Source organism: Arcticibacterium sp., assembly GCF_055134445.1.
Genome location: NZ_JBSRVI010000161.1, coordinates 1 through 57,671, shown reverse-complemented (window position 1 = coordinate 57,671; position 57,671 = coordinate 1). Strand labels below are relative to the sequence as shown.

Annotated in this window: 41 protein-coding genes (1 of these 41 running past the window's edge); 14 read left to right on the top strand and 27 right to left on the bottom strand. The window is 37.1% G+C overall.

Features of this window, described 5'->3' with window-relative positions:
* Both ACTBZY_RS21100 and ACTBZY_RS21095 read right to left on the bottom strand, forming a co-directional pair.
* A protein-coding gene (locus tag ACTBZY_RS21100; RefSeq protein ID WP_463048370.1) for a hybrid sensor histidine kinase/response regulator transcription factor crosses the window boundary here: on the bottom strand, positions 1 to 1,966 show its 5' portion. 2,228 nt of this gene lie to the left of the window's left edge; the window shows 1,966 of its 4,194 coding nt (coding positions 1-1,966); the start codon lies at positions 1,964 to 1,966; its stop codon lies beyond the left edge, outside the window.
* 234 nt (positions 1,967 to 2,200) lie between these two features.
* On the bottom strand, positions 2,201 to 3,220 hold the full coding sequence (locus ACTBZY_RS21095) for a LacI family DNA-binding transcriptional regulator (protein ID WP_463048369.1): 1,020 nt from the start codon (positions 3,218 to 3,220) through the stop codon (positions 2,201 to 2,203).
* Between the two features lie 119 nt (positions 3,221 to 3,339).
* Here ACTBZY_RS21095 and kduI point away from each other — a divergent pair, with 119 nt between their 5' ends.
* The 6 genes from kduI to ACTBZY_RS21065 all read left to right on the top strand — a co-directional run bounded on the left by kduI (position 3,340) and on the right by ACTBZY_RS21065 (position 8,632).
* Positions 3,340 to 4,182: a 5-dehydro-4-deoxy-D-glucuronate isomerase gene (gene kduI / locus ACTBZY_RS21090; RefSeq protein WP_463048368.1), complete on the top strand. Its 843-nt coding sequence runs from the start codon at positions 3,340 to 3,342 to the stop codon at positions 4,180 to 4,182.
* Between the two features lie 17 nt (positions 4,183 to 4,199).
* On the top strand, positions 4,200 to 4,991 hold the full coding sequence (locus ACTBZY_RS21085; RefSeq protein ID WP_463048367.1) for a gluconate 5-dehydrogenase: 792 nt from the start codon (positions 4,200 to 4,202) through the stop codon (positions 4,989 to 4,991).
* A gap of 16 nt (positions 4,992 to 5,007) precedes the next feature.
* Complete coding sequence (locus ACTBZY_RS21080; protein WP_463048366.1) at positions 5,008 to 6,186, top strand: DUF4861 family protein; 1,179 nt, start codon at positions 5,008 to 5,010, stop codon at positions 6,184 to 6,186.
* A gap of 398 nt (positions 6,187 to 6,584) precedes the next feature.
* Positions 6,585 to 7,334 carry a polyphosphate polymerase domain-containing protein gene (locus ACTBZY_RS21075; protein WP_463048365.1) on the top strand — a complete coding sequence of 250 codons (750 nt, stop codon included), beginning with the start codon at positions 6,585 to 6,587 and terminating at the stop codon, positions 7,332 to 7,334.
* A 1-nt stretch (position 7,335) separates the two neighbouring features.
* Positions 7,336 to 7,938 carry a DUF4956 domain-containing protein gene (locus ACTBZY_RS21070; protein WP_463048364.1) on the top strand — a complete coding sequence of 201 codons (603 nt, stop codon included), beginning with the start codon at positions 7,336 to 7,338 and terminating at the stop codon, positions 7,936 to 7,938.
* A 1-nt stretch (position 7,939) separates the two neighbouring features.
* A complete protein-coding gene (locus ACTBZY_RS21065; protein ID WP_463048363.1) occupies positions 7,940 to 8,632 on the top strand; it encodes a DUF2490 domain-containing protein in 693 nt (230 codons plus the stop codon).
* 108 nt (positions 8,633 to 8,740) lie between these two features.
* On the opposite strand, the gene ACTBZY_RS21060 is transcribed toward ACTBZY_RS21065, so the two are convergent.
* From ACTBZY_RS21060 to ACTBZY_RS21040, 5 genes are all read right to left on the bottom strand, one after another.
* On the bottom strand, positions 8,741 to 12,796 hold the full coding sequence (locus ACTBZY_RS21060) for a hybrid sensor histidine kinase/response regulator (protein WP_463048362.1): 4,056 nt from the start codon (positions 12,794 to 12,796) through the stop codon (positions 8,741 to 8,743).
* 137 nt (positions 12,797 to 12,933) lie between these two features.
* Positions 12,934 to 15,252, bottom strand: a complete 2,319-nt coding sequence (locus ACTBZY_RS21055; RefSeq protein WP_463048361.1) for a GH92 family glycosyl hydrolase — start codon at positions 15,250 to 15,252, stop codon at positions 12,934 to 12,936.
* A 328-nt stretch (positions 15,253 to 15,580) separates the two neighbouring features.
* On the bottom strand, positions 15,581 to 17,227 hold the full coding sequence (locus tag ACTBZY_RS21050) for a RagB/SusD family nutrient uptake outer membrane protein (RefSeq protein ID WP_463048360.1): 1,647 nt from the start codon (positions 17,225 to 17,227) through the stop codon (positions 15,581 to 15,583).
* A 19-nt stretch (positions 17,228 to 17,246) separates the two neighbouring features.
* A complete protein-coding gene (locus ACTBZY_RS21045; RefSeq protein ID WP_463048359.1) occupies positions 17,247 to 20,321 on the bottom strand; it encodes a SusC/RagA family TonB-linked outer membrane protein in 3,075 nt (1,024 codons plus the stop codon).
* Between the two features lie 517 nt (positions 20,322 to 20,838).
* On the bottom strand, positions 20,839 to 21,177 hold the full coding sequence (locus ACTBZY_RS21040) for a hypothetical protein (RefSeq protein WP_463048358.1): 339 nt from the start codon (positions 21,175 to 21,177) through the stop codon (positions 20,839 to 20,841).
* Between the two features lie 417 nt (positions 21,178 to 21,594).
* On the opposite strand from ACTBZY_RS21040, the gene ACTBZY_RS21035 reads away from it, so the two are divergent.
* Positions 21,595 to 22,659, top strand: a complete 1,065-nt coding sequence (locus ACTBZY_RS21035; RefSeq protein ID WP_463048357.1) for a Gfo/Idh/MocA family protein — start codon at positions 21,595 to 21,597, stop codon at positions 22,657 to 22,659.
* 22 nt (positions 22,660 to 22,681) lie between these two features.
* Here ACTBZY_RS21035 and ACTBZY_RS21030 read toward each other — a convergent pair whose 3' ends face one another.
* Complete coding sequence (locus ACTBZY_RS21030; RefSeq protein WP_463048356.1) at positions 22,682 to 23,380, bottom strand: hypothetical protein; 699 nt, start codon at positions 23,378 to 23,380, stop codon at positions 22,682 to 22,684.
* A 781-nt stretch (positions 23,381 to 24,161) separates the two neighbouring features.
* On the opposite strand from ACTBZY_RS21030, the gene ACTBZY_RS21025 reads away from it, so the two are divergent.
* Positions 24,162 to 24,950, top strand: coding sequence for a glycerophosphodiester phosphodiesterase (locus ACTBZY_RS21025; RefSeq protein WP_463048355.1), 789 nt, complete (start codon positions 24,162 to 24,164; stop codon positions 24,948 to 24,950).
* A 2-nt stretch (positions 24,951 to 24,952) separates the two neighbouring features.
* On the opposite strand, the gene ACTBZY_RS21020 is transcribed toward ACTBZY_RS21025, so the two are convergent.
* The 4 genes from ACTBZY_RS21020 to ACTBZY_RS21005 form a co-directional block, all read right to left on the bottom strand.
* Complete coding sequence (locus ACTBZY_RS21020; RefSeq protein ID WP_463048354.1) at positions 24,953 to 26,341, bottom strand: BNR-4 repeat-containing protein; 1,389 nt, start codon at positions 26,339 to 26,341, stop codon at positions 24,953 to 24,955.
* Between the two features lie 418 nt (positions 26,342 to 26,759).
* Entirely contained in the window at positions 26,760 to 29,513 is a 2,754-nt protein-coding gene (locus tag ACTBZY_RS21015; RefSeq protein WP_463048353.1) for a family 78 glycoside hydrolase catalytic domain, read from the bottom strand.
* On the bottom strand, positions 29,506 to 30,648 hold the full coding sequence (locus ACTBZY_RS21010) for a glycoside hydrolase family 5 protein (RefSeq protein WP_463048352.1): 1,143 nt from the start codon (positions 30,646 to 30,648) through the stop codon (positions 29,506 to 29,508). Before ACTBZY_RS21010 ends, ACTBZY_RS21015 begins: the two co-directional genes overlap by 8 nt.
* 51 nt (positions 30,649 to 30,699) lie before the next feature.
* Positions 30,700 to 32,268: a solute:sodium symporter family transporter gene (locus ACTBZY_RS21005; protein WP_463048351.1), complete on the bottom strand. Its 1,569-nt coding sequence runs from the start codon at positions 32,266 to 32,268 to the stop codon at positions 30,700 to 30,702.
* A gap of 109 nt (positions 32,269 to 32,377) precedes the next feature.
* Here ACTBZY_RS21005 and ACTBZY_RS21000 point away from each other — a divergent pair, with 109 nt between their 5' ends.
* A complete protein-coding gene (locus tag ACTBZY_RS21000; RefSeq protein WP_463048350.1) occupies positions 32,378 to 33,250 on the top strand; it encodes an inositol oxygenase family protein in 873 nt (290 codons plus the stop codon).
* 109 nt (positions 33,251 to 33,359) lie between these two features.
* On the opposite strand, the gene ACTBZY_RS20995 is transcribed toward ACTBZY_RS21000, so the two are convergent.
* On the bottom strand, positions 33,360 to 35,069 hold the full coding sequence (locus ACTBZY_RS20995; RefSeq protein ID WP_463048349.1) for a GMC oxidoreductase: 1,710 nt from the start codon (positions 35,067 to 35,069) through the stop codon (positions 33,360 to 33,362).
* 30 nt (positions 35,070 to 35,099) lie between these two features.
* Positions 35,100 to 35,726 carry a gluconate 2-dehydrogenase subunit 3 family protein gene (locus ACTBZY_RS20990; RefSeq protein ID WP_463048348.1) on the bottom strand — a complete coding sequence of 209 codons (627 nt, stop codon included), beginning with the start codon at positions 35,724 to 35,726 and terminating at the stop codon, positions 35,100 to 35,102.
* Positions 35,727 to 36,269: 543 nt separating this feature from the next.
* Here ACTBZY_RS20990 and ACTBZY_RS20985 point away from each other — a divergent pair.
* The 3 genes from ACTBZY_RS20985 to ACTBZY_RS20975 all read left to right on the top strand — a co-directional run bounded on the left by ACTBZY_RS20985 (position 36,270) and on the right by ACTBZY_RS20975 (position 40,077).
* Entirely contained in the window at positions 36,270 to 37,583 is a 1,314-nt protein-coding gene (locus ACTBZY_RS20985; protein ID WP_463048347.1) for a UDP-glucose dehydrogenase family protein, read from the top strand.
* Positions 37,584 to 37,639: 56 nt separating this feature from the next.
* Entirely contained in the window at positions 37,640 to 38,611 is a 972-nt protein-coding gene (locus ACTBZY_RS20980) for a UDP-glucuronic acid decarboxylase family protein (protein WP_463048346.1), read from the top strand.
* A 125-nt stretch (positions 38,612 to 38,736) separates the two neighbouring features.
* The gene (locus tag ACTBZY_RS20975) at positions 38,737 to 40,077 is read left to right on the top strand and encodes a 7TM diverse intracellular signaling domain-containing protein (protein WP_463048345.1); all 1,341 of its coding nucleotides are present in this window, start codon (positions 38,737 to 38,739) and stop codon (positions 40,075 to 40,077) included.
* Positions 40,078 to 40,720: 643 nt separating this feature from the next.
* Here ACTBZY_RS20975 and ACTBZY_RS20970 read toward each other — a convergent pair.
* Entirely contained in the window at positions 40,721 to 41,182 is a 462-nt protein-coding gene (locus ACTBZY_RS20970) for a GNAT family N-acetyltransferase (RefSeq protein ID WP_463048344.1), read from the bottom strand.
* A complete protein-coding gene (locus ACTBZY_RS20965) occupies positions 41,169 to 42,074 on the bottom strand; it encodes an NAD(P)/FAD-dependent oxidoreductase (protein WP_463048343.1) in 906 nt (301 codons plus the stop codon). The genes ACTBZY_RS20970 and ACTBZY_RS20965 overlap by 14 nt, the downstream gene beginning before the upstream one ends.
* A gap of 199 nt (positions 42,075 to 42,273) precedes the next feature.
* Between ACTBZY_RS20965 and ACTBZY_RS20960 the strand changes: the two genes are divergently transcribed.
* Positions 42,274 to 43,290, top strand: a complete 1,017-nt coding sequence (locus tag ACTBZY_RS20960; RefSeq protein ID WP_463048342.1) for a trypsin-like serine protease — start codon at positions 42,274 to 42,276, stop codon at positions 43,288 to 43,290.
* Between the two features lie 452 nt (positions 43,291 to 43,742).
* Here ACTBZY_RS20960 and ACTBZY_RS20955 read toward each other — a convergent pair whose 3' ends face one another.
* The 4 genes from ACTBZY_RS20955 to ACTBZY_RS20940 form a co-directional block, all read right to left on the bottom strand.
* A complete protein-coding gene (locus ACTBZY_RS20955) occupies positions 43,743 to 45,248 on the bottom strand; it encodes an alkaline phosphatase D family protein (RefSeq protein WP_463048341.1) in 1,506 nt (501 codons plus the stop codon).
* 459 nt (positions 45,249 to 45,707) lie between these two features.
* Positions 45,708 to 46,427, bottom strand: coding sequence for a 3-ketoacyl-ACP reductase (locus ACTBZY_RS20950; RefSeq protein ID WP_463048397.1), 720 nt, complete (start codon positions 46,425 to 46,427; stop codon positions 45,708 to 45,710).
* 241 nt (positions 46,428 to 46,668) lie between these two features.
* Positions 46,669 to 47,073, bottom strand: a complete 405-nt coding sequence (locus ACTBZY_RS20945) for a DUF6855 family protein (RefSeq protein WP_463048340.1) — start codon at positions 47,071 to 47,073, stop codon at positions 46,669 to 46,671.
* A gap of 235 nt (positions 47,074 to 47,308) precedes the next feature.
* The gene (locus ACTBZY_RS20940; RefSeq protein ID WP_463048339.1) at positions 47,309 to 48,481 is read right to left on the bottom strand and encodes a glycoside hydrolase family 130 protein; all 1,173 of its coding nucleotides are present in this window, start codon (positions 48,479 to 48,481) and stop codon (positions 47,309 to 47,311) included.
* 418 nt (positions 48,482 to 48,899) lie between these two features.
* On the opposite strand from ACTBZY_RS20940, the gene ACTBZY_RS20935 reads away from it, so the two are divergent.
* Positions 48,900 to 49,739: an oxidoreductase gene (locus ACTBZY_RS20935; protein ID WP_463048338.1), complete on the top strand. Its 840-nt coding sequence runs from the start codon at positions 48,900 to 48,902 to the stop codon at positions 49,737 to 49,739.
* A 421-nt stretch (positions 49,740 to 50,160) separates the two neighbouring features.
* Here ACTBZY_RS20935 and ACTBZY_RS20930 read toward each other — a convergent pair whose 3' ends face one another.
* The 7 genes from ACTBZY_RS20930 to ACTBZY_RS20900 form a co-directional block, all read right to left on the bottom strand.
* Positions 50,161 to 50,826, bottom strand: a complete 666-nt coding sequence (locus ACTBZY_RS20930) for a DNA alkylation repair protein (protein ID WP_463048337.1) — start codon at positions 50,824 to 50,826, stop codon at positions 50,161 to 50,163.
* A 627-nt stretch (positions 50,827 to 51,453) separates the two neighbouring features.
* Positions 51,454 to 52,191 carry an SDR family oxidoreductase gene (locus ACTBZY_RS20925; RefSeq protein WP_463048336.1) on the bottom strand — a complete coding sequence of 246 codons (738 nt, stop codon included), beginning with the start codon at positions 52,189 to 52,191 and terminating at the stop codon, positions 51,454 to 51,456.
* A gap of 81 nt (positions 52,192 to 52,272) precedes the next feature.
* The gene (locus tag ACTBZY_RS20920) at positions 52,273 to 53,076 is read right to left on the bottom strand and encodes a haloacid dehalogenase type II (RefSeq protein ID WP_463048335.1); all 804 of its coding nucleotides are present in this window, start codon (positions 53,074 to 53,076) and stop codon (positions 52,273 to 52,275) included.
* A gap of 54 nt (positions 53,077 to 53,130) precedes the next feature.
* On the bottom strand, positions 53,131 to 53,787 hold the full coding sequence (locus tag ACTBZY_RS20915) for a TetR/AcrR family transcriptional regulator (protein WP_463048334.1): 657 nt from the start codon (positions 53,785 to 53,787) through the stop codon (positions 53,131 to 53,133).
* A gap of 170 nt (positions 53,788 to 53,957) precedes the next feature.
* Positions 53,958 to 54,635 (bottom strand): dihydrodipicolinate reductase C-terminal domain-containing protein, encoded by a 678-nt coding sequence (locus ACTBZY_RS20910; RefSeq protein WP_463048333.1) that lies wholly within the window; start codon positions 54,633 to 54,635, stop codon positions 53,958 to 53,960.
* Between the two features lie 690 nt (positions 54,636 to 55,325).
* Positions 55,326 to 56,483 carry an aldo/keto reductase gene (locus ACTBZY_RS20905; RefSeq protein ID WP_463048332.1) on the bottom strand — a complete coding sequence of 386 codons (1,158 nt, stop codon included), beginning with the start codon at positions 56,481 to 56,483 and terminating at the stop codon, positions 55,326 to 55,328.
* A gap of 169 nt (positions 56,484 to 56,652) precedes the next feature.
* The coding region (locus tag ACTBZY_RS20900) for a CocE/NonD family hydrolase (protein ID WP_463048331.1) at positions 56,653 to 57,671 on the bottom strand (1,019 nt) is incomplete at its 5' end.

Here is a 57,671-nt window from a genome sequence, read left to right as displayed (position 1 = left end):
TTTGAAACTCAGGCCCCTGTATACCATCATGGACATTAAAGTTTTTGAAATTATCTGTTTTGGGGTCTAGTAATGATAAGCCTCCTTTGGTGGTTATCCATAGCTTTTGGTTATTATCCTCTTTTATTCCTAAAACCAAGTTATTAGGCAAACCGTTTTTAGATGTGTAAGACTTCTCAAGTTTCAATTTAGGGTTTAGCTTATAAACACCATAGTCTGACCCTATCCAGATATTCCCTAAATCATCCTCGGTTACATAATTTATTCCGGCCCCTTCTAAATTATTTTCTTTGATAATTTTAAATGATATGTCCTTAGGAATATAAGCTTCTAGTTCATCTAATTCTACATAATTTAAGCCTAGCGATGTACCTATAAATAGACGGTTTTTAGAATCAATAAACGTACAGATTACCGAATTACTTACTAAGCTTTTCTCTTTTATATTGTTGTTTTTGTAGGTAGTAAAATGATTGGTTTTCGGGTCAAAAAGGCTGATGCCCTCAGTTCTTAAGCCAAACCATATCCGTTTTAGATTATCTTCGGTTCCTGTCCATACGGAACTTTGACCTATAGACTTCGGGTCGTTTAAATGATGTAAGAAAGTTTGAAAAGTATTGTTTTTCGGATTGAATTTGTTTACACCTCCGTCCAATGTACAAACCCATATGCTTTCGTCGCTACTTTCAAAGGTGTAGAGGATTCTATTGGAGCTCAATCCGTTGGGTTTACTTTGGTAATGTTTAAAAGATTTTGTTTCTTCATCAAATAGGTTGAGGCCACCGTTATAAGCACTGATCCATATTCTTCCTTTAGAGTCTTCTAAAACCGATTGTACTATCTTTTCATTCAATCCATTAGGGTTACTGGCTTGGTAGTAATAATGTCCAAAAGAATAATTGGTAGGGTCTAATTTGCTTACGCCTTTATCGTAGCTGCCTATCCAGTATATTCCTTTTTTGTCTTCGAATATTTTTGCGGGTTTGTTGTTGGGAAGCGAAAAAGGATCAGAAATATTACTTTCTATATGTTTTTGTAGCAGAACTTCGCCTTTATTTTTTTTAAATAAGTATAAACCAAATGCATCCGATGAAACCCAAAATAACCCATTATGATCTTGAAAAATGTCGTGAATGGGAATGGTTTTATTAACCAAAGAAACATGCTTAAACTCGTTTTCTTTTCTATTCCATAAAATTAGATTAGAGAGGTCATTTCCTATCCAAAAATCTCCATCAGCATCTATAAAAATCTTTTTGGGTTTGTGATTGAGTTCATAAGACTTTTGTTTCTGAATCAATATTCTGTCAAAATTATCTTTTGAGGGATTGTATCTATTTAAATGTTGGCCATTCGTTCCAATCCAAATCTTGTTGTCTTTGTCTTTTAAGATAACACTTACGTTATTGTCGTCTAAAGATTTGAGGTTGGTTTTGTCGTTTATATAGTATGCGTATTCATAGTTTTTGGCGTTAGCACTGTGATCTCCTAAATCAATTTTAATGATTCCATTATTAGTGGCTACCCAAAGTTTTTTAGTGATATCGTCAAAGAATAAGTCGTTTATGATTTTTTGAGTGCTATTGGCCAGTGATATTTGGCGGTAAAGATTTATTCGAGTGAAGGTATTGGTTTGCTTATTATATAAGTTCAATCCATTGTTGGTGCCTATCCATAAATTACCTTCACTGTCTTCTTCTATGGCATTAATTCTGTTATTACTTAAAGTTCTGGTGTTGTTTAATTCTGATCTAAAAACTTCGAATTCATGGCCATTGTATTTGTTCAAACCATCTATCGTTCCGAACCATAAAAAACCATCTTTGTCTTGAAATATTTCAAAGCATGTACTGCTTGAAAGGCCATTATAAGTATCTAAATTCTCAAACTTTAAATTATTGAATTGCCCAAAACAAATTATGCTTGGTAAAAAACAAAAAAGAAAAAAACACTTCCTTAAACTCATCTTATGCTCAGTTGAGTACTCTTAAAACATTTGATTGATAGTGATTTAATGAATGACTATAGCCCAAATCTACGCCTTAAAATCGAATGGTGTTTCACCTACTCGAAGCTAAGAGCCCTTTGAAAAACGTTAAAATCGGAATGTTTTAAAGAAAAAATTATAGGGTTAATTAATAAATACTTACTTAAAGATGGTGTTTAGTAACGAGAAGTCCTTCAAATTAAAAAAGATAAATCATCTTTGGGACGAATTGCGTTCAATAAGATTTGTATCCATAGTAATGGTTTCAGCAGTCAAAATACCGTCTTGTTTTTTCATGTTTTTAATTAACAATTCCGTAGCCTTAATTCCCATTTCAAAGCCGGGCTGGTCTATCGTAGTTAGGGTAGGGGTGATAACATTAGAAACGGGTTCATTGCTAAATCCTACAATGGCTACTTCTTCAGGAATTTTGACGCCCATGTTATTTAATAATTTTATGGCTCCAATAGCCACTTGATCATTGGCACAAAAAATACCGTCGAAGCTTACCTTTTTATCTAGAAGGTTTTTAACGAGGTCTTGACCATCACTTTCCATCAGTCGGGAGCTTATAACATTTTCCGCTCTAAAAGGGATGTTATTCTTAGATAATGCTTCTTTATAACCCCTTAAACGATTCTTGTATATTTCTAACTTTTCAGGGCCAGAAAAATGCACAATGTTTTTACAGCCTTTAGAAATTAAATGTTGGGTGGCGTCATAGCCTCCCTTGAAGTCGTTTATAATCACGTTGTTATTCCCCGCTATGTCACAATGTCTATCAAAAAGAACGTATGGCACACCTCGGCTCTTTAAGATTTGGAAATGGTCATAATTTGACGTTTCCATAGAAATGGAAATCAAAACACCATCCACCCTGTTGGCGACCAGGGTTTGTATAATAATTCCTTCCCTTTCTAGCTCTTCTAAAGATTGACAAATGATAACACTGTATCCTGCGTTATAGGCTGTTTCTTCTATACCCTGAATAACCGAAGAAAAAAAGTGTCTAGATATTCTAGGAACCACCACACCAATACTATTGGTAACGTTTTTTCGCAGGTTTGAGGCCAACAAGTTACGTTGATAGCCCATGCTTTGTGCCATTGCTAAGATCTTCTCTTTGGTCTTCTTTGTGACCCTAGGGCTGTCATTCAAAGCTCTGGAAACCGTAGAACTGTCAATGTTTAAACGCTTAGCAATGTCATGAATGGTAACCTTGTTTATTTCCATCTGAAATTGGATTGGTCTTTTAAGTATCAGGCAAATATACAACAATTACAAAAAGCCAATCGATTGTATTTTATATTGTTTTCTTATATTTACGTTGAAATTATAAAAACAACAAAAGAATGAAAACATATTATACGGCCAGATACGCTGCTTCTCCACAGGATGTCAAAACTTATGATACCTCGAAATTAAGAGACGAGTTTTTAATAGATAACTTAATGGAGGAGGATAAAATAAATTTAGTGTACTCGCACTACGATAGATTTATTACGGGAAGTGCCGTTCCTACGAATACCTCATTAAAACTAGAAAGTATAGATGCTTTAAAGGCGGAGTATTTTTTAGAAAGAAGAGAACTTGGAATTATCAATGTAGGAGGAGCAGGCACAGTTACCGTGGATGGAACTTCATATGCTCTAAATCATAAAGAAGCTTTATATGTAGGTAGAGGAAATAAAAGTGTTGAATTTTCAAGTGATTCAGCGGATAAGCCTGCTATGTTTTACTTAAACTCTACGCCGGCACACAAAGCCTTTCCAATAAAGAAAATTGGACAAGACGATGTTGAAGTCATAGAATTAGGTTCTCCAGAGACTGCTAATGCCCGTACTTTAAGAAAGTATATCGTTAACAGTGTTGTGGATGTTTGTCAATTACAGATGGGAATGACGACACTGAAAGCAGGAAGTTCTTGGAATACCATGCCTGCTCACGTGCATGACAGAAGAATGGAGGTTTACTTCTACTTTGAAGTGGCAGCAGATCAAGCCGTATGTCATTTTATGGGTCAGCCTCAAGAAACCCGACATATTTGGATGGGTAATAATCAAGCCGTTATCTCGCCACCATGGTCTATTCATTCAGGTTCTGGTACTAGCAGTTACAGTTTTATCTGGGGAATGGCAGGCGAAAACCTAGATTATGGAGATATGGATCATTGTAAAATTAATGAGTTGAAATAAGCGATATAAGAACAATCATGTCAATAAAATTATTCGATTTAACAGGAAAAGTAGCTTTAGTAACGGGCTCAACCCACGGTTTAGGTATGGCCATGGCCAAGGGAATAGGGAATGCAGGTGCTAAAATTATCGTAAACGGAAGTTCATCTCAGCAAAAGTTAGATGACGCTATTCTAGCATACAAGAAGGAGGGGATTGATGCATATCCAAGCCTTTTTGATGTTACGGATGAAGAAGCGGTAAAAGCGGCTATCGAAAAGATAGAAACAGAAATAGGCCCTATAGATATATTGGTCAATAATGCAGGAATTATTAAAAGAACCCCGATCGTGGATATGGAGGTCTCTGATTTTAAAGCCGTCATTGATGTTGATTTAGTAGGTCCTTTCATTGTCTCTAAACATGTGGTTAAAGGCATGATTTCTAGAGGTGGCGGCAAAATAATCAATATCTGCTCTATGATGAGTGAATTAGGAAGAGATACGGTAAGTGCTTATGCTTCGGCCAAAGGGGGCTTAAAGATGCTGACGCAAAGTATGGCTACAGAATGGGCTAAATTTAACATCCAAACCAATGGTATTGGACCAGGATATTTTGCAACCAGCCAAACGGCACCAATTAGAGTAGACGGGCATCCCTTTAATGAATTTATCATTAAAAGAACGCCAGCTTCTAGATGGGGAGATCCAGATGATTTACAAGGAGCAGCTATCTTTTTAAGCTCCAAGGCAAGCGACTTCGTGAATGGTCATGTTGTTTATGTGGATGGGGGCATTTTGGCTACCATAGGTAAACCAGCGAATGAATAATTTCAAAAATATCAGTATGAAAACTATCAATTTTTCTATTTTTTCTTTGGGATTTCTTTTGCTCAACTCTTGTGTTCCCAAAAAAGACACGACGACTGTTTTAGTGAAAAATGAATTGGATTTTGAAAGGACTTTTGAAACCGTCGTTTTAAGCAAATCAGAACTGAACATAGAAGACCTGAGCAATACAGGCATTAAAGATACCAAAACGGGTGAGCTTCAGCTTACCCAATTGGTTGATAATGATGGAGACGGCATCATGGACGATATACTGTTTCAACCCAAAATAGCGGGTAACGCTGAAAATGTCTATGAAGTTGTAAGTGTATCTGAAGCGGAAAAACCTAAAGCAGAAGAACTTTGTTACTCGCGATTTGTGCCTGAAAGAACAGACGATTATACCTGGGAAAACAATAAAGTAGCTTTTAGAATGTATGGTCCAAGGGCTCAACAAATGATTGAAGAGAACATTCCGGGAGGTACACTTTCTAGTGGGGTAGATGCTTGGTTGAAAAAAGTAGAATATCCGATTATCAACAAATGGTATAAGAAAGAATTAGAGCACCAAGGAGCTTATCATTTAGATTCTGGTGATGGCTTAGATAACTTTCATGTAGGTCAAAGTAGAGGGGTGGGGGGCGTCGCCATAAAAAATGGTGATTCTTACTTTTTTTCAAAAAACTACACAAAATGGAGAACCATAACGACAGGACCAATTCGTACCAGTTTCTATCTTGAAATAGGGGTCTGGGATGTAGCAGGAAACCCAATAAAAGAGTCGAAAATTATTAGTCTAGATCTTGGTAGTAACTTATCGAAGTTTGATGTTACTATCAGCGGAACCGACACGCTTTCAGCTGGTTTGACGCTTCACGAAAAAGACGGTGTAGTGAAAGAAAATAACGATAATGGATGGGTTAGCTATTGGCAGCCACATGCCGATTCTGAATTAGCAACCGCCATTGTGGTACCTCAAAATGCTTTCATAGGATTTGAAAAGTATGATACAGAGATAGCCGATTTAAGCAATGCTTATGCCCACATCAAAGTAAAAGATAATAAGGTGGTTTATTATGCTGGTTTTAGCTGGAAAGAAAGCGGGCAGTTTAAAAACCAGGCGGAATGGGAAAGCTATCTCGACTCTTTTTCAAAGCAGATTAACACACCTTTAGGGCTTACCGTTAATTTAAAATAGACGATCGACATATACAGGATATAACAAATCAGTCTATAAAGTCACTTAAATCCTAAGGTAAAAGCACCGCTATACCAATTGGATTTAAGTGTTTTTTTATTAAACCTGGTTTATGCATTGGCGAAACGTAATGAGCTATAAAGTGGAATAAATGGTTTTACGAACTGATTTCAAGCAATTTAGCTACTGGTCGCGATAGAATCGGGAGATTGCCTAATGCATAAAGCGGGTTAAAGGATTCAACTAGTCTAAAAGGATCCTTCTATCCTTGACCGCACTAAAATTTAAGATCTATAGCAGCCTCCAAAAGGGTTAATCAAAAGAGAATTCCATTATTTAACTGATTTTAACTTTAGTAGACACCACGACACAATAGTTTTTTTCGTCTACAGAAGTATATGAATCAAGAAATAAAACAAATTGCCGAAACTTTTCGGCCTATATCCCTTACGGATATGGACCAAGTGTCTTTAATGAAAAGATCTGACACAAAGTTCATTCTCCCAAAGAAGCAAGTCTTAGAAATTCTAAATTCTGTTTTGAACAATTACAGGGTTTTAGAGGTGAATAAAGATCGGGTTATGACTTATAACTCCTTATATTATGACACCCCTGGAAATGACTTTTATCAATGGCACCACAATGGGAAAATTAATAGAGTTAAGGTTAGAATACGGAACTATGTCGAATCTAAAATTCACTTTTTAGAGATTAAAAAGAAAAACGGTAAGGGAATTACCCATAAAAGCCGCATACCCATTGATGGTTTTGAAGAAAATCTAAGTAAAAAGTCTAATGATTTTATTCAAGAAATCACCCATGGAAGCTACGTATTGTCTCCAACGTTAGAAAACGAATTTAACCGTATCACCTTGGTGAGTACACTTCATAAAGAAAGAGCTACAATTGATTTTAACTTGAATTTTCGTAACGGGTTTAAGAATAAAGCCTATGACGATCTGGCCATAATAGAAATCAAACAGGAGGGTATAAACAGAAACTCGCCAATTTACCAAGAGCTCAAAAAAAGACATATTCTTCCCAATAGCATAAGCAAATATTGCCTCGGCATCATTAGCCTCTATGAGGATGTTAAATACAACTCTTTTAAAATCAAACTACTACAAATACAAAAATTAACAGCGTAAAATGGAATTCTTAGATATCCCCTTATTTGATGACGACTTCTTTAAAATGATGTTCCGGTTCATCATCAACATCACATTTTTGAGTATAATCATCACTGGCTTGTACTTTAAATCGAGTCAAAGAAAAGATTACCTTTTCACCTATTACATGATTGCCATCATCGTCTTTTTATTATGCTTCACGCTTAAGAAATATGAACTTGACATAGGTATGGCACTAGGTCTTTTTGCCATTTTTGGAATAATTCGGTATAGAACAGACGCCATCCCCATTAAAGAGATGACCTATCTTTTCATAGTCATAGGCGTTTCTGTCATAAACTCCCTAGCCAACCAAAAAATGAGTTATGCCGAAATTTTTGCGGGTAACATACTGGTCGTGGGAGCCATATACATTATGGAAAGATTATGGCGAGTTAATAATGAAGAAAGTAAAACCATACTTTACGAAAAAATAGAGAACATAAAACCAGAAAATTATCTTTTAATGAAAGATGATTTGGAGAAAAGAACGGGCTTGCTTATTAGCAGAGTAAGCATAGACACCATCGATTTTTTAAAAGATACGGCTGAAGTAACTATTCATTTTAATAAAGATAATTAGAATGAAGAAAACTATCTCAATCTTAACTATCGTCCTTTTTATGGCACAGGCTCTTCGAGCTCAAACGGACGAAACCTCCATAGACAAAGACCTGGAAACATGGTCCGGCTTAGAATTTCAATACGACATAAATTCAAAATTTAGCGTAAGCCTTGAAGAACAATTAAGGTTAAAAGAAAACAGTTCTATCATAGACGGATACTTTACTGAGCTCTCTGGGAAATATGATATATGGAAGGGCTTTAGCCTTGGTGCAGGACTGCGATTTATTAGATCCAATGACACCAATGGTAAGATTCAAGGATATGAAAATCATTTGCGTTACCAAATTGATGCCTCTTATAAGCATAAAATTGATAGACTAGACATAAAATATAGGTTTCGATATCAAAATAAGAGTGAATTAGATAGTGATAACCCTAATGACGCTCAAACTAGACTCAAGCTAAATTTAGATTATAACTTCAACCACTGGAAGTTTGACCCTGAAATATCAGGCGAGATTTTTTCACCAGCAGAAGGGTACAAGCCGGAAAAGTATAGAATAACTATTGGCACCTCCTATAAATTAGGAAAATCTGGTAAACTTAACGCCTTTTATGGCTTTGAAGGCAACATGAATAGTGAAGCATTAAGGCGAGCTAGCATTATAGGATTGAGTTATAAATATACAATTAAGAGAAAAGGGAAATAGGCTCAAGTACAAAAGTGGGGGAATTTCTCTATGAGTTTTCCCACTTTTTAAACTTCCAACATTCGATGGCATCGGCCTAACGAAATAGGTCGATCAGCGTTGAAAAACTTATTTTATCAGTTCGCTTGGGGCATTTCCAAATTGTTTTTTAAAGCACCTACTGAAATATAAAGGGTCGTTAAAGCCCACCATTTCTGCCACTTCGGTCACATTATGGTTTTTAGTTTTAAGTAAGACCGCCGATTTCTTTAATCGAACTGTTCTTATAAACTCATTTGGCGATAAGTCTGTAAGTTGTTTTATTTTTCTATAAAGTTTAGACGAACTCATGGCGAGTTTGTCGCATAATAGCCCAGAAGTCAGCTCTGGATTACTCATATTTATTTCTACCAGGTCTTTTATTTTTGATATTAATTCAATGTCTATTTGGGAGTGTGCCAGACTAATAACATCAGATTCAGCATCTCCAGAAAATTTTTGTTTTAAGTCAGAATGAATTTTAATGATATTATCAATACGTGTTCTCAGAAGGGTAGGGTCAAATGGTTTTACCAAATATCCATCTACACCAATTTTGTATCCTTTAATCCTATTTTCATTCTCCGCCAAAGCGGTTAATAAAACCACAGCGGTATGACTAATATTTTCATCATTTTTTAATTCCTCCACAAACTCAAAGCCATCCATCACTGGCATCATGACATCTACCACACAAAGCACAGGTTTTACTTTTCTACAAACGTCCAATCCTTCTTTTCCGTTTTCTGCCTGATATACCTTGTAGAATTCAGATAAATATTCTGCCACATATTTTCTTAGCTCTGGGTTGTCATCTATGATTAGAATACCATGCTTAATGTCGGTGTTGGTTTTTACACGACTGACATTTTTATGGTTTAGAAATTCGGGCTTAATAGTGGTGGTTTGTTCCTCTTGAGCTGTTATCTGAAGTATTTCGTTTTCCGTATAAGCATACTTACTGACAGGCAACTGGATAGTGAAAATACTACCGGCTCCTGGTGTACTTATTACACTGATTTTTCCTTTATGTAATTCTACTAAAGCCTTCACCAACGATAAACCAATACCCGTACCCGTGGTGCTTTCTACACTGTTTTTGGCTTGATAAAATCTAGAAAATATCTTTTCTTGACTCTCTATGGGGATGCCAATACCATCATCACTCACTTCTATTTTAAGTATTTTAGATTCTCCTTCTATAGTACCTAGGAATAAATCTACATTCCCATAATTATTGGTAAACTTCATGGCATTGGAAAGTAGATTAAATAGAATCTTGGTGTACTTATCCATGTCTATCCAGCATTCTCCTAACTCGTCTTCAACATTTAAGTTAAAGTTGATGTTCTTGGATTGCGAAAGTTCCACAAAGGAGTTAAAGATCTCTTCGGTATAGGGTAAAATGTCGGTTTTAGTCACTTTTAACTCCAGTTCACCAGTTTCGGCTCTTCTAAAGTCTAGAATTTGATTAACCAGTCGTAATAATCTATTGGAGTTTTTATGGATTAAATCGACCCTACTTTTAGCATAAGTATTAAATGATTCTTGTTCTAAAAGTTGTTTAACAGGACCTAAAATCAAGGTCAAAGGTGTTCTTAATTCGTGAGAAATGTTTGTAAAAAAACGCAGTTTTTCATTGTTCAATTTTTCATCACGCTCTCTGTTTAATTTTTCATTTATTAGTTCTTGTTTTAAACGCATTCGGTCTCTAAGCTCACGTCTCACAAAGTAAAAGATAAGCATAAAGAGTACTAGATATAGGAGTAGTGCGGGATAATTAAACCAAATCGGACGTTCTATGGTAATTTTGTATGACACCGTTTCGCTCCAATAGCCAGCACTATTGCTTGATTTAATTTTGAAATGATACTCGCCAGGAAAGAGGTTGGTATACTGAACCGTTCTATAACTACTGGTGGTGGATATCCAGTTGTCGTCGAAACCTTCTAGCATATATTCAAACATATTTAGGCGTTCGTTGGCATAAGAAGGTGTAGAAAATTGTAAGGAAAAGTTTCTGTTGGCATAACTAAGAGTTAAAAGTTTAGTTTCATTTATATCCACCTTTAAAGGTATTTCACCATTGATTTCCTTCCCTGGAATTATCGCTTCGTTATTGATTTTTATTTCGGTGATAATAGGTCTAGGCGACCGTTCGTTTGATTTGATACTGGCTGGTGAAAAATAGATGATCCCATTTTTACCGCCTAAATAAATATTAGACTCTCCCAGATTATAAAACCCTTGTGAACTGAAAAAATCTAGTCTATTTCCACTATTCACATGGTAAACATTATACTGGTCAGTATCTGGATTTATCCAGGCTACGCTATTATTGTTGACATTTAACCATAAGTTATCATTAGCGTCTAAAAGAAAATCTGTGACCCATTTATTCGCCAATTGGCTGAATTCTGTGGCTGGAAGAAAGGTCTTTTTCTCAGCATCAAGGTAACTCAAGCCTGTGCGTGTGGCAGCCCAAAGCCTATCCGTTTTGTCAAAAATAATATCGCTGACATTGTCATGGGGTAGGCCTTCTCCTTTCTTCAAGGACGAGTTATAGGTCTCAATAGCCTTGGTGGAAATATTATATTTTATCACTCCGGCTTGCGTAGCAAACCACAAATTGTTTTCCTTATCCGTAATGATTTTGTTGATATTTCCATCTTTAAGCAAGTCGATTTTGTCAGACGAGATTGTGGTACCTTTAACTTTAAGCATTTTAGCCCCTTGGCCAAATGAGCCTATAATAATGTCATTCTCATTGATGATTTTAATGGAGGAAATGGCTACTTGTTCGAAACCAACATCTACTTCAATAGATTGATTTTTGGTATAGTTATAGACTAAAACTTTACCATTCCATAAACCGCAATAAAATATCTTTCCATCTTTTGTATAAATATGGGCGATATCTTTTTGGTTATTATATAAAGGAACAAACTGATTGTTTTCTTTTATAAAAAGTCCGCTGTGCCTAGTGGCTACAACAACTTTATTATTGTACGTTCTAGCAAAACCACGTATTCTAGGTGCTTTCCCATCAATAAATTTTGAGATGTCCTTATTGAATTTGAAATGGTTTCTATTGGGGTCATATTTATCCAAACCATCCTCTGTACCGATCCATAAAATGCCTGATGGATCAAAATACAAAGAGGTCACCAAGTTGTCGACCAAAGAAGTTTGATCAGTTAAAATGGAATAATGCCACTCAAAATTACCTTGGGCAATATCTTCTAGGTTTTCACAAACAAGAATTCCACCTAGCGTGCCTACCCAGTATTTACCATCGGGATCCTGAGCAATGGAGACAAAATAGGGTCCCAAAGCCTCTCTTGTTTTCGTGTTTTTTATATAAATGTTTTCAAATTTTTGTGTTGATTTATTGAGCTTAAAGAGGCCTTTTCTTGTTCCCGCGAAAATGTCTTTTTTACTGTCTTCAAAGATAAAATGCAAATAAGGGTTTCGCTCAGAAGAGTCTGTAACCTTAAGGGTATAAGTGGAGGTGTGCTGTACTTCTCCTTTACTATCTAGCCTTATTTTGGCAACAGAAGCGGTCTCGAAACTTCCAATCCAGATATTGCCGGAGGTGTCTTCGAAAATTTCTTTAATATAGTTGAAATTAGGCAGATGTATTTTTATGAATTGTTTGTCGTCTAAATTAAACCGATAAAGCCCTTTGTCTTTTGTTCCCACCCAAACACGTTTGTATTTATCTATATAAACGGAACGAACCTCATTATCTGGTAAACTTTTAGGGTTTCCTTCCTCGTTTAAAAATGTGGTAAATTGATGCGTATCTAACTTTAATAATGTTAAGCCCTTTCGGGTTCCAATCCATAGATTGTTTGACGCTTCATCTAATTCTAAAGCCGTAATGTCGTCGTTAGGAATTTTATTATTCCCTTCAGACGTACTTAAATAAGATTTGAATTCATAGCCATCAAAACGATTAAGTCCTGAAAAGGTCCCAATCCATAAAAATCCGTGCTTATCCTGAACTATATGCCTTATAGAATTATGAGAAAGACCGTTATTGTCGTTATAGTGGTCAAATTTCAAATCCTGCCCAATACTTTGAAATGTAATGGCACTAAAAACAAGTATTAACTTATATAAAAGGTTGAAATTATTCTGCACTAGCAACGAACTTAGACATGATACCTAATATAAGATTTTAACCGTTTGTTATGACACTTTTTTGAGAAATATTCGTATTAAAGAAGCGGTCAAAAGTAAAACTATAACTGAATATAAATTCTTGCAGTTCGGGCAAATCATTTAGTTTTTAGTCCAACATTCTCTGACATTTCCAAAACAAGCTCACCTCCGTTAGTAATATCAGAATGCTTTAAAGTGAAATTCGAAATCACTTTTTGATTAAACTCTACCTTGTTAACATAAACATTACTAGGACTGTTGTTTTCAGCCTTAATCACAAATTTTTTGCCTATATAATAATCTGGATTTAAGTGAATAATAATTTCGTTGAAAATCGGACTTCCTATTTGATATTCAGAATGGTCATCTGTTCCGCCATTCATTTGAAATAAACCCATTTTCATTAATACGGCTAAGCTTCCCATTAATCCCTGATCTTCATCTCCATTATACCCTGTAGCTGGCGAAAGACCGGCAAAAGCTTTATTTACCACTTTTCTAGACCAATATTGGGTAAGATCATATTGACCCAATTTGTTGAAAATAAAAGCGGTCTGTATAGAAGGCTGATTGCCGTAATTTATAGGAATGCGTCTGTATTCTGGATGTAGTTCTTGAGCATGCGAATTGCCGGCTGTAAAATTTAGTTTTTCGGCCGTAATAAACTGACTGTTTAATTTATCTATCGCATTTTCAGTTCCTCCCATGAGCGTAGCTAAGCCTCCTAAATCGTGAGGAACAAACCAAGTAGATTGTGCTCCATTTGATTCTATAAATCCATGCTCTGTTTGATAGGGGTCAAAATCTTTTTTCCAAGTTCCATTGATGTCTTTGGCCCTCATCCAACCTGTAGATGGATCAAAAACATTTTGATAATTTTTCGACCTTTTGATAAAATAGTTATAGTCATCTTCATGCCCTAGTTTTTTTGCCAATTGAGCCAAGGTCCAATCCTGGTAGGCGTATTCCATGGTTAAACTGGCACCTTCTTGGTGACCGCCAAATCTACCCTCTGGAATAGGATAGGGTACAAAACCATTTTCGATATAATATTTTAATCCTCCACCAAGTTTGGTATTGTGCTCATAACCAGATTTCTCCATGATACCACCAGGCATATGGTTTACCTTTAAAGCTTGGTAAATTTCTTCTAAGTCTTCTGTGACAATTCCTTTTTGAATGGCAGTAACCATAAATGGGGTGGAGGATGCTCCCGTCATTACATAGGTATAGTTTCCTCCGGAAGGACCACGCGGTATCAAGCCTCCGTCTTTATAATACTGTAATAAAGAATAGGTGAATTCTTTCATAATCTCTGGATAAACTAATCCCCATAGAGAATTGATGGTCCATTGTGCTCCCCAGAAAGAGTCAGAGTTATAATGGTTGAATTTCGGTTTGCCATTTTCCTGGAGTGGAATCTGACCCACTCTAAAAGTATTTCCTGTATTATCTGGATAGGCACCATTAGCATCGCTTATTATCCTTCTGCCTTGTAGTGCATGCCAAAGGTCCGTGTAAAAGCGTCGCTGTTCTTGGTCTGAACCACCTTTAACTTCAATTCTGCCTAATAACCCTTCCCATTCGTTCTGAGAATCTGCAACAATTTTGTCAAAATTCCATTGTGGTAATTCTGTAGCGATATTATTAGAAGCATTTTCTATCGAGGTATATGAAATACCCGCTTTCATTAAAACAGGCTCATCAGAAGCCTTTAATCGGATTAAATAATTTCCAGTTTTAGCATCCTTTTCAATAGCTTCAAAAGCTTGGTTAAATTCCACTTTAAAGAAAATTTCCAGGGGTTTTGGTCTTCTACGTGTAGGTGCAGCTACAAGCTTTCCTGTTATTTCTCTATCACCTATTTTTTCTAATACGCCATCCAAATTTTCACATGGACCTAACATGGTATTTAGATTGAATAATATCCCTGCATTTTGACCTTTCGGAAAAGAATATTTATGAAAGCCAACACGCTTTGTACTGGTTAATTCGGCTTTTATGTTAAATCTTTCTAACTCAACCTTATGATATCCAGGTTTTATCAGCTCATTGTCATGGCTAAATTTCGAATAGAAATCGGTAAAAATGCTTTTGCTGTTTTCATCCGAAAATGTTACAGGCATAACGGATAATCCAGACATTTGCCAAGCATGAATATGGCTAAAACCTTTAATGGTATCTACCTTATATCTATATCCACTGCCCCAAGCACCATCTATTTCATTGTCGGGACTTAAGTTAACCATTCCGAATGGTCTACTTGCCGATGAAAAGAAAAACCACCTTGAGTTTTCTGAGTCTAGCGTTGGATAAACCTTATCGGTTAAATATCCGGCATTGGCATTTTTTTCATTCACTTTACAAGAGAGAACAGTGATAGAAAGAAGAATAGCGATTGCCAACCCTTTATGATATACGTTTATTAATTTCATTTAATTATTTAGAATATTTTAAAGTATTTCTTGCAATGGTAATCCCTCTTTTTAGTTTCTAGGTTCCATCATTTCCTATGATTGAATAAGTAAAAACAAAGATAAATTGCAGCTTAAATATAACCCACCTTGTCTTACCTAGTTAGCGGTAAGTTTTCATTTCTCTAGTATGTTTCTAGTCATATCGACTAAACTAAAAGGGACAAAAGGATAATTTAAAACCCGAATCATTGTTTATTCATCTCGGTTTTACAAAATACGGGCAGGTTATTTTCAAACCCACCCGTATTCAAACCAAACCATATTAAACCATCAACTTTACTCCTTTTTAGTATCCACTATTCTGCGTCATAGTTGCTGGAGAAATTTCCAACTCTATTAATGGAATAGGACGTAGCATGTGCTTTGAAGCCTCAAACGCCCCGTGATCTCTATAATGAGGATTATACATTCCCACTCTCTCTTCTAATTTACCCATACGTTTTAGCGTAGTCCATCGGTTATCTTCGCCTACTAATTCTAAAGCACGCTCATCCAAGATGGTGTCTAAATCTAAGGTAGTATAATGATCTGCCACACCCGTAGCACGCTCTCTTACTCTGTTTATATGAGTCAAAGCTTGCGTAGTATTTCCTGCTCCTAACAAAGCTTCCGCAGCAATTAAATGCGTCTCGGCTACTCTGAAAATATAGGTATCTCTCGCTCCATTATTTTCTTCTTGGAAAACCTCATCATCGAATTTTTTCATCATTGGGAAATTTGTCAATATAGGATTCGCCGTATACTGATAATTTACACCTGCTATTGTTTCAGGTCTTCCGAAAAGGTATTGGTTTGGCTGATATACCCAATAACGCTCTAGTTTATCTTTAAGCTCTGCCTCGCTTAGTGTATATTTTGGAAAATATACAACAGTATCTCCAATAGCTATCTCATCATTACCAATAGCAAACCCTGCCTCGTCTGCAATTATTGATCTATGTATGGTCACATTTTCTCTGGAATCATTGTCAGCAAACAAAGAATAAAAATAAGGCGTCATCATTAGGCCATTTCCTGGTTTACCGTAAAGATTACTTCTACTTACACCCGGTAATGATTGAACGCCTGACATAAATAAGGAATGCTTATTATTTCCTCTGTCTTCGGCAAAACCTGTATCACCCCAGTGAGCAGCAAAAAGAATTTCTGGGTTTACTTGGTTGTCATAGTCAAAAAGCTCTGCAAAACTTTGGCTTCTAATATCATAAGACCCGATTGCTTGTACCGCTAAATCTGCCGCCGTTTGGAAATCGTTTCCTCCAGCAAAAGACTTATATGCTCTGGTTAAGTACACTTCTGCTAAAACATGCTGAGCTGCTCTTTTTGATAAACGGCCAGTTTCAGGAGCATCCTTTAGTGTAGGAATAGAAGCCTCTAATTCACTAATAATCAAGGCAAATGTTTCCTCTTCACTAGAACGTGAATAATCAGTACGGATACTTTGTGGTTCGGTTAACTCTAAAGGAACACCACCATACTGCACGGCCAAATTATAATATGCCAGAGCTCTCAACGCTCTAGCTTGAGCTATTCCGTAAGCCTTATTTTCTAAATTAGCGTCACTCCAATCTATCTGCGTTTCAAATCTATTGATAGCTGTATTTGCTTTAGATATTACGCCATAATTACTACTCCATACCCCGTTATTTTGTGGAGCATTAAAGCTATTGTAATCGTTTTCACTACTAAATGAAAAAACTTCACTTTGAGTGGTAAAGATATCTGTTCCGGCAAACATATAGCCGTAGTTTTTGTAGACATCTCTTGTTGCGTCATAAAGACCTATTACGAGTTGGTCCGCATTATTTTCCGTAAGGAAGTTTTCACTGGTAATACCAGAGTATATTTCTTCGTCAATATAGTTGTCACATCCGCCAATCAAGACTGAGCACGTCAACAGGACAGCAACTTGTTTTATATTAAATATTTTCATTGTTAATCTTTTTTAAAAATTAGTAAGTTACTTTCAGTCCAAAAAGAACGGTTTTAATCATATAACCTGCGTTGTATGAGTTTTGCATTCCTGTTTCAGGGTCTGGACCCGCATAATCAGTAAATGTGAATGGATTTTGAACATCCAAAGTCAATCTTAAACTATTGATTTTCAACCTGTCTAAAAGTGTACTTGACGCAGTGTAACCCAAACCAATGTTTCCTACTTTCACAAAATTAAAGTCTGTATAATAGTTATTTCCTGTAGAACCATACTCAGGTGCAGGGTTTGGAGAACCTGGATTATTTGGCGTCCAATAATCTAAATCTACTTTGTTAAATTTAGCGTCATCGTTTTGCCATGGCACAAAATTGTTATAGAACTCAGAATGTCCATAAACACCCTGTCTAGTGTGCATCTGGATATTTAAATTGAAATTGTTATAAGTGAAAGTATTAGTCATACCACCTATCCAATCTGGAGATAAAGAACCTATTACCTTTTTATCATCTTCATTTAAACTTCCATTATTATCTAAGTCACTATACTTATACTGTCCAGGAAAACTTCCGTCATAAGCAAAAGCTTCTGCGGCCTCTTCTAACTGCCAAATACCTTCAATTTCATATCCGTAGATAGCATCAACTGGCTGTCCTATCTGGCGTACACCGTGGTTTCCGTATGTAAACTTATCAATGCCGCCGTCTAATTTTAGAATCTCGTTTTTGTTCTTCGCAAAGTTTATGCTGGTAGTCCATTTGAAATTATTAGTTTGAGCATTTACGGTATTCAGCGTAAGCTCCACTCCACTATTTCTAACAGAACCATAATTACCAGTAGCTGAGCCATATCCCGTAATTGGAGATAGTGTTCTTCCTAATATAGCATCTACAGTTTTCTTGTTATAAATCTCTAAGCTTATACCAAGCCTGTACTGTATCATACTCATGTCTACACCAAAGTTAAACTCTTTAGAACGCTCCCAAGTCAATTCATAATTAGGCAAACCGTTTACTTTTACACCATTAACATGGCTGTTTCCGAAAAGGTAATCAGCTCCTCCTAAGAAGGCTAATGATTGATATGCTCTAATAGAACCTTCGTTTCCTGACTCTCCGTAACTTAAACGGACTTTAAGATTGTTTAACCAATCTGCCTCCTGCAAAAATGCTTCGTCACTGGCTTTCCAAGCAAAAGCAGCGGATGGGAAGAAATTCCACTTATAACCCGGTGCTAGTTTAGAAGAACCATCATATCTTCCTGTAAAAGTAAATAAGTACTTATCCTGAATGCCATAGTTTAACCTTCCAGCAAAAGAAGCGAGTGTTTCTTTATAGAAAAAAGTATTGTATGACCTTACATCTAAGCCGGCACCAGCATTATAAAATTGGTATGCATCGGTATCAAAGTTTCTAGTTTCAACCGCACTCCCCTCTCTTTGATTATAATACATAGACGAAATCAAAGTTGCATTTAGACTATGCCCTTCTGCTACATCGAAATTCAGGTCAGCTATATTATCCCAAGTATAAGAGGTTTTAAAAGTGGAATTGTAATAAGCACGTGTACGAGATTCTTCGTTTCTAGCCGATTTAGTTAACAAACCAAAATGTGACCCATAACGGTCATTTGAAATATTAGGTGCAAACTGTGTTTTTAGGCTCAACCATTTAGTCGGCTTGTAATTCAAGAATGCATTGGTGATAACATCTAAGGTTTTGGTATTACTTAACCATGACCCTTGCGACTCATAAATAGGATTTAAGAAACGTCCATCTTGATCATCTGGAAATAATATAACACTTCCATCTGGATTGAATGAGTTTACTGTTGGAGACAAACGCAAAGTACTTCTAAATAGCTCATTACTTCCTGTCTCTCTATCTGATAAGGATAAATAAGCTTTTACACCCAAGGTAAATTTATTGGATACCTTTTTGGATAATGATGTGCTTAAATTAAAACGGTCATAAGATTCTATTCCTATGACGCCTTTATTACTTAAATAACCGGCTGAGGCATTATAAGTTAAGCCGTTACTACCGCCCGACATGGCCAAGGTATGACTCGATTGAATTCCTGATTTCAAATAATCATTTTGCCAATCTGTATAACGACGGTTAGCTACATTGCTCGCTTCTTCGTTTGTGGCTCTAAACTCTCTAGATAAATCTACCGTTGCATTGTTATAATCTTCTACGGTTGGGTAAACGCCTTCATTTGGTTTGAACATCTGCTTCCAAGCCGTGCTACGTAATACTTTATCAGCAAAATCCACAAATTCATCTCCGTCAAGCATATCCGGAACATTAGTAGCGGTATTTACGCCAAAAGTAGCATCGTAACTAAACTGTGTTCTCCCTTCAATTCCATTTTTAGTAGTGATAATAACCACACCATTAGCCCCTCTAGCTCCATAAATAGCGGTAGCCGATGCATCTTTTAGAATATCCATTTGCTGAATATCAGCAGGGTTCAAAATATTGATATCATCAAAAAATACGCCATCAACTACATATAATGGTTTGGAAAGGTCATCAGCAATATTATCACTTAAACCGTCACGATTTTCGTTGGTATTCTGAATGACAGTATTACCTCTAATGTCAATAGATAATGGTGCACCTGGTTTATTGTTAGTAGTTCTTACATCAACACCAGCCACACGGCCTTGTAAAGCCTGCCCCAAATCTGTTTTCTTTTGTGAGGTAAGCTCTCTATTACCTAAAGATGCTACAGCTCCCGTCAAATCCGTCCTTTTGACCGTACCATAACCAATAACCACAATCTCTTCAAGGTTAGCGGCATCTTCTATCATTTCGACATTTAATGAAGATTGACCAGAATATGTAATATCCTGAGATACATATCCTATAAATGAAAATGTAAGGACATCACCATTCTTTACGCCAATTTTAAATTTACCTTCTGCATTGGTAGATGTACCAGTCGTGGTCCCTTGCTTTACTATGTTAACCCCAGGGATGGGCGTATTTTGATTGTCTAATACCACACCTGATACCGTATCCTGTGCGTAGGCCAATGATGTAAAACTTACAGCAATGGCAATTAATAAAAGTTTAAGTTTTTCCATATCAAGTTTGTTTATTATGGGTTAAGTTTAGTTTATTCTTGGAATTGTTCAAATATAAAACCGAGCCCAAAATTAATAAGAGCATATTTTTTAGGGATGGACATTTCGTTCAAAAACATGGAGATATAGATAAAAAGTGTTCTTATTCTTATGGAAAGCAGCCAGTAATACTAATTTTTCGCTAACCCACTTATTGTATGTGTGCTTACAATGAGCTGTTATTCAGCTAGATGCACTAGGGGTTGTGCTCTAATATATTTGAATGATACAAAAAATGCGTAGACATCAGGGTTTTAAGCTCTTGATGGATAGATTAGGAGGGTAATGGGAGTTTGAAAAGCCAAGAAATTTATACTATGACCTTAATTCATCTCTGGTTTCTTTGCTGGAGTATTGGAGATTTAAATAAGTCTCTTTATTGTTGATGAAATAGTTCTTTGTTTAAACCAGAGGATTGAAGTCATTATATCGAAGCAACAAGCTTCTCTGAGTAGGCTGAAAAGAAAGAGCTAATTTCTTATGAGTCAATCTTCAATAAATGCATCAATCTATGTGCAAAAGGTGCAAAAAATATGGCTACCGTACTTAAAAAAACAACGCCGCTAAATATGGCATATATCGAAGCGAATAGTTTGGCAGAAACCGTTTTCAATTCATCAACGGGTCCCATTCCTGTTAAAATCATGGAAGCGTTATAGGTGCTGTCAATCCATTTTAATTCACCGATATAATGATATCCTAAAATCCCAATTCCTAGAGAGAAAGCCAAGAGGAGTATGGAAAAGATAGAATACTTTATTACTCTTATTCCAAATTCTTTTGGTGGAAGAATATTTTTATTTTTTGTTTTGTTCAAGATGATAATCCGACTTTCCTAATGAAGGAATAGTTTTTTTGACCTCATATTTATTGGTAGTATACCTTCAGCCCTATAATAATACTTAAAGTAAATTATATGTCATCAGTTTTTGACCTTTAAAGCACCATGCACAGCTGAAACTAAGACAAAGGTTTTGCGACGCTTCTAGTTATGGAGAAACGTCTTTTCGACTTCGAACTCATCCATACAATGTGCGTCTTCCTACATGTTTTAGGTACTATTTAGAATCTTGTATCTGCTAGGGAGCCCTGCAATGTCTCTTTGGGGAAACCGCTAAGCCTAAAACGCTAACCATTCAAATAAAACCAAGCTGAAATCCTTTATTCTTTTTCTAAATTGCCTTAGCAAAACAGCATATATGTGATTGAAAATAGACGGTCTTTTGTTAAGAAAATGTCGTTAGGAGCTATGATGCTTCCTTTTGGACTTTCCAGTGATTCGAAGGTGGAACCGGATAAAAAGCTACGTGTGGCTTTGGTGGGATTGGGCAGGTATGCCAACTATCTGGCGGAAGGCATTGCCGTTTCTAAACATTGCAAAGTGACGAGTATTGTTACCGGAACGCCTTCTAAAATACCTGTCTGGCAAAAGAAGTATAACATTCCAGAAAGCTCAGTTTATAATTATGACAACTTTGATAAATTAGCCAATGACGGCAATGTGGATGTCATCTATATCGTGTTGCCCAATGGCATGCATAAAGAATATGCCATACGAGCGGCTAAAGCAGGTAAACATGTCATAGTGGAGAAGCCAATGGCCATCACGGCTCAAGAATGCGAAGAAATTATAGCGGCCTGTAAAGAGAATAATGTGCAATTGGCGGTAGGCTATCGATTGCATTTTGAGCCCTATAATATGGAAATGATGCGACTGGGCAGCGAGAAAGTTTATGGTGAGGTGCGTCATGTTGAGGCAGCGTTGGGATATAATACCAGTAATTCAGATTTAAATGATTGGCATTTAAATGCAAAACTTTCGGGAGGTGGTTGTCTTCAAAACTTAGGTGTGTATTGTATTCAAGGTGCCAGATATGTCACAGGGGAGGAACCCGTTTCGGTTACGGCACAGTTTGGGCCAAAAATCTATAAAGACGTCTTTAAAGAAGTAGAGGAGTCCATTCATTGGCAAATGGAATTTCCAAGTGGGGCCACAGCCACTTGTAGTTCTAGTTCCATAACCTCTATGGATAGGTTATTGGCATCTGCCGAGCGTGGTATTTTCGAGCTGAGTCCTGCCATTAGTTATGGACCGTTTGTTGGAAAAACGAGTGATGGGAAGTTTGAATTTCCGACGACTAATCAGCAGCAGGTTCAAATGGACGAAATGGCAAAGTTTCTATTGAACAACAAACCATTCCCAGACCACATAAGTGGTCTAGAAGGTTTGAGAGATCTAAAGGTGATTGATGCTGTTTATATGGCTGCCAAATCAGGAAGACGCGTTTTAATAGTTTAGCTAAAGAAAGATAAGCTAGTCTTTAACAAATCATCATCAAACGGCTTTGTCCATTTTTTTCCATTGGAGCACGATGAACACAAGGAGGTACTTGACTTTCAGGGTGCTCAATGGCCAATCTCCATATGTGACCGAGGCCTAAGCTGATAGGGCGTGCTTTAGTTTTAGCTTGATAGTGTAGGTCAAAGAAATGCTCACTTAAAAATGCCTCAAAGCCTTCATCTGTTCCTTCGTATAGTTTTTTGAGTTCATCACGTATTTCGGGAATAAGTATTTTTTGTATGGCTTGTGAATTTGGCAATATATCACTCGATTCACCATGATAAGTGCATAAAAAAGTGTCGGTGGGTATAGGAGAGCGATCTACATGAAAAGAATAAACATCAGTTGGGAAAAACGGGTAGGAATCATCTCTGTCATAGTACTTGATAACGTTGAGCGTTGGAGATGCTCCATGAGCGGTTAACAGCTTTAAGTCATTTAAAAGTATTTCACGAGCAAGCTGCCCGCGTTCACTCAAAGTAAGTTCACGAAGCTCATCTTGGTCAAATGCCGCTATATTATCGTTTAGATCTAACTTTTCAACAATCTCAGAGAAATCACCTATAAGTTTACGTGTCCAGCACATCGCATTAATGACTCCATGAAAAGGTGTGGAAACCAGATCTTGAAAATTCGTAACACATTGAATTTGATTCTGAGTGGGAGGTAAGTCTATCATAAGGAGGTATTTTTCAAACCAGCGTTTTGTATCATTCAAAGACTCTACTGGAGGGGAAATTGAATGAAAAAATAGAAAGCAATTATGGAAATAATTTCGATGAATTCTTGCTAAAGCATAAATTTAGGAACTCTTTTAGTTAGATCGTTTAATTGTAAAAGGAAGATCCCCTTTCCCATTAAAATGAAAAATAAGTATGTTGGTCAGGATCCAACAATTTCACCAAAGAATGGTTGTTTTACCAGTTTCAAGTTTTTTTGATGATGAAGATTGAAAATTATCTTCCTGAAACTATTCCACAGCACTTTCGAGAAGTTTATACACTTACTCTACTACTTTTAAAGGGTTTTCATAATCACTTTTCATATCGTAAGGTAGCTTCCAAATCTCCCCATTGAAATTACCGAAATACAAACCTGACTTACTGAAAGAATGGAATGGTGCTCAGTCTAGAAATTAAGCTTTATGATTTTAAGGTGGGGATTAGAAGAGTGATCTAAGGAGCTGTCCTAGATAAGCGTTTTAGCTTTTACTGAATTTTCGCTAAACTTATATATTATGAGATTTCTTGTTCGGAAACCGATAGCGTTAGGCAACGCATAGTTAGAAAACTGCGTTTTTATGTAAAATAGAGCTTATTCACCTTTGAAAATCATGATAAATTAAATATTTCTACAGATTTGAGGAAGACTAAATTACTGATTATTTGTAAACACGGAATCTGCTAAAACAGTTGACATATTTTATTAAAAACAGAATCGTATTTACTCTAATCTTATTTTTGATTAGTTCTTGCAAGGATATTTGGCGTTTAGAACCAAGGGAATCTGACCTAGGAGAAGAAAGTACAAAAGTGTTGGGTCATAGAGGTGCAGGATATAATTCACTACTTTTTAGGGAAAATACTTCCGAGGGTATAGAATATGCTTTAGATAGATTAGGGGGTGTGGAAGTTGACATAGCAATAAGTAAGGATGGTGGTCTATGGCTCAGTCATGATGACAACGTGCGGCTTTTAGATAAGCCTTTTATTGATGCTACAGATAAAGAAATAGCCGATGTAAAAGATGAAAATGGACAAGTTTATTATGATAAGCTGGAAGACATTCTCGCCCTAATGGTAATCAAATATCCTTCTAAACATATCTCTTTAGACGTTAAAAACCCCAAGGAACTCTTTAAGTCTGAAACATTTAGTGCTGTTGCTAAAAAACTAGCAGATTTTACTGATTCTTACAATTTTGACGGTAAAATATCTGTTCATTCAGATTCTTTAAGCTTCCTTAAAATGGTAAGAGAAGAAAATTCTGGTATAGAGACTTTTTACTTGACTTGGGGAGATTTTGACCAAGGAATAAAAAGGACATATGAGTATTACCTGACGGGTATTTCTTTTGATCATGACAGAAAAGACGATCTCACAAAATCAATGGTGGACTTGGCTCACAGTTTAAACCTTAAAGTGTTAGTATATAGTATAGAAGATAGTTTTATTGATGAAGTTTATGGTTTACAGGTAGATTTTATTGAAACTGATAATATGGAATTTTACGAATTGCTATACAATTAATCCTATTTTAACACTTTTATAGGTTTTTCATAATCACTTTTCATATCGTAAGGTAGCTTCCAAACCTCTCCATTGAAATTACCGAAATACAAACTTGATTTACTAAACGTATGAGAGTTGCCATCTGCCCAGAAGAAACAAAAGGGAGCATTAAAGTTTACAGGTCGGCGTACATAGGAATGGCTCATCGCACTATTTTTGGTGAGTATTTTTTGTTTCGTCCACGTTTCGCCTTTGTCGTTAGATTGCCAAATGGCTATTTCGCCACCTACACCCCAAGACTGTGGCCCTTTTTCGGTGGGTCCTACTATCTGCCAAGTATCTTTTGAAATATATAAACTACCCATATCATAATTATGATCAGATGTGGCTATTACAGAAGTTTGCCATGCGGTGCCATCCCATTTGGTGACGCACCATTCATAGGGTGCACTTTTAGGGCCGGGTTCGTGACCATTGCTCCGAATATATAAACAAGCTGGCTTGCCATTGGCGTCAAACCCCATGTCTTTTACATACACATTTTTGCCTATTGCAGCATAATCTATCACCCTAGCTGGGCTTTCTAAGTCTGTAATGGGCAATGGTAATTCTAGACCATCTATATTGGTCCATTTTTCACCAAAGTCTTTTGATTGAATGTAGTATAAATCGGTTCGCCTATCTACGTCGCCATCTGGGTGGCGATTGAAAAATGTCCCCACCATTTTATTTTCAAATGTGTTGCTTGTTTGATAATGTCCAGATTTTTCACCTTTGTTTTCTGGAATAGCAGCAAGCAATTTATCTGCTGTCCAGCTCACCCCATCTTCACTGGTTTCAAAATATAATTGGCGAACGCCCGTATATTTTGTAAAGAAATGAAAGAAGCCATACTCCGTGTTCCATGGCTGCGGATAGGTCATCTCTTCTTCCGTTATTTGAGAAAACGCATCTATATTATAAGGTTCTTTGCTTTTGTATTTAAAGCCAAGTCGTCTTTGGCCTCTCCCGCTTATAAAAACCCAAATAAATCCGTCGTCATCTATCAATATGGAAGGGTTATCATGCGGGTCGTCTACGCCTTTTTTGTCATAAACCACGGTTGGTTTAGAAACCATGCCCGTTTTATGATCAAACTCCCCAATCATGCAAAGCAAATGCCTGTGGTCTTCTGTCGTGGTTCCACCATACACAAAAAAGGTTTTATCCACTTCTTTGGCATAGATGGCTAATGGAACATGTTTGGCGGTGTAGGTGCCCAAGGCTCCAGAGTATTTGTCGCCAAATTCATATTTTTGATTAAGCTCAAACCAAATGCCTTTGTAGCCATCGGCTTTGGTGTTGGTAAAGTCTTGGCTGTATGCTGTGTTAAATACAAGGAATATCAATATTAAAGTAAGTAGTCTCATAAGGGTTTGTTTTTAGCATCAATTTTATATAGAAATATGGGTTTTCATTGCTATCATATAAGTCCATAATATCATATAATCTTAATGTTTTTTGGGTCGTTATTGGCAGATTTCCACTGGCATTTAAATTTACTTTAAAGCTGTCTGGTAAAAAAGCTATGTTTTAATAATTGGTTAATCTCAAATTTGGTCATCGTAAGACTTAGAATATTCTGGCTAGTGAATCTATGACCCACTAAACTTTTTCAACCAAAAGCGGATAAACGACAAAAGTCAGACCTGTCAGCCTTTAGATAATATCTTTTTATTAGATTAAACCAGCGGTTTGGGAACACTACATCGAAACTTCGAGCTTCGCTAAGCAGGTGTTTTTTTGTTGATGAAACATTTTGAATGGATTTTATCATTTAGTTTTCCCCTAATTCCTAGAAAAATCAAAGGAATAAACACCACTTTGGAGTTTGAAAGAGACATTCTTTTTGCCTCTGGATTTCTTTACACCTTTACTTTTCTTGTAAGATTTACCATGCTCTAAAACCTTGGTTACTTCTTTAAATGGAGCGTATAGCGTAGCCTCGCTTCCTACAGGAACTTCCAGATAAACACTGAGAATGTCGTCTGATATTTTCTCCCATTTTATAGCGGCATCTCCATAAATGGTTTCGGTAGAAAAGTTGGCGAACTCCAAATCGTTATCTATTTCAGGTTTGAAGATAATGTGTTTGTAAGCGGGCTTGTCTTTATCAATTTTCATCCCAGAAAGATGGGTGTAAAACCAAGAAAGTCCACCTCCAAACATCGGATGGTTATAGCTGCCTTTTTCACTCCAATGCTCTCTGGTGGTGGTACTTCCTAGTTCTAGCCATTGTCCAAAACTAGGTTCTCCTCTTTTACTGAGGGCATCAAAAGCTTCTTCTTCTAGTCCGTTATTACTTAAAACTTCAAAGAAATATCGTGTGCCAAAGATTCCGGTATCAAAATGTCCACGGGCCTTTAGAATATCCTTTTTTAAGGAAGCGATTACGTTAGCGTAAATGTCTTTTGATACACCCATTTTTAAAGCAAAGATGTTTCCGCCATAAGGTCCAAATGACTTCGTTTGAGGATTGTAAAATTTGGTTTCAAAAGCCTTTTTGGCTTGATCGGCTTTGGCTCTGAATAATCTTGATTCTTCAGTCTTTCCTATAATTTGGGCAGTTTGTGCCGTAATATCGGAGCATAGCCAATAGTAGAAGGTATGCACTAGTTCATCTGAGGGTAAACAATCTTCACATACACCAGCCCATTCTCCTAGATTCCACCATTTAAGTGGTTGGCCATCATGGCCATTTCTTTGACTGTAAATGGTTCCCGCAGTGGTAAGCCACGTTTGCATATAATTCAGATAGCCCTTCATGGCTTCGTAGTTGTCTTGCAGCATGTCTTTAGAGCCATATTGTTGGTAAAACTCCCATGGAATAACATGGATGGCCGCCCCCCAAGCTATACCGCCACCACATCCTGGTTGCCATGGAGCACCATTGGGAATATAGCCCGTTTCTAAAATTTGAGCATCTCTAATGTCTGTCATCCATTTCTGGTAAAACGCCTTGGCGTTGTAGTTATGCATAACGGTTTGGCAAGCCACTTGTGCATCTCCCGTATAGCCTGAACGCTCTCTGTGTGGGCAGTCAGAAGCAATGCCGCCATGCATATTATCCAACTGACTTCTTTTCCAGATTTTATGAATTTGATTGAAAAGGTCTGATGAGGTTTCAAAAGTGGCTTTCTCTTTTAAATCGGTATTCACCGCTTCCGCAATCAAATTTTCTGCTTTCAGCTCTCCTGGCCAGTTGGTGATTTCTACTCCGGAAAACACAAACCAGTTAAACCTGGGAGCGTATTGCTCCAAACCTTCCCCTTTAAAAATGTAGGTGTTTTCACCAGAGTATAAGTTGCCGTTAAAAGTGATATGGACTTTCTGACCTGCAGGACCTTTCACATTGACCAGTTTAAGCCATCCCGAAATCTCCTCTGGAAAGTTAACTTTAAAATGCCCTTCGCCTAATTTTTCAATATTGACAGGTGCATATTGTTGGGTTACTTTGTCGGTTTCTGCGGTATGGGCTACCAGCTCGCCATAAGGTGCTTTTCTCTGTGCTGCATTTTGCCAATGCTTATCATCAAAGTCGTCTTCAGACCAGTTGGCTATTTCTTTTCTAGCATCATAGATTTCACCATCGTAAACTAAGTCCATGAGAATGGGCGATTTTTCCGCTTTCCAACTTTCATCACTAACTATTATTTCTTCTGTGCCATCCGTATAGGTGAGATGGAGTTGAGCTAAAAATCTAGGAGAGCCATAAGAAGCCGTCCAGAATTTGGGTGCATTATAAAATCCGTTTCCTAAAATGCTGCCAATGGCATTTTTACCTTTTTTAAGGTGAGAGGTAATGTCATAAGCCAGATACATCACTTTGTATCCAGCGAAATCGTCCGGTAAAGCAATGTACGCATTTGGCAGTTCAGGTCTTTTACCATAATTAGTCTGATTTGGAACCAACACATCGTTACCTACTTTTTTCCCATTGGCATAAAACTCAAAATATCCTAGGCCAGTAGTAAAGACTACCGCTTTGCTCACCTCTTTATTGATGACAAACGTTTTGCGTAGCAATGGGGCGGGAGGGGGCATTATCTCTGTTTTCTTGTCGGGTCCACCCTCGGGTTTGGCAATGGCTTCTTCACCCTGCCAAGGAGCACCTATCCATTTAGCCTGCCAGTCCATTTTTTCTAACAAACCCATTCTCCAGAAAGCGGGCTGAGACCATTCGCCTACTTTATTTTTCATATCCCAAGTCCTCACTTGCCACCAGCATTCTTGTCTTGAGTTTAAAGTTTTCCCTTTGTAAACTATTCTATTGGCGTTTTCTGAATTGGTTTTGCCAGAATCCCATAAATCGGGTGTGTTTAATTTTTCTTGACTGCTTCCCACTCTTATTTGGTAGGCTGTTTGTTTTTGTCCTCTTGTGTTTTCATGCGAAGTGTTTATCCACGCCAATCTTGGCTGAAGCACATCCACCACTCTTGGGTTTTCAATATACTCACAAGTCAATTGTCGGCTTTCAAGTTGTGCTTTTAACTGCAGCAATGGACTGAATCCTAAAATTAAGAGGAAGAGCCTTTTATGCATTCTGCAACAGTGTTAAAAGCTTACGATCCAGTTTATAACCGTACCAGTCTTCATAATCCACATCTTCTCTTCCTGAGTCAAGGATTCCAAAAGAACCTTTTAGTTCCCATAAGGCAAAGCCAATATCGTTCTTACTTAATATGCCAGTTAAGTCTTTAAACCAAGCCATGAAGACATCATGTGGCGTTTTATTAAAACAGCCACATTCTCCACAGTGAACGCCTATACCTTGATTTTTTAGTTCAATCCATGGGGCATAGATGTCTTCCAGCATTTTTTTACTGAGGTATTGCTCACCTACTTGGCCTGGCCATTTAAGCTCTGGCAAATTGGACGTGTCTTTAAACACCCAAGGAGCGGCATAATGAGAAATGATGCCTGGGGCATAACCACGGCAACTTTGTGCCACTTTGAGGTCGATGAGTTCAGGGGTTACTTTACTACCCACTTCATTGCCGTCGGCTATGATTAACCTATTTGGACTGACTTCGTGTATGGCAGTTTTAGCAGCTAAAACCAGTTTCCGGTAAACGTCGCCAGGTAGTTTTGTTTTTGCACCAAATTGGTCGTTCATGTCGTCACGCCAGCTGGGCTCATTGAGGAGGTCAAAACTCATTCTTTTAGCGTTCTGGAATCTAAACCGCTTCGCCCAAAATTTCCAGTGAAAACAGAAGTCGTCTTCCGCTTGTTGGTCTGTCCATATGTTATAGGGTTCGTTAAAACCGGCATTGATGCAGTACCCTGGAGCTCTATGTATATTCAAACTCACATGATGTCCATATTTCTGAGCATTGTATACCAATTGCTCTATTTTATCTGTGGCTTTTGTATTGATATTCCTGACGTCTTCTATCCTTAGGTCTTTACTTCGGTCAAAATTTATATAACTCGGATAAGCCATAGGGATCCTTACAAAGTCAAAACCCCAGTCTTGCATCCATTTGAAAAACTCTTCTGGTGTTTGATCTCTTTGATTACTCGGATCCGGAGAAAAGAAATCTAAAAAGTTAAAGCCCTTCCATTTTGGTATGGCATTTTTGGGAGGTTGAGAAATGGCCCTATTGGCTCCTACAGCTATGGCTGCGGAGGTTAAAAGAGACTTTTTGATAAAATCTCTTCGGGTGTTATTTTTCATATTTTCTTTCATTAAATATTTTCAGAGTCTGCTTTAAGCTATGTTTCTATACTAAGAAAGTAACCAGTAAATCAAAATAGTAATCGTCACTAGGATAATACCCATAACTTTGCTCCATTTCCAAGGTTCGCTGCTGTCTTTTGTTTCCTCTACTACAATTTTACCTGTTGGGAATTGTTTAGAAACCGCTATCATAATGAGTATATTAAGAACGAATTCTATTCCCCAAATGTGCACAAAGTGAATGCCCGAATCAAAAACGAAGGTGGTAAGAATGTAAAAAATGAAACCAAACAATAAACCAATTTTAGCACCATTGGCATTGACAGATTTAACAAAGAAGCCCGCCATTAAAATGGAAGCGATAGGAATAAAGAATATGCCGTTTAATTGCTGCATCATTTGATATAAGCCTTCTGGAGCACTGGCAACTAAGGGTGCGGCTATTATGGCGAAAACGGCTAAAATGACAGCAACCCATTTTCCTTTTTTTACCAGTTCTTTCTCTGAAATATTCTTATTAATATGCTTTTTATAAAGGTCGAAACAAAAGATAGTGGAAGCCGAATTTAAAACGCTATTGAACGTGCTTAACACGGCACCCAAAATAACAGCGGCAAACAATCCTGTTAAACTTGCGGGCAATACTTTTTTGACCAATAATGGGTACACGATGTCCTGATTGTCATAATATTGGTCTTGGAAATAATAAAAGGCTATCATTCCGGGTAAAACGATAACTAAAGGGATTAAGATTTTTAAAACGCCTGTATATAAAAGGCCTTTTTGAGCTTCAGCTAAGTTTTTAGCACCAAAGGCTCGCTGTATAATAGTCTGGTTCATTCCCCAGAAATAAAGCTGATTAATCATTAAACCTGTAAACAAGACAGAGAAGGGGAGCACTGAATCTTCAGCTCCAATGATATTGAATTTTTCAGGGGCATAATCATAAACTTTAGTAAGTCCGCTCAGCATATTTCCATCGCCAATGCTCCAAAGTGCCAAAATAGGAATTAAAAGTCCACAGAATAGAAGACCAATTCCATTTAATGTATCAGAATAAGCCACCGCTTTTAGACCACCAAAAATGGCGTATGCAGAGCCAATAATGCCAATAGCCAAAACCGAATACCACAGACCTTCCGTTTTTGTAATATTCAGATTGTCGGAGATATCAAAAATACTTTCAATATTTAAAGCACCTGAATAGAGAACTATAGGAAGGAGAGTCACTACAAAAGATACCATCAAGAATAAAGCCACCAAAGTCCTAGTAAGTGAATCGTACCTGTTTTCTAAATATTCTGGAATTGTGGTTAGTCCCATTCTAATATACCTTGGAATAAAATAAAGTGCTGCAATTACAAGTGCTATGGCCGATGTGACTTCCCATGCAATTACGATGATGCCATTTTTATAGGCATTGCCATTCATACCAATTAAATGTTCGGTAGAGATGTTGGTCAGTAACATGGAGGCGGCAATTACCGGGGCCGTTAAGCTCTTTCCAGCTAGGAAATAGCCTTTTTCACTGCTGAGATTCTCGTTTTTTAAACGGTACCAAACAAAGGCAATTACCAAAAAAGTAAAGCCCAAAAAGCCAGCAAGGGTTAGTATCATTTCAATGGGTTAGGATTAGCTGACAAATTAAGCCAAAAAGCTTAGAGGGCAAAAGTTTTGTAATTCAAAGATTTCATGTGAAATTTGTTGGAAATTTAAAAATATACCAATGAGTAATTCATTTTCTGAAAAAGAGATAAATCCTTTGAATAGCATTGAAGATTGGGAGGATGATTTATTGGAGAGATATCCTGAAGAGGAATCAAAAGCAAAAGAGGAATATAGAAACTATACTGACTCTGAAAGACAAGATACTGTGCGTGAGTTTTACAGATTGAATCATACCCATCAAACGTATGATTTTGTAACTCAAAAAGAGCAAGAGTTTTTGAAATTTGATAAAAAGGAAATGTCTTTATGGGACGCAGTAGATTTTCTTAACACGTTAGTAGATGATTCTGACCCAGATACATCTTTAGATCAGTTGCAGCATTTATTACAAACATCTGAAGCTATACGTGCCGATGGTCATCCAGACTGGTTTGTACTGACGGGTTTTATGCATGACATGGGAAAAGTGCTGTGCTTGTTTGGAGAGCCTCAGTGGGCTGTGGTAGGTGATACCTTCCCTGTAGGCTGTAAACATTCCGACAAAATAGTATATCCAGAATTTTTTCAGGCCAATACCGATAGTACAGATGAGCGTTATAATACCAAGTATGGTGTTTACGAGCCTAACTGTGGATTGGATAAAGTAAAAATGAGCTGGGGACATGATGAGTATCTTTATCAAATGATGAAGAATTATCTTCCAGAGGAAGCTTTATATATGATAAGATATCACTCTTTTTATCCTCAACATAAGGAAAACGCTTATGCTCACTTAATGACTGATCATGATCATAAAATGTTTAACTGGGTAGATAAATTTAACCCTTACGATCTTTATTCTAAAGTGCCAGTGCCCCCAGATGCAAAGGCCCTTAGACCTTATTATGAAGATTTGGTGGCGAAATATTTACCAGATACTTTAAAGTTTTAATAGGGAATTTGTAGAAAGGAGAGGTCATAGCGGCTTCTCCTTTTTTTATGCAAAAAATAAAGCCCAACAGATTTCTCCATTGGGCTTTCATTATAAAGGTCTGAATAGATTACATATTCATTTTCTTTAACTCTTTTACAGCGAAATCTGCCGCACGAGCAGTTAAAGCCATATAAGTTAAAGATGGGTTTACACAAGAAGAAGAGGTCATAGCCGCTCCGTCTGTTACGAAAACGTTTTCTGCTCCCCAAACTTGGTTGTTTTTGTTCAACACAGAAGTTTTCTCTTCACGCCCCATTCTGGCTGTTCCCATTTCATGTATACCAATACCAGGAGATTTCTCCTCGTCTTTATACCCACGAACGTCTTTAAAACCAGCCGCTTCTAACATCGCTACGGCTTCGTCACGCATGGCGACACGCATTTTTTGCTCGTTATCTCCCCACCATGCATCAAATTCGATGATTGGCAGTCCCCAGCTGTCTTTTTCCCCACTAAGCGTCATCAGGTTAGACTCATCTGGTAAGGTTTCACCAAATCCACCAATGCCCATGTTCCATTGCCCTGGCACAGTGCTTGATTCTTTAAAGCTAGCACCAAAAGTAGCATCAGAAGCTACACCTCTGTTTCTAGAGGCTCTTCCTTGATAACCGAAACCTCTTAAGAATTCTCTCTTATCATTTCCCCAGTTTGTAAACCTTGGAATGTAGATTCCGTTAGGTCTGTTACCATAGTAATATTTGTCTTCCCAACCGTCTATAACACCACCTGCACCGGAAGATAAATGGTGATCCATAATGTTTCTTCCCAGTTGGTCAGAAATGTTTCCTAAACCATTAGGGTGTCTTTTAGATTTAGACTGCATCATAATCCAAGCAGAATTAATAGCAGAAGCATTAAGGAATATAACTTTAGCAAAGTACTCTACTTCTTCTTTAGTGTTCTGGTCAATGGCTCTTACACCAGTGGCTTTACCTAAATCGTCGTCATAGATAACTTCGAAAACAATCTTGTCGTTAATAAGCGTCAAGTTCTCCGTTTTCTTGGCTGCAGGTAAAGTGGCAGATTGCGTACTGAAGTATGCACCGTAAGGGCATCCTTTAATACATTTATTTCTGTATTGGCAAGTACCTCTTCCTAAAGCCGTTTGCTCTGCGGTAGGTTCTGTTAAGTGAGCCACACGACCAATGGTTACATGTCTACCTTCAAACTTGCTTTCTAAAGACTCTCTGAAGTGCTGCTCTACACAGGTCATATCCATTGGCTTTTGGAATTGTCCGTCAGGAAGTACATCCCAGTTTTCTTTTTGACCAGAAATACCAGCAAACTTCTCTACATAGTCGTACCATGGAGCTAAGTCGCCATATCTGATTGGCCAGTCCACTCCATGACCATCTTCTAAATTGGCAGTGAAGTCTCTTTCGTTAAATCTGTAAGACTGACGTCCCCACATTAAAGAACGACCACCAGTGTGGTATCCTCTAATCCAGTCAAATCTTCTTTTTTCTTTGTAAGGGTGGTCTACATCTTTTTCAAAAAGACCACGATTGCCTTCATTTGCGGCATAACCTGTACGGGCCACCGCCCAATAATCTTCTGCAGCTTGCTTGTCTACTCTGCCACGGTGCGGGTAGTCCCATGATTCTTTCATCATGTCATCATATCCACTTACATGAACTACGTCTCTACCTCTTTCCAGCATTAGCACTTTTAAACCTTTCTCTGTCAGTTCTTTGGCTGCCCATCCACCAGAAACTCCAGAGCCTACAACTATAGCATCAAAGGTGTTTTGCTCCTTTGCTTTTCCTTGAATATTCATTCTTAATTTTCTTTAAAGTTTTTAATTGGCCTATAATGCGTAGGCTTTTTGACCTTCTTTTAAAGGAATACATCCTTCAAATTTTCCAGGGATAGGCACATAGTCCAATTCTTGAGTAGCCCCAATCTCTGAAGTGAAGTAACCAAAAATGGTCAATTCTTTCATGATGTTAAAGAAAGGTGCTACAGACTCTGCAGCTTTGCCATCATCTTTCACTTTGCCTGTTTCGGCATCCACTTCTTTTGCTTTTTGTTCTACTTCTTTCTCTTCAGCAGCAGACGCTTCCATTGCTTTAAGAACTTCTACTTGTTGATCACTAGAAAGAGAAAGGAAATTAGAACCTAATTCTTTTGATTTTTTCTCCACCATATCTAAGCCTTTAATGAAGTGTGCACCCTGAGCTTCAGAATAGCAATCTTTCAACATGGTTTCAATGAATGGTCCTACACCAGCTTCTTTAGCACCAGGTGTATCTGTAGTCGGGATAATGATTTCCGCTATTTCAGCTACCAAACTTTGGTAGTCTGCTGAAAGACTAAATGGGGTATTGCCAGCTTGCTTAGGCGTGCAACCCTCCATAAGAGCCATTAAAGTAGGTGCTGAAACAGCTCCACCCATTAAAATGGCTACGCGATTTAATGCTTCTCTTCTATTCAATTTTCGTCGCTTATTTATAGATTAAAGTGAAATATTACTATGAGGGGGTGAATTTAAGGGCAATATGCCTTTAAATCAAAATTTGAGGGGTTTTTCATTGGATTTATTTACTGCAAACCTTTGCATTGAACCATGGTACTTGGAATAGTTATAATTAGAAAGGTTTAATTCTTGTTTTTGATAAAACGTATAGTCTTTGGGGATTATTTTTAAGTTAGACGCTTTTCAGTTTTGGAATATCTAAATCTGCTTTTATTGGGAAAGCGTTTCCGCACCTTTACAGGGTTAATAATCTGGTGGCATAGGTGTGTTTTGGGTGGCGATTTATATGATTTGTTCTCAGAATAGTTAAAGTGCTTCCTTTTAGTAAGGTTTTAAAAAGTCATACATTGACTGTGTTGATGTATGACTTTCTAGGGTAAATGTCTTTGTAAGTCTAGCACGAGTTAGGTGATATGTAGACTTTTTTATTTGAAGATAATTGCAGTTGATTAGAAAAGTACTATTTTTGTGTCAAGAAATTTCAACTAAAATTAATATAAAATGAAAGTTGCTGTAGTAGGAACTGGTTATGTAGGTTTAGTAAGCGGAACGTGTTTTGCTGAAACGGGAAATACGGTTATATGTGTAGATAATAATCCAGAAAAAGTAGAGAGCCTTAAGAAAGGTAAAATGACCATTTACGAACCTGGTCTAGATGTACTTTTTGATAGAAATACGAAGGAAGGCCGTTTGACTTTTACGACTTCTTTAGAAGATGGTATAAAAGATGCGGAGGTTATATTTTTAGCACTTCCAACACCTCCGGGTGAAGATGGGTCTGCAGATTTAAAGTATATTTTGGGTGTAGCTCATGATTTGGGCAAAACCATGAAAAAGTATGCGGTTATCGTAGACAAAAGTACGGTGCCCGTAGGAACTGCAGAAAAAGTAACGGCAGCCATAGCGGCAAATGCTACGGTTGAGTTTGATGTGGTTTCTAATCCTGAGTTTTTAAGAGAGGGTGTAGCCGTAGATGACTTTATGAAGCCAGATAGGGTAGTGGTAGGTACGGAGTCTGTAAGGGCTCAAGAAATCATGAAGCGTCTTTATGCTCCTTTAGTACGTCAGGGTAATCCTGTGATATTTATGGATGAACGTTCTGCTGAAATGACGAAATATGCCGCAAACTCGTTTTTGGCTATGAAAATCACCTTCATGAACGAAATAGCTAACCTTTGCGAGAAAGCTGGTGCAGACGTAGACAACGTTAGAAGAGGAATAGGTACAGATAGCAGAATAGGTAAGCGTTTCTTATTTCCAGGAATTGGATATGGTGGAAGTTGTTTCCCAAAAGATGTTCAGGCTTTAGGTAAAACGGCCTCTGAATATGATTACGATTTCAAAATATTGAAATCTGTGATGCAGGTGAATGACAAGCAGAAAACCAAAATGATACCTACACTGAAGGAATATTTTGGCGGAGACATAAAAGGAAAAACCATAGCCATGTGGGGTTTGGCCTTTAAACCTCACACCGATGATATTAGAGAAGCACCCGCTTTGTATAATATTAAGTCTTTGAGAAGAGCTGGAGCTAAAGTGGTGGTTTTTGACCCAGAAGCTATGCCAAATATCAAAAAAGAAATCGGTAGAAAAGTAACTTATGCCACTTCCATGTATGATGCTTTAGAAGGAGCAGATGCACTCATGATCATGACAGAGTGGCCAGAATTTAGGTCTCCAGATTTCGATAAAATTGGTGAAGCTTTAAAAAACAAAGTTATCTTTGATGGTCGAAACTTGTATGATTTAAATAATATGCAGGAAAAGGGGTTTACCTACCATTCAATTGGAAGGAAATCAATTGTTCAGTAAATGTATTTTGGCTGAAGATTCGACATTCAATCTTAAGTTAAATATTTAAAGTTTAAATGAAAAGGATACTAATAACGGGTGGGGCAGGCTTTTTAGGTTCTCACCTTTGTGATAGATTTATTAAAGAAGGTTATCATGTCATAGCCATGGATAACTTGATAACAGGTGACTTAAGAAATATAGAGCATCTGTTTAAATTAGAGAATTTTGAGTTCTATCATCACGACGTGAGCAAGTTTATTCATGTTCCGGGTGAATTAGATTATATCCTTCATTTTGCTTCTCCAGCTTCGCCAATTGATTATTTAAAGATTCCTATTCAAACATTGAAAGTAGGTTCTTTGGGTATTCACAACTGCTTGGGTTTAGCTAGAGTAAAAAATGCCAGAGTTTTAATTGCTTCTACTTCTGAAATTTACGGTGATCCACAAGTGCATCCTCAAACAGAGGACTATTGGGGACACGTGAATACAGTAGGTCCAAGAGGTGTTTATGATGAGGCCAAACGTTTTCAGGAGTCTATGACTATGGCTTATCATACTTTCCATGGGGTAGAAACTAGAATCGTAAGGATTTTCAATACTTATGGCCCTAGAATGCGACTGAACGACGGCCGTGTCATTCCTGCTTTTATGGGTCAAGCTTTAAGAGGTGAAGATTTAACCATTTTTGGAGATGGTAGTCAAACACGTTCTTTTTGTTATGTAGATGATCTAGTGGAAGGTATCTATAGATTGTTGCTTTCGGATTATGCTCAGCCTGTTAATATTGGTAATCCAATTGAGATTTCGATAGCGGACTTTGCGGAAGAGATCATCAAATTGACCAATACAGACCAAAAGGTAATTTACAAGGACTTACCAGTAGACGATCCGAAACAACGTCAGCCAGATATTACCAAAGCAAGAGAGATTTTGGGCTGGGAGCCAAAGGTTGGAAGAGAAGAGGGTCTTGCCATAACTTTCGAATATTTCAAAGGATTTTCAAAAGATAGATTGTTCGACGAAGCCAAGCATAAAGAGTTTTAAAACAATTCGCTAAGTTTCTTTTAAGCCCGATGACATCAGTCCTCGGGCTTTTTTATGTTCAAAGCTTCTTTCTTGACAGGTTAAAAATTTGTAAACTCGCAAAACTTTAACCATTGAAAATAAAATTGAAACGAATTGTAGGAGGTCTCTTTCTATTATTTTTACTCCAACCCTTACATCTAGCAGCTCAAGAACTTTCTTTTTATAGGTCTGCTTCACAGTCAGAAAACCTAGAAGATGTTCTTGAAAAACCTTTTATTGACTTTGAAGAAAAAGTAAATGAGGGTTCTCTCAATGGTGTCTATTGGATAAAAATTAAAAATATTTCGGAGGAAAAGGCATGTGAAGTAACATCTTCACATATTAAGGAAGTGGTGTGTTTTATTGATGGCTTTATGTTTTCTCCTGTTTCCGGTTCTGTTTTTCCTACTTTCATTTTACCAGCAAATAAAGTGGCGTTTCTAAAGGTGACCTGTGAAATGGAGGCTTTTATTCCTTTTAGGTTTACAAACCATAAGGAATTCAATCAGCAGGAAAACAAAAGTTTACTTACTTCAGGGTTTTATTACGGCTTTACCGTAATGGTATTGGTCATGAACCTGTTTTATTTCTTTAGTTTGAAGGAAAAGAGTTTTCTCCTTTACAGTGTTTTTCTGTTTTTTATTAGTGTCGCTATGTTTCAAAGAGACGGATTTAGTCACTTGCTGTTTGGTCAAAATGCCTACATATATTCTTATTTGGAGATATTAACACATTTTTTTGTAGGCTTAACGGGAACCATATTTGCGATGGATTATTTGAATATGGAAAACTATTGGAAGCAATATAAAACCATACTATTCTCATTAAATGCTTTTGTTTTGATAAGTTTAGTCGTCTATGTCATGACAGATTCGTTCTTAGTAATGAAAGTATCCGAGTTTTTGGTTATTTCCATTTTGATATTAATCTGGTTTACTGCTGTGTTTTTGTTTCGTAAAAACACCTATTCTAAAATCTTTGTAATAGCCTACTTCTTTATATTAATTATGGCTTGTGATTTTTTCATATCTCCACTTATCGGTTGGGCCAATTTGGGCATTACCACCAAGTATATGAAAATAGGAGGGCTTTTGGAAATGATGCTTTTAAGTTATGCGGTTGTCTATAGAATGCGGGAGCTGCACTTGGATTATAAGGTGATGGGGCGTCAACTTTATGACTATACAAAACAACTGACCTCTTTGGAAGATGAACTTCAAAAACTCAATGAAGGAAAAGAAAATGACATTACCGCAGATGTTTTAAGCTCGAGAGAAATAGAGATTTTAGAGCTAATTGCCGCAGGTAAAATAAACAAGGAAATAGCGGAGGAATTATTTATTTCAGTAAATACGGTTAAGTATCACACCAAAAAACTTTATGCTAAACTTAACATTAAAAGCAGAAGTGAAATACAGCCAGGATTTGTTGAATCTTTAAATTGAACTAGCTTTTGTAAAACTAGCTCAAATCGACGTTTAAAGCCATTTCTCCTATTGCCTACCCACAAACTACCCGCAGACTACCCCTATTAAAATTGGATGATCGACTGTTTTGGACGATTTTCGCCATTGTATTTATAGCCATGAAGAAATAATTTTAGTTTAATAGCAGACGCGTTATCCCGCCCCAACGAGATACCAATTGTTCTCTTTGGAGGCGGTGGGTCTGTGAATTAGGATTATTTATGTATTACAAAAGAAAGAGATTTTCCATCGGAAAATCTCTTTCTGCATTTAGTACCGCGGAGCGTGGTAATTGCGGTTCTAATGAGCGTCTACAATATTTATTTTACCTGCCCCTTTCTTAACTAATAGTATAAAAGGAACGCAAACGAGGAAGAGTAATCCTAGTATTAAGAATATAGCTAGTGAAGTACCCTTAATTATTAAAGCCCCTTCTTCAACATGTTATAGCTAGGAGGTATAGTTCTCAGGTCAGACATTCTCAACTGTCCAAAATATCCAAGCGTTATCATTGAGTACAGTTTTCACCCGCTTTCAAGAATGCTGGTCAAAAGGAAATGTACAGGGAATGAAATACACTAAGCGTATATGAAAATTCCAATGTCTAGCTTTAATGCAGGGTTTAAGCTAAAGTCAAATGAAGGATAGGGTAGGGCTTACCTGTGCCGTCCTTTTCCGATCTACCTGTTACTTCAAAGCCATGTTTAATGTAAAATGCTAATGCATTCTCGTTTCCCTCGTTTACATCCACATATTTTATACCTATGGTTTCTATGGCGTGTTTTAAGAGTCTTGTTCCAGCTCCTTTTCCTATATAGGAAGAATGTATAAAAAGCATTTCCAAATTCTGTTCCGCAGTACCCATGAATCCAAGAATGTCTCCTTTATGAGTTCTAATGGTTTTTAAAGCCACGGCATCAAAATATTCGTTTAAAATGCGAGGTTTGAAATATTCTATATCCGCCTTCTTTAAAAAATGATGTGTAGCTCTGACAGAGTTCTCCCATAGAGCCAAAAGCTGAGGATACTCCAAAGCTGATGGCGTGTCAAGGTAAAATCTCGTATCCAAATCAGAAGGTGTCATCTATAAGTTCAAAGTTAAGTGCAGCGGCGGCCATGCTACCAGAAGCTATGGCTACGGATAAAGACCTCATATTGGAGTTATCTCCACAGGCAAATATACCTTTGATGTTGGTCTTACCCAAGTTGTCCACTTTAAGAAGTCCCATTTCGGTTAATTCACAACCTAACTTAACGGGCATGGTGGAGTGTTGCTCAAAAGGTATGCTGGCATAAGCCGCTTTCAAATTGGTGATAAAACCATCTTTTAATGAGATGCTTTTTAAATACCCATTTTCATGACTTAAACTTTCTATTTCGGCCGTTATAATTTGGATGTTATGGTCTGCTAATTTTTGGGTTTGTTCTGGCGTAAGTGTTGATGTACCGTTGGTGAAAATAGTTAATTCAGAAGTCCAGTTAGAAATCAATTTGCCGTAGTGGAAGGCCATATCGCCATTGGCTATGATGCCAGTTTTTTCTTTTTTGTATTCATAACCATGGCAATAAGGGCAGTGAATGACAGAGATGCCCCAGCACGCTGCAAGTCCAGGAATGTCTGTCATGATGTCTTTTAGGCCTGTAGCAAAAATTAGTTTTTTGCTTGTGAAATGTCTTCCTGTGCTGGTTTCTACGGTAAAGGTATTTTGAGCCTTATAAATATCTGTCACAGTATCATTCCAAAATCGTACCGTATCATACTTTAAAACCTGTGTTTTAGCCAATGCACTTATTTCATGAGGTAGGGAACCGTCATGCGTAATTAAATTATGTGAATGAGGTGTTGGTTTGTTGCAAGGTTTGCTAGCGTCAATAATGAGTACGTTTCTTAAGGCTCTTCCAAGACCCATTGCGGCCGACAAGCCTGCGTAACTTCCTCCTACTATTATGACATCTAATTCGGGCTGGACTTTCATGTGCTAAATTCTGTTTTGTTAATGGAATGGTATCAATTTTTAAGCAAATATAGTTGCCAAAATTTCTATATGCAACATTGTTGCATATAGGGTGTAAAACGTGAAATTATAATTAACATTTTGAGCAAAACTTTATCTAAGGTTTTAACAATATTTCTGTTGAAAATAGAATAGATTTATATCCCATAAATCAAGTATTTTGAATCAAAAACTTAGTTATTTTTTATTACTTTCTTCTCTTCTTTTTTCATGTGGAGAATTGGAAGATTCGGAACCTATTCCAGAGAATAATGCTACTATTACATTTGGTATTCGGCACGACCGAGATTTGTCGGATTATGAGTTGGTAGCCACAAATTCTGGTATTTATAGTGGTAATGACTATCCTTCATTTTCGCCTGTTGTTAAATTCTGCTATAGTTTAAATGGAAGTAATGAAATAGAATATGTGGCTTCAGGCACCCTTATTTCTTCGGAATGGATTCTTACTGCAGGGCATAATTTTTTTGTAGCAGATGAGCAATCAAGTCCAGGAAAAGTTAATGGAATAAAGGTGTTTTTTGGTAATGACCCCAATGGTGAACCTGAAATGTACGAGGTGGAGAAATTGGTTTTTCACCCTACTTGGATTCAAGACAATGATGGTTTTTTTTATGCCAATGATTTATGTCTTGTTAAGTTAAAAACACCCATGCTGTCCATTAAACCAGCCAATGTAAATTATACCTTAGATATAGAGACTATAGGTTCTAAAGTATGGTTTGCCGGTTTTGGTGATTACAGTCAGCAGATCGGAAGAGACGCGGACGCATTTTCTCCCAAGCATGCTTTTGAAAACATTTTGGATAGGAGAACCACCGGAAAAAGGACCAGCATAAATGGCAAGACTTACCTAGGAGGCCTTTTGGCCATTGATTTCGATTCACCAGACGGTCTGATTAATACGCTTGGTGATAGTTATGAGAGTGAGGATGAAAAGTCATTGGGCGGGGGCACCAGCAGTCCTCAAGCCTTGGAATTGGAAGGGACTACCATTACTGGAGATAGCGGAGGTCCACTTTTTATCAAAACCAGTCAAGGTTGGACCATGATTGGAGTGCTATCTGGTGGAGCAGACGAACCCATAAAAAATCACAAGGATTCTTCCTACGGAGATATTAGCATTTTTATCAGGACAGCCTCAAATGCCAGCTGGATTTCAGAAACCATTAAATAAGGCTATTGCTCTTTCCTAAAGGTATTCCAAAATTTGATGCCGCTGTTCCCAAAAGCCTAAATCCGAATAGGAGTTAATATGTCCTTTCAAACACCTGTTCCGAAACCAGCTATCCATTAAGAGACGAAGAATTGAGCATTATTAAAGTCCCGTCGTTTTAGCCTGCTACTTATAAATGGGAAGACTAATTCTTGCCGTTTTTTTGATTTGGCAAGAATTTATTAGTGGAGCGGTTTATTCAACCCGGATTATGCGTTGGGGAATCATTATGAGTTTTAATGTGCAATAAATCAGACAATTAAAGGGAATTAGCATAGCACGCTATGGTGATTAAGTTTAATTGGGTGTAGCCTTTGATGAGCTTGACAAAGTATACTGATTTGAAGCAATTTAGCTACAGTCCCGATAAAATCGGGAGATTGTCTCATGCATAATCCGGGTTCAATCAACTGCTACTCTTTTGGTGGCGTTAACTTACTGTATGGCACGTTATATTCTTCCATGATATCCCCAAATTCATCAATTAATCGGAATGTAACTCGAGGTTCACTTCCTCCCATGTTAAATGTAAATTCGCCAAAAGCTTTTAGTCCTAAACCAAGATAACCAAACATTTGACTCGATGAATTTTTCGCGATTGCTTCTGGTCCAGGCACTCCTCCTAAGGAAGCAGGTCCAAACTCGTAGAACTCAAATCCTGAATCTCTAGGAATGGTGAAACCGCGTGCACCATGTCGGTCTCCACTTAGTAATAGTACGCCTGGGATATTTTCTGTTTCTATAAACTTGTAAATTTCATCCCGAGCCAGCGTGTCCCAAGTTCCCCATGAGTCTTTTCCTTCAGAGATATAATCGCTCCACATGGTTCCGCTAGAAATAATCTTAAAAGGTGCGGTAGAATGAGCTAAAACATTTTTCAACCAACCAAGTTGTTCTTTTCCCAAATAGGAATGATACTCTCCTCTTTCTTCGTTCTCCCGATAAGATCTGGTGTCAAGCATTATTATTTCTACCTGACCTATTCGCGTATTGAAGTAAATTCCTTCCGCATCAGTTTTGGGATTGTTCCAGTTTTCACGCCATACCTTTCGCAGTTCAGCCCTGTCTTCTTTTGTAACCCCTTTAGGTAGACCGCTTAGGTCGTTGTTAAGGTAGTCATGATCATCCCAAGTCGCATATAAAGGAACATTTGCAGAAAGGTTTTTCCAAGCTTGAGAAACATCACGAAGTAAATAGTCAGACCTATGCATGCTCATATTAATCTCTCTGTCATCCACCGCAAGATCACCTAGAAGCATCATCGCAATTGGCTCTCTTTTTAAAATAGCATCCATGAGGTTTGGATTATGAAGACCTATTTTATGGAAATCTGAAGCAAAAGCTAGTCTTATTTCATTCTTTTCCTCAATTTTTGATGTAGTTTGGAAAGCACCCTCCGCTATTTTGATAGCCTGTGATATTACAACATATTTATACTTCGTTGATGGAGACAAATCATTTAAGACTAAGCGTTGTTCCTTACCCGCAGCTGTAGGTTTTAATGTGTAAGTATTCTTTTTGTTACTATTTAAAGCAGTTACTACAATCGTAATCGGCAGTAAATTTGATGGTCTAAGCCAAATACTTACCCCATTCTCTTTTATATCTCCTAACATTGGTCCTGCCATTAAGCTTATATCATTTTTGGTGGCAGCCATAACAATTCTCATGTCCGTAAAGTCAACTTTATTTTTCTCAAAAACACTTCTAGCGTCTAGATAAAATTGTCTAACATTGGAAGGAAGGGTAATATAACTATCCAGCAGCTGGGTATCTATTTCTAAACTTCCTATATGTGCTTCTCTTAGGGAGACGTCGTAACGTTTTGAAACAGCTTCTGCGGTTTGGCAAAAAGAGTTGGTACTTAACAGTGTAACCAGCACAACCGCTAATGGATACGTCAGTTTATTAAATCTCATTATATATACTATTTCGAAGGGTTTGAATTTGAAAATCTGTTTAGAAATCATGGTTTTTCATTGCGTCCAAATTTATGCATTTCAGCTAAGCTTACTTCTTAGCATCAAGATTTAAATGAATCTTTTGTCGACGAAATCATGCCCATCGAATTAGATACTTTGGCTTTCTGAATAACGAACTCAAAATACTCGTTTTGAGCCATGAAACAGTTAATAGTAATAGATTGATTATTTGGTTAGCGGTTTAGAATGCTTGAAGGGCAAAACGTATTAATAATATATGCTCTAATAAACAGCCAAAGACATTATCTTGGTTGGAGACCTAGTGAGACCTTTTCCGCTTAACCACGTGGTTTTAGTAACCTATTAGTAGATACAAGTAGCCAAGTATGTGTGGCTTAAGATAGCAATTAACCTACCCAAGGCAGGTTAATTACTGCTATCAAAATAAAAAGTCTATCAAGGATTTGTAGACCACAAAGCGGCACTTTTAAGCATTGCTCTTCTCGGTAGTTTTAAACCGGCCAGAATTAATTCAGCAAAATCTTCTGGTTGCAAGACGGTATCCTGGGAATCATTTTTTGCAATACCCAATTCTATGCTCATATCAGATGCTATGGTGCTTGGTGTTAGCGTACAAACTCTAATATTATTTTTACGAACTTCCTTCATTAAGGATTCAGACATCCCTATAACTGCGAATTTGGATGTAGAATAGGCAGAAACATTGGCGTTTCCAGTTAGTCCTGCCGTAGAAGAGACATTAATAATATCACCTTCATTCTTATCTAATAGGTAGGGTAAAACTTCTTTAGTCACATAATACATCCCCATAACATTGGTTTGAATAATTTGACTCCATTGGTTTACTTCCATGTCGTTAAAAGACCCAAAGGCTGCAATTCCAGCGTTATTAACCAATATGTCAACAGTACCTAAAGTATCTATAATACTTTTTATGCTGCTTTTAACTTCCTCATAATTACCAACATCGAAAACCGCATAGGTAGCCTTAACGCCTAACGCCTCCAATTCTGAAACGGTTTCTTTTAAAACTTCTTCATTCCTACCTGTTATGGCTACATCAATGCCTTCTTTAGCAAATGCTAGGGCCGTTGCTTTTCCCAGTCCTCTGCCACCACCAGTAATAATGGCCTTTTTGTTTTTTAAATTGTTAATTTTTAGAATACTTCTTAATGGAAAATTCGCTTTAAAGTTTTACGTAAAATTAGCCATCTCTCTTGCAGTTTTGGGCATTTTGGAACCCATAATCCCCAATAAAACATATTAAATCTTTATCCGCTAACGTAAAAAGTGACATATGGAAAAGATAAAAAATGCGAACTCGTTTATTATTCAAACCTCATTAAGATGCTTCAAGACATCATTCGGGTTTAATCATCTATGGTGCCAGCTATACTTATTTGGCTCTCATGTTATTCCCTCTTTTTTCGTGGCTTACTTCAGCAAGTCCAAGATGCTCCATTAAGGGTGGAATATACATCGCAAATCTGCCTCGGAGTCCTTTTTTGAGTCCGTACCATCCACCTACTGGATTATTTTCTGAGCGAGCCCAAGCCTCAACGGTTCCTGCTTTCGCAGTTTTTTGTTCGTCTGCACTCCCTAATTCCATCCAGTCACCATGTTTTTTAAGCATTTGGTGTAAATCTTGTAAACAATTTATGTTGTAATGCAATACCGTTTTACCCACAGTACACACCAAAACGTCTTTTTCATCAATATGCATGGTGTATTCAGATGAAAGGGGAGGCGTTTTTAGCGTTAAGGGATTTTCCTTTGTTCCAATTTTTTCTTTGTAGTTCATCCTATTATTATTTAGAGTTTTGGATTAATTCAACTTCTATTAATATGGCCATATTTTTTCAGTGCTTCTTTCCCATACTCATAATCACAAAAAAACATTGTGTAATCACGATTGACCTATTAAGCCGTTGAAACATACAGGGCTCACACCCTTCTAAATAGAAAAGTGGCATTCATGAGCTTTGCCAAAGGTCTTATTTCGATGCATTAAAGCCTGATTTTTTTGTGAACTGTGATTAATTTTTATCTGTATTGATGGCTACAGCAATTTTGGAATCTGCTGTCCCGTAATAAAGAAACCACTTGTTCTGAAAACTAACTAATCCTTCCACAAAGCATACTTCATTCACTTCCCCAACTTTCTCATAATCTTTGTCAGGATGAATGAAGTAGCTTTTTGTTCTATCTATTAGTTTGTACGGATAGTCTCCGTCAAATAGAGCCTGCCCTGCAGCATAAGTGAATTTGGGTAATTTAGGATCGTTAAAATTGGTAGCATTACTGCCATTGTATATTAACAAAATGCCTTCCTCTTTATATAAGGCAAAAGGGCCGGGTTCCACCAACCTGCTATCAAAGAATCCTGCTCGAGGATGCAGTACCGAAATCATTTTCCCATTTTCCTCGTTTTTGCATACAACCCAGTTTTTCAAATCTTCTGAACTTGCTAAAAATAAATTGGTATCTCCAAAATACATCCAGTACTTCCCATTTATCATTTTTGCAATAGGTCTACCTTCCTTCATTTCTACCACAATAGCTCCTGACTTGGACCATGTATCTTTGTATTCGTCCTCTTTTAAAAGCAATCCGTGTTTTGTCCAGGATACTAAATCTTTGGAAGACGCAATACTTAATCGAGCAGTTTTACCGTCATAGGAAGTATAGGTCATGATATAAGTATGGTCTTTCGTTTCTACGATTCTTGGATCTTCAACGCCATCAAAATAACAGTTGGGGCAGTCTTGTACATAGGTGTCTTCGGAGAATTTCTTGTAATTCCATTCGTATTTTTTCATGAAATCATTTTCTGGGTAAAAGACAGGTGATGATTGTTTTTTGAAATGAAGACCGTCTGAGCTGATGGCTAATCCAATTCGGGAAGTGCCACTTGAGTCTTGAGCTCTATAAAACAGGTAAATTGAATCTCCTTTTACTACCGCAGAAGGGTTTAATACGTTTCTTTCTTCCCAATTAACCTGTTTTTGTGATATTGGGCATGTGAAAAACAGGTTTGAGGTAGGGTTCAAAATGGGGTTAATGCTGTCCACTTTTTCAAAAGCAGTAAATGCCCAATCTGTGGATTCTTCAGTTCCGGAATAGCTTTGTGATACTTTTTTATCACATCCAAAAGTCAAGATTATTAATACTGCAACTATTAGCTTGTGACAATCTTTTAATTTATTCATATATGTTTCATTTTGATAGGGAGGGAGTAGGGATAAGCGTATTGGAAATAAAGAAACGATTACTTCTTATTGAATTGAGTGTGCTTGACATCAAATATAACCATAATAATAATCCAGTGGATGAAAGATTAGGCTGACGCCTTCACCGTTAATTTGTCAATAAAAAGAGCCTTTTTGGTAGTCTATCTGTTCATTTACCACATAAAGCCATATAGAAATGAATGCAGTACATGATTTAAAACCAAACCCTACACCTTAAATTTTCACAATGTCAGAAAAGAACAAAATAAATTAATGTTATCATTTTAGATGGATTTACCATATTCATATGACACTGAAGACCCCAATAACTATAAATCTTTTAGTAATTTGGAGGAAAATATTTCAGTTTCTTCCGCAAAATTTTAACGAAACAAAAATGAGTACAGAAAAAAAAGTATGGTTTATTACTGGTGTATCATCAGGATTAGGTAAAGAGTTAGCTAAAGAGGTATTATCACAAGGGCAGATTGTGGTAGGGACTTTTAGAAAACAAGACCAAGTAGAGGCGTTTAACAACGAAAACCCAGGGAATTCTTTTGGTGTACTTATAGATGTGGCTTCTACACAGATGATTATAGATGGTATTAAAACCATTTTTGATAAATTCGGAAAGATTGATGTTGTGGTGAATAATGCTGGTTATGGTATTATGGGAAGTATCGAAGAAATTTCTGACGAAGAAGTAAGAAGACAATTTGAAGTCAACGTTTTTGGTGTTTTAACTACCATTAGAGCAGTATTACCACAAATGCGTAAGCAGCGTTCTGGTCATATTATTAATATAACTTCTATTGCGGGACGTATCGGTTCTCAAGGTTTAGGAATTTACAACGGGTCCAAATTTGCCTTAGAAGGCATTGGGGAAGCTTTAGCAGCAGAATTAAAGCCGCTAAACATTAAAGTAACTAATGTGGAACCTGGACCATTTAGAACAGAATGGGCTGGAAGTTCAGCAGCTTATGATAACACCAAGATTGACGATTACGAAAGTACGGTAGGTGAGCGAATAAGAGGTTTACAAGGTTTAAATGGAAATCAACCCGGAGATCCAGCAAAAGCGGCAGCTGCTATTTATAAATTAGCACAGCTAGAAGAAGCTCCGGTACATTTACCTTTAGGTAAAATAGCTTATGAAGTTTTCGGAAAAGTAAATAATGGATTAATAGAAGAGTTAGCTAAGTTTGAAGATTTAGGTAAGGCATGTGATTTCGAATAGGTTTCTTTAACCTACTTTTTATAGATAAAAAACCGCTCCAGAGGCGGTTTTTTGTTGTACCATCACACTGGAATTTTACGTTTGGTAATTGTTTTTATATGATTATTGGATGCTGTGATGTTCTTCCAAAAATAGCTTATAAGAGCAGTATGCCTATACCATACATTTCATTTTAACCCGGTTTATGCATTGGAGAATTGTAATGAGTTTTAAAGTGGAATAAATCAGGCATTTAAACGAGATTAGCATAGCCGTTAACCCTGAGCTTGCCGATAGGAAGCAATTTAGCTACGGTCCCGATAGCTATCGGGAGATTTTCTAATACATAAAGGGGGTTTAAAGAAGTTGGGACTTAAAAGAATTTATGAACCGAATCCTTTCTTGAACGCTGCAGAAGGGACTTGTAACACTTCATTCGACACTAATTGTTGAGTGTTGTTTTTTGTTTATTCAATTTGGCAACTTCAATCGGAATGAATTTCGGCAAATAACTTGGTGTGCAATTTCTGGGGACAACTTCATCTTTGTATAAGCCTGTTTCTTCTCCTATGGAAATGCATCTCTCACGATGCTTTTCTTCCCATTTTCCTATTTGACCAGCGGTATAGTTCATTGCCCATTGTACCTCGGGTTGTTCATTCATTATATTTTTTTCTATTGAAGATAGAAGGTATTCTGTATTTGAGTGGTCGGTATTTCCCATCCATCTTAATCTTGCTTGATAATACCAAAACACTCTGCGTTGTAAAGAAGATGAGCTATTTTCCCAAGACACTATAAGAGAAATTATCTTTTTGTCTTTAGATAATTGATTAGCCATTAACCAATCCATTAAATGAATTCGCTCATCAAATTCGTGCTTTTGAATATCTTGGTCAAGTTTGTCAATCACTTCTTTATTTAGAGATTTTTTATCCATTATTAGGATAGCTAACTGACGTGGTAAAAATTCGTTAGTAGACCAAAGTTCCATAGCTACATCATGGTCCTTTTTCAATTCTTTTGCAATTTTTCTCAAATCTCCCAATTTGGTTGTTTGCTTATCGATTTGATTATATATGTTTTTTGCTTTTGAAGAAAGTTCCATATTGTTTTTGAATTCTGACTGACGCTTTTGTTTTACGTTTATACACAACTGATTGTGAATTGTAGCTCCTCATTAATCAAACCGAATTTATCAATTTGTTTTTGAATTCGTTTTACTATACCGAGCTTTCTTTTTTTGTCAAAGAAGGGGGTGTACTTCGCACTGCCAACTGGATTGACTACTTCAATGGATAATGTTTTTACTTTTTGCCTGATTAAATTTGAGTTATAAGTGAACAAAATACTCAAAGGGAGTACTCTTTTGGAATAATAAATATTCTGAACGGGGTTTCTGATAAATCAGAACCGCCACTTAAGTTATAATTCACACTCCAACCGCAGCGGCCGACCGTCAGGATTACACTCATTCTATTAAGCAACAATCAAGAATTTGGCCTTACAATGTGTTTTTAATTTTAAGGATTTTGTTTATTAGAGCTTAAACATTAAAGTATCAAGTTGGTGGGCTAGGCTATATTCTGGCGAATTATCAAAAAAGAGCGTTCAGTTAATGAAGCACCTCATCAGAACTGGCACGTCAAGTGCCTTATGAAGGCCGTGGCATTGTGGTATGACCTATCGGCGTACCTAAGGCTATACGTCTATTTGACAGGGAACAGGCTTTCAACTAAACTAAAGCTCCATTTGCACCAATTACTTGACCAGAAATCCATTTAGAATCATCACTCGCTAAGAACAAAACTACTCTAGCAATATCAATGGGTTCCGCTAATCGATTAAAGGCATTCATAGCACTCAGTTTATCTATAGTTTCTTGCGATTTTCCATTTAAGAATAATGCCGTTGCTGTTGCACCTGGAGCAATGGCATTAACAGAAATCCCTCTTCCTATTTCTTTAGAAAAAACTTTTGTCATTTGCTCAACGGCTGCTTTGGTGGCAGAATATAAAGCGTATTTTGGAAACATTAATTTGGCCGTGCTTGAGGAAAAATTAATGATATTCCCGTTGTCTGCTAGTTTACTGTCCGCTTCTTGAAGTGTGTTAAAAATACCTCTAACATTTACGTCAAAAAGTTTAGTGAATTCTTCCTGTGTATTATCCTTTAAAAATTCATTGTACATAATACCAGCATTGTTTACCAAAACATCTACTTTACCGTAAGCTTCAATCGTTTTATCAAATAGATTGGTAACGTCATTTCTTTGACTGACATCTGCTCTAATCGCCAAAGCTGTGCCGCCATTTTGGATAATACTTTCTACGGTATTATTTGCTTCATCTTCGCTATTTGAATGATTGACAATTACTTTTGCACCATTTTCAGCTAAAAGAATGGCAACTTCTTTTCCTATTCCTCTAGAAGCTCCTGTTACGATAATTACTTTATTTTTAACCTTCATCATGTTTTGTTTTCTTAAATAGGAAATTTGGGGGAAAGACACCTTAGCCCACTCCCATGATTGAGATAATATTTATGATTTGACCTATGCTTTTAAAGAAATCAGTTTATTGGCTACTAGTGCCAGATTGCTTTCATTGATTTCTGGTTTTGTGGCAAGGGGATATAATTGTGCACCTGGTCTACTAATAAAAGCTCCTCTCCAGCCAGCCCAGAGTGCCCCAGCAATATCCCAACCATGAGCGGCTACCAAAAGACTTTCAGAGGGTTTTATATCCATTTTTCTTGCTGCCCAATCGTAGGCATCTGAATGGGGCTTGAATTTGCCCATGTCTTCAATGCTTAATCTTTCTTCGAAATAGTCTAACAAACCAGCGTTTTCAAATTGTGTTTTCACGCCTTTATTTGAAGAATTGGTAAAGGAAACTAACTTATAACCAGCATCTTTTAATTTTTGTAAAGATGCTTTAACTTCTGGATGTGCCGGCAAGGAACGTATAGGTCCCAAAATAGCATCTTGAGCCTCTTTTTCCGTAATAGAGATACCGTGGTTGGCTGCTACCATTTGCAAGGCTGCCGCTCCAATGATTCCAAAATCATTGTATTGCCTTCCTACGGTTGTAACTAAAGAATATTGCAGCATCGTGGTAAACCATAAGGGCAATAATTCGCTTCTTCCTCCGAGTAAGTTTCCAACACTTGTTTTCATCGCTGTTAAGTCTAGTAGCGTTTCATTAACATCAAAAAATAATACTTTAGGCCGTATCGCTAAGGCTTCTGTATCCTGCGTGTTTACACTTGTTCCTGCAAATCCTAAATGAGGAATTGTACTACCAGTAATTCCAAGCAAAGCTGTCTTTTTGATAAAATTTCTTCTGTTGTTTTTCATCGTTTGTGTAATTGTTTTAAAACATTCTATTCGGTATGTTTATGTATAAAAAAATTAATATTTTAATTGATTGAGGTATAAGGCCAAACCCGAAATATACTGGTCAAGAATAGTGTCATTATCATATAGTTTTCTAATTCCTCTAATTCCTTCAAAAGCACTAATTAAATAAATGGCTACGGCTTCGCTCGGAATTTCTTTTTTTATAACGTTTTGATTTTTACCTTTTTCAATAAGAATGACAAGTGCTTCTTTCCATTTTTCAATAATGTTTTTTAAAGCCAATTGATAACTACTTTCATAATTGCCAATTTCGTTGATAAAGTTATTCATAGGGCATCCATGTTGCTTATCATAAAAAGGGAAGGACTTAATTCTATTTAAAAAAGTAGTCTCTAAAATTTCCATGGGGTTTCCAGCTCCTTTTAAGGGTAAAATCATACCATCGTAAACTCGTTTTTGAATTTTCAATTCAATGACTTCTAAGCCAAGCTGGTGTTTGTTTTCGTAATGGTGGTAGAAAGCCCCTTTAGACATTTTGGCAGCTTTCATTACATCATTTACACTGGTAGACTTAAACCCATTTTCATAAAAAAGCTTAAAGGCGTGGTGAATAATATGCTGCTTGGTTATTTCCGACTTTAATTCTTGCTCCATACTGCAAATATATACATAAAAAGTACAGGTGGAATGTTTTATGTTTGTTTTCATTTGGTTCCAAGCCAAAAGCTTTAAAATGCTTGAGCTAAAAGATTAGAAAGCAGGGGAGGGTTTGAGTTCAACTCCGGTTTTGTCGGATCTCAAAATAATCAAAGTTTTAATCCCTGCATTTGAGCCTAATTGTTGGCGGTAGGCGTTTTTGTCGTTTGATTTTCAATTACTTATATCAATCCATTGTCAATTAAGTCTAAAACGGTGTGTCTTTTATTTTCTATCCTATTGTTAATACAAGTTTCAATAATTGCTTTAACTCCGTTAATATAGGAATCATGTCCCAAAACCTTTGTCTCTATTATTACCTCGTCATTATTATCTTTAATAACAATTTTATGATAAGCATGTCTTCCTAAAAACTCTTGAGGAATACCAATTTGATTCCTTTGATTTTCAGGGTCTCTTATTGACAAGATTCTATCTCGTTGAACTTTTAAGTAGTCAGCAAAATTATAAGCCGTTCCTGGTTCCGTAATTTTTGTCGATTGATGAGATTCTGTTATAGAAATATCATAATTTTCAAAGTTGCTTCCAAATATATTCATCATCCTAAGGGTCTTTAATAATAGGATGGAAGTGTTTGGACATATAACTAGAGGAAAATCAGGGGACATTTTCTCTGTTTCTAAACCAGTAGAAAGCTCTATAAGAACAGATTTAGTCTTGGAGCAAATTGCTATGCATTCATTTAGTTGTCGTCCTGAACCTGCATGAATGAGCATAAACTTTTCATTTAAGGTCTTATTTGGAGTCTCCCACTTTATCAGTTCAAAAGATGGGAATGATAAATTAGAAGATAGAATTGCATTTGCTAATTTTCCTGAACCAACAATAAATATTTTCATTCTTTCCATTTCATTCAAATACATTCTACTCTAATAAATCAACATAGTTCGGTTTTGTCCTTACTGCTAACGCGATTGGATATGACGGTTCCAACCATGTTGAGGCTCTGAACATTATGCAACACATTGTGTGCCTTGAATAACGAATTTAGCTCTTTAACGGAACAATCCAAAGGCTGAAAGACTGGGTGCGTAGTCCCATAAGCGAGCGAGTCGTTATCCTAAACAAAGTAGGTGGCATGGGTGGGTCAGGTGACTGGCCATCTGAAGTAATAGGATCGCCGAGTCTTAAGTATTTTACGTCCGTCGCCGATAGAACAACAAAATGAGGTTGAAATAGGCCTGCCCGGCAGCTCATAGCCCTTCCATAGTTATCGGAAATAAAGACAACCATCACACTTGAAAAGTTAAGGTTACGAGGTTACGAAAGTATGCTGGATTATTATCAACGCTTACAACCAGAGATTCAGAACGGGAACGCCAAGTTCGCCGTACCGATAGCTATCGGTACGAGGCCCGTACGTACGGTGGTGAGACCGGGCTGGCGTACCAGAGCCCCAGCCCATCATGTTCTATTGATGGGTCGGGCTACTCGATTAGCGGCTGTGGTACGGGGTTTTGAGTGTCCAGGCAACCAGAAAACATATATAAGCAGCCTAATAAATTGGCATTCATTCTTACCATTTATTATTATTTATCGGGTTGGCTTGTAGGATAGCCACTTGTATAGCGGTCGCCAACAATCTGGATTTTTGATAAATCTTCTGTAAGTTTTGCCAATTCTTCTGCGGTAAATTCATAATCTGCCGACCAGATATTTTCTTGGAGATGAGCCAATTTAGTAGTTCCTGGGATAGGAACAATAAACTGTTTCTGTCCTAAAAGCCAAGCCAAAGCCGCCTGTGCTACAGTTAGTCCCCTTTGGTCACCAAATGCTTTCAACACATCAATTATTCCCCAATTTGCAATAATATTCTCTGGCTGATAACGGGGCAGTGTAGCCCTGTTGTCATTGTCTGGATTATATTTTGTTCGCTCATTGATATATCCCGAAATAAGCCCACGGCTTAACGGACTATACGGCACAAAGCCAATTCCCAAATCTTCGCATAATTCCAATACTCTATTTTCTGGATTACGGGTCATAATTGAATATTCACTTTGTATTGCTGTTACAGGTTGCTCCGAATGTGCTTTGCGAATGGCTTCCAATCCGTCTTTACTGCTATTAAAATCCCTTTCACTCATCCCGAAATGCTTTACCTTTCCTTCGGTAATTAGGTCTTTTACCGTGCCGGCCACATCCTCCATTGGTACTTTGGGGTCAATGCGGTGTTGATATAACAAATCAATATAATCGGTTTTTAAGCTTTTCAACGAATTTTCAACCACTTGTCTAATTCTTTCAGGACGGCTATCAAGGCCTAAACTGGGTTTCCCCTCTACAAAACCAAATTTTGTACAGATGATTATGTCTTTACGAATGGGTTCAAGAGCTTCTCCGACCAATTTTTCATTGACGAATGGTCCATAAGCTTCGGCTGTATCAAATAGGTTAACACCTAAATCCACCGCTTTTCGCATCAGGGTTATCATAGCCTGTCTGTCTGGAATAAAACTCCTGTGGTAGCTCATACCCATGCAACCTAATCCCAATGCGGATACTTCAATACTGTGACTACCTGTACCTAATGTCCTTCTTTTAGGTTTTTGGAGTGTATCGTTTTTTTCATTGTTTGCTTTATTGGTACAACTTGTTACAACCGCTCCAAGCGTGGAAGCTGCCAATAAAGATACTCCAGACATTACTCCGGCCTTTAAGAAATCTCTACGATTGTTATTTTCCATTTATTTAATTTTTTTTAATTTCAATACTTGTCCGGCATGGTTACCTGTTAAATTATTGTTTGTTTGGTATTGTGGGACTGTCCACCATTGCCGCTAACGGTAGTGTATCTGTTTGTGCCGACCGGATGGGAGGTATAAACAGATAAACATTGTTGAGCGTAGTTATTATTCATTTTAAAATTGGTACTGTAATATAACTATCATTATACCATTTGATTTGAAACGGTATGTTTGCGTCCAGCATCGATTCATCATTCACGTCTTTACCAGTACCGTAATTGATTTGCCAGTTTGGATTTTTATTTATGCCCATAACTAAAACGATGCGACTGCCTTTTTGTAATTGGCGACTCGTCATATAGGTATTGTCTAGGACTATAGTTTGTTTAATATTTGGCTCTAACAAAGTGCGTTCATTATCGTCTTTTGCATAACTGGCTCTTTGCACATTGGTTGTAAGTGCAATATACTTTCCATCGGATGTCAGCTCGTAAACAGCAAACATGATATCTATGTCTTTTTTGTTGAGACTTGCCACGAAAGATGCTTTAACGGCTCCGCTAATGGCAAAAGCTTTATCAATGGGGTTGCTGATAAAAATAAGTTGTTCTTTTTGTGTATGCAATACACTGTCTTCAATTATAGGTATGTCTGGCAAAACATTAGTACTGAAGTTTAGTTCTGAACGGTCTTTTAAATCCACCGTTTGGTTAATGGATGCAGAATGTTTTGGCTTTTCAGTGAGTAAACCAAAATGATTACCTTTTTTTACGTTTCCTAGATAAAATCGAATACTGTCGTTATACATTTGATTTAGTGTAGGAACATGCTGCCATTCGTTTCTTCCCATTACCTCAAAGTTTATTTTATCCTTTAAAAAAGAGGGCTTTTCTCCATCTTTTAAAACATAATCTAACCATTCAAAAACGATGTCTAAAATGTGTAAATTGGCTACACTATCTATTTCATAACCTTTCAAATTTTCAGAGATGCTACCTTGTGCACCACTATGGTCATAGGGACCAATAACTAAGTAACTTTCGTTGCTTTTGTTCCCTTTCTGAAGTTCCTTAAAATAGTGTAGGGTACCTATTTGGTCGTAATCATAATAGCCTGCAAAAGTTAAGACTGGGATATTGATTTTCGCAAAAACATTTTGTTGTGGGATCATCTGCCGCCAGAATGCAG

Excerpts from the sequence above, each read along its gene's own strand:
- ACTBZY_RS21010 (WP_463048352.1), bottom strand. The coding sequence starts at position 30,648 with ATGAAAAATAACACCCGAAGAGATTTTATCAAAAAGTCTCTTTTAACC.
- ACTBZY_RS20930 (WP_463048337.1), bottom strand. The coding sequence starts at position 50,826 with ATGGAACTTTCTTCAAAAGCAAAAAACATATATAATCAAATCGATAAG.
- ACTBZY_RS20905 (WP_463048332.1), bottom strand. The coding sequence starts at position 56,483 with ATGGAAAATAACAATCGTAGAGATTTCTTAAAGGCCGGAGTAATGTCT.
- ACTBZY_RS21000 (WP_463048350.1), top strand. The coding sequence starts at position 32,378 with ATGAGTAATTCATTTTCTGAAAAAGAGATAAATCCTTTGAATAGCATT.
- ACTBZY_RS20910 (WP_463048333.1), bottom strand. The coding sequence starts at position 54,635 with ATGAAAATATTTATTGTTGGTTCAGGAAAATTAGCAAATGCAATTCTA.
- ACTBZY_RS20965 (WP_463048343.1), bottom strand. The coding sequence starts at position 42,074 with ATGAAAGTCCAGCCCGAATTAGATGTCATAATAGTAGGAGGAAGTTAC.
- ACTBZY_RS21075 (WP_463048365.1), top strand. The coding sequence starts at position 6,585 with ATGAATCAAGAAATAAAACAAATTGCCGAAACTTTTCGGCCTATATCC.
- ACTBZY_RS21085 (WP_463048367.1), top strand. The coding sequence starts at position 4,200 with ATGTCAATAAAATTATTCGATTTAACAGGAAAAGTAGCTTTAGTAACG.
- ACTBZY_RS20955 (WP_463048341.1), bottom strand. The coding sequence starts at position 45,248 with ATGAGATTTAATAAACTGACGTATCCATTAGCGGTTGTGCTGGTTACA.
- ACTBZY_RS21020 (WP_463048354.1), bottom strand. The coding sequence starts at position 26,341 with ATGAGACTACTTACTTTAATATTGATATTCCTTGTATTTAACACAGCA.
- ACTBZY_RS20970 (WP_463048344.1), bottom strand. The coding sequence starts at position 41,182 with ATGACACCTTCTGATTTGGATACGAGATTTTACCTTGACACGCCATCA.
- ACTBZY_RS21070 (WP_463048364.1), top strand. The coding sequence starts at position 7,336 with ATGGAATTCTTAGATATCCCCTTATTTGATGACGACTTCTTTAAAATG.
- ACTBZY_RS20995 (WP_463048349.1), bottom strand. The coding sequence starts at position 35,069 with ATGAATATTCAAGGAAAAGCAAAGGAGCAAAACACCTTTGATGCTATA.
- ACTBZY_RS20935 (WP_463048338.1), top strand. The coding sequence starts at position 48,900 with ATGAGTACAGAAAAAAAAGTATGGTTTATTACTGGTGTATCATCAGGA.
- ACTBZY_RS20980 (WP_463048346.1), top strand. The coding sequence starts at position 37,640 with ATGAAAAGGATACTAATAACGGGTGGGGCAGGCTTTTTAGGTTCTCAC.
- ACTBZY_RS21050 (WP_463048360.1), bottom strand. The coding sequence starts at position 17,227 with ATGAAAATATTTAATATAAAACAAGTTGCTGTCCTGTTGACGTGCTCA.
- ACTBZY_RS20945 (WP_463048340.1), bottom strand. The coding sequence starts at position 47,073 with ATGAACTACAAAGAAAAAATTGGAACAAAGGAAAATCCCTTAACGCTA.
- ACTBZY_RS21045 (WP_463048359.1), bottom strand. The coding sequence starts at position 20,321 with ATGGAAAAACTTAAACTTTTATTAATTGCCATTGCTGTAAGTTTTACA.
- ACTBZY_RS20985 (WP_463048347.1), top strand. The coding sequence starts at position 36,270 with ATGAAAGTTGCTGTAGTAGGAACTGGTTATGTAGGTTTAGTAAGCGGA.
- ACTBZY_RS21065 (WP_463048363.1), top strand. The coding sequence starts at position 7,940 with ATGAAGAAAACTATCTCAATCTTAACTATCGTCCTTTTTATGGCACAG.
- ACTBZY_RS21080 (WP_463048366.1), top strand. The coding sequence starts at position 5,008 with ATGAAAACTATCAATTTTTCTATTTTTTCTTTGGGATTTCTTTTGCTC.
- ACTBZY_RS21095 (WP_463048369.1), bottom strand. The coding sequence starts at position 3,220 with ATGGAAATAAACAAGGTTACCATTCATGACATTGCTAAGCGTTTAAAC.
- ACTBZY_RS20925 (WP_463048336.1), bottom strand. The coding sequence starts at position 52,191 with ATGATGAAGGTTAAAAATAAAGTAATTATCGTAACAGGAGCTTCTAGA.
- ACTBZY_RS21005 (WP_463048351.1), bottom strand. The coding sequence starts at position 32,268 with ATGATACTAACCCTTGCTGGCTTTTTGGGCTTTACTTTTTTGGTAATT.
- ACTBZY_RS20920 (WP_463048335.1), bottom strand. The coding sequence starts at position 53,076 with ATGAAAAACAACAGAAGAAATTTTATCAAAAAGACAGCTTTGCTTGGA.
- ACTBZY_RS20915 (WP_463048334.1), bottom strand. The coding sequence starts at position 53,787 with ATGAAAACAAACATAAAACATTCCACCTGTACTTTTTATGTATATATT.
- ACTBZY_RS21030 (WP_463048356.1), bottom strand. The coding sequence starts at position 23,380 with ATGATAGACTTACCTCCCACTCAGAATCAAATTCAATGTGTTACGAAT.
- ACTBZY_RS20940 (WP_463048339.1), bottom strand. The coding sequence starts at position 48,481 with ATGAATAAATTAAAAGATTGTCACAAGCTAATAGTTGCAGTATTAATA.
- ACTBZY_RS21015 (WP_463048353.1), bottom strand. The coding sequence starts at position 29,513 with ATGCATAAAAGGCTCTTCCTCTTAATTTTAGGATTCAGTCCATTGCTG.
- ACTBZY_RS21055 (WP_463048361.1), bottom strand. The coding sequence starts at position 15,252 with ATGAAATTAATAAACGTATATCATAAAGGGTTGGCAATCGCTATTCTT.
- ACTBZY_RS21035 (WP_463048357.1), top strand. The coding sequence starts at position 21,595 with ATGTCGTTAGGAGCTATGATGCTTCCTTTTGGACTTTCCAGTGATTCG.
- kduI (WP_463048368.1), top strand. The coding sequence starts at position 3,340 with ATGAAAACATATTATACGGCCAGATACGCTGCTTCTCCACAGGATGTC.